We start from the raw sequence: 54,067 nt of genomic DNA, 5'->3' as shown, positions 1-54,067 counted from the left end.
CGCCGGTCTCGATAGCGGTGTTGATCGCGAGTTCTCGATCGCCTGCGACCTTCCGTCTTGTCAGAAGCTCGCGTGCAATCGTCCGAGCCTCGACAATCGACCCTAGCTGGAAGAGCGACCAGCCCTTGATTGCAGCGTACTCGTCGTCCAGAGCAAAAAGGTCTGGCAACTCTTCGGCAATCGCGACCACTTCAGCATATCGTTCGCTCCTGAAAAGAGATTTGATTGCGAGGTCGAAATCCTCCTGCGACTTAGTTTCTTTCGCTAGAATCGGCGCGTATTCAGCCAATAGCTTGGCCTCGCCCCGGACTCGGATAGCTGCTAGCAAAAATCGCAAGTTGGGCAGAGATTTCGATTCAGCATAGCGATGTCGCAAGCTCTCAACCTCGTCCCCCTTCTCTATGTGATCAACAAGTTCCTCAAGATCGCGTGCCTGATCGCCGTTTAGATGTGGTCCTCGATGCAATGCGATTAGGCGGCGGGCATCGTCCAGAGAGCCTGTGCGGGCAAAAATCTCGATCTCGATTGCGGCGAGCGCGCTCCTTACCAAATCGGTCTGTGCAAAAAGATCGTCGTGATGTTTCTCAAAAAACTCACGAATCTTACGAGGGTCATGGCTGTGGTAGGCCATCAGGAAGGCCGCAAACCGTTCGTCTGCGGTCCAGCCGCCAAGCTCTTTACGCGCTAGTAAGTGGCGATTGAGGGCATCTTGATTAAAGGAAACATCATAGGCGAGCGCCAGGCGTACCCGGTGCAAAGTTTTGTTGGGATCAGAGATTTCAGCCGAGAGTTGTTTCAGGGCCTCACCCCGTGTTTGGCTTCCTTCGAGTCGAAGCCAGAGATCGAATTCTCGAAGAAGGTTTCCCAGTTCCTCAAGGCCAAGTTCGTCCGTTTGGGCGAGCAGGCTTCGAATGTCGGCGTCTGCCTCCTTTATCCTGTCCTCACCTTTGGGTCCGCTCGCGAGTTGGAGGCTTTTGGGGTCTAAGGGCAGCCCCTGGAAGAGAGCTCCCTTCTGATCAGCCGGCAGGATGGATGCAAGTGTGAGTTGGGCACGTAACAAGTGAAGCACCGGGCACTCGTGAAAATATGCCTCGGGCACTTCAGCAACGTGGTCGAACGCAGCCTCGAAATCGCTTTCATCTATTTCTGTGACTACTAAGCTTACGGCGCCGGCGGCGGTCAAATCTGCTGGCCCAATACGCTCTAAACGCACCCATTGAAGGGCCGACGCAGCTCCGAGCTGCTGAACGATAGCCGTCAACAAAGTCGAGCGCGCTTCAGGATCGCTTCGCAGCTTCAATTCGCGCAACGTCGCTGATGGATCGCCTTCGGCACCCTTCAATAATGCGTCGGTGATGAACAAGTCGCGGGTAGGGTCAAGCTCCGCTGCAAAGCTCCGGTACCGTTTCGCATCAACAAGCCTGTCCGCCGTAGCATTGGCACGCGCAGCACGATCGCAGACCTCCGCCCGAATCGTGTTTGCGCCGAGCGACAGGTCTCCACTTATAACCCTGTCTGCGAGGTCAGCGAGCGCGCCTGCTACGTTCGCTATCTGGAAACCCCGTAGCTGAAGTATCTTAGACAGGCCTTCTTTCAATTCGCGATCGGCATATTTGGCTGGGAGCCGCGCTTGGGTGTCGGCGCCTAGCCTATCGATGCTCTTGGCGAGCGCTGCCACCTGCTCATGCGAAGCTTGGTTTTCTTGGCCCGCTATCAGAATATCTAGTTTGCGATTTTGCGATTCAATGCTGGGGCTAAATCCGGGGTCGAAAGCAGACTGCGCCGCTTCGTGCTGTCTAATATTCTCCTGTAGAGTATCCCAACCCCAAATCTCGATTTGAACAACCCGGCCGGAGGCTGCTTGTTCCTGCATTATGTGTTGAGCTAATTGAGTTAACCGTGTATCGTTTTTTGACGTAGAGACAATAAAGTATTCGCTCAAAGGCGGGTCGTATTCTAACGCAACTTTTATCTCGTCGGTAACTTCTTTTTTGGTTAGTTTTGCGTTTCCCGATTTTAATTTACATTGGATTCCAACAATTTTTTTAGGGTCGCAATCTCGATGCCCGACAATATCAACCCCGTCCTGGATTTGCCCTCGCGTACCAAGGCGTTCAACGTTTGGGTCTTTAAGTATCGCTTTGAAAAGTACGACGCAATTTTCCTCGAATTCGACTTCGTTCGCCGGCTTACTTATCTGGGTCGATTTATACCCTGCCATCCGGCGCGCGCCTAATAGGGGAAATTTCGTGGATAAGCGTCGGATGCAATACTACCTATGCGAGATTGCCAAGTGCGAAGGGGTCTGCGTCCCCAGCTTATCTCCTCACCAGCCGCGGCAGCAGAAATATCTCCGTCCCCTCCGGCAGCTCCTTCCCCCACGTATCCCTATAAATCGTCCCGTCGATCGCCACCGCGATCCCCGCGGTCGATCCACGGCTCAATCCCGGGATGCCGCCAGTTTGCGGAACAGTTCCCTGATTTCCTTGGCCTCAATGTCGCGTTTGGCCTCGCCGGCGGCGCCGGCGCCAAGCGAGCCCCAGCGGGTGACTTCGACCAGGTCGCGCCGGCCCCTAACCCCTCAACCCTCCTCCTCGACCACAAACGAAAGCGCGATCAGGTCGTCGACGTCGATGCCGCCATGGCCATTGTCCAGCACGTCCGCGACCTTTTGAAAGGCAAGCATGTCATCCATGCTGAGCTTGGCTTCCCGCAGCCTGTCTTGCAAGCCCGCCACCTTGGTTTCCAGGATCCTGGAAGTCTCGATCATGCTTGCCTCCGTTATTCTCCAACGCCGCGTTCCACACGCTCAGCATCAGGCACGTGAACACGACCGGCCCGATGAAAAGGCCGATCGCCACGGCCGCCGCAATGCCCATCCGCTCCGCTTTCGCGGCGACCTTTGCAAGACCGTCATCGGCCGGGACGAGATCGGAAAGATCGCGGTGATGGAGCGCGCGGTTGTCGTTTACGGCCGTCGGGGGCATCTCCCACCGCTCTCGGAAAGGAAGCTGCTGCTCGGCAAAAGGTTCGCGGGCACTCATCCGCATAGGTCACACCCCCGAAAACGCCGCCTTGCCGTGGCGTTCGAAAAGCGCCAGCTTGGCCGAATAGCCAAGCCTGAGCTTGGTCTTGCAGGCATCGCACCGGAAGGTGCTCACCGACTTGAACCATGAACCGTTTCTGATGATCGGCCGGCGGCAATTCGGGCATTCATAGCGAAGACTCACGTCCCGCAACTCCTCGGAAATCGACATTGTCCACCTCTGTCCCGAGCCCCTGTTCTTTCTGCGGATGCCCACCACCTGGGGCAGGTGGCGGGCGATCCAGCCAACTGACGATGAAGGGACTGATTGCTCGTCAGCGCAGCCCTAATGAGATCGCAGGGCTTATGTTTCACGCGACGGACCAATGCGCTGGCGAATGGGACCTCAGTCGGAGAGAGGGCCTCATCAGCGGAACCTAATGTTGGCCGCGCGCTTATGGCCACATGAGCAGGCGAGGTCTCGACTTCTTCGACCGATGGATCGCGGAGCATCTGCCAAACGTGATGACGGATGACCCCGTCGCAGTTGCCGACCTGGCCGACGAAATGATCAAGGCGGCCGAGCGCGAAGGCATCGCGGCCAGCGAGATCAACGAGGAAATCGACAGCGTTTTCGAGGTGATCTTCGAGGCGTTGCAGCATCGCGAAGGCAGTTTGGGGGAGAGCGACCAGGCTGTCTTCGAACTGCTTGCAGGACGCCTGGCAAGGGAAACCGGCATCACCCAGGAGCAGGCCGGCGAGCTGATCGAGACAATCGGAACCGACTGGGGGTCGCTCCTTCGCGAAGCTCATTTTTTGAAAGAGCAGGGCAAATGAGCAAGCGTGGCGCGGAGTTCTTTGGCAGATGGATCATCGATAATGTGATGCGCGGCAATGTGGGCGCGGACGTCGTCTCGGTTGCCGAGCTGACGACCAAGCTGTTCGCCGATGCCAGGGCGGCAGGTATCGCCGAGGAGGAGATTGAAGAGGAAGTCGGAAGCGCATACGAGGCGATCCTGGAGGCGATAGTCGGCTCCGAGCACAGCGGCAAACCGTAACGATCGGATGGCCGTCTATGGGAACATTAGCGTACCCTAAAAGTTCTCTCAGCAAGGATCACACACTCAGGTGGAATCATGGCCGAGTTGGCATTTGCTTTTGTGTATTATTCGGGCCTGACCGGCCACGACATGGTCGGCGCCATTGTGTCTTTGACTGCGGGGCTTCTTCTCTACAACGTTGTGCGCGAAGACCGGCCAAACCGATAGCCGCCCGATAATCATGAGCGGCCCAGCTCGAAAGCGGGGGGTGCCCACGAGCCGGGCCTGACCGGCGGGGGAACGGACTAGACGCAGGGCGCCGGCTGACATTGTTATATCAGCTTACGCTAAATTATAGCCATCCGAACGCAGGACGCTTTGGTCTCCCGCGCGCAGAGCCTATGGGGCCGCGCGTCCCCATCACCCTCCAGCCAGCCGCGGCAGCAAAAATATCTCCGCCCCCTCCGGCAGTTCCTTGCTCCACGTATCCCGGTAGATCGTCCCGTCGATCGCCACCGCGATCCCGCGGTCGATCCACGGCTCGATCCCGGGATACTGTTCCGCAAGCTTGCGGAACAGCTCCCTTATGTCCTTGGCCTCGATCTCGTGCTTGGCCTTGCCGCCGGCGACGGCGCTGAGCGAGCCCCAGAGGGTGACCTCGACCATCAGGCCCGGCTCCTCATCGGGCGGGGATGTGAGCCGAAAACCGCTTCGCGCTTTTCGGCATCAGCCTTCCCGCTCCGCCTCCAGCGCCGCCAGGATGCGCGGCGGCGACATCGGGATGTGGGTCATGCGCACGCCGACCGCGTTCGACACCGCGTTGGCGATTGCCGCCAGCGGCGGCACGATCGAGGTCTCGCCCACGCCGCGCACGCCATAGGGGTGGTTGGGGTTGGGGATTTCCAGGATCTGGGTGTCGATCATCGGCAGGTCGGAGCAGACCGGGATGCGGTAGTCGAGGAAGCCGGCGTTCTGCAGCCGCCCGTCCTTGCCGTAGATATACTCCTCGTTGAGCGCCCAGCCGATGCCTTGCGCGGCACCGCCCTGGTACTGGCCCTCGACATAGGTCGGGTGCACCGCCTTGCCGGCATCCTGTACCACCGTGTAGCGGATCACCCTGGTCGCGCCGGTCTCGGGGTCGACCTCGATGTCGCAGATATGGGTGGCGAAGGAGACGCCGGCGCCGTCGGCGACGAGCTCGCTATGGCCGGCGATCGGGCCGCCGGTCGTGCCCGACTTGGCCGCGATGTCCTTCAGCGACAGCGGCGAGAGGTTGCCGTATTTCTCGCCCTTGGCGATGGCGTGGCCCTTTTCCCAGGTAACGTCCTCCACCGGGATGTCCCACATCTGCGCGGCGCGATCCTTGAGGATCTTGATCGCGTTGCGCGCGGCCGAGATCGTCGCCATCGAGGAGGAGAAGGTGCCGCGGCTGCCGTCGGTCATGTCGTTGTAGCCCAGCGAGGACGTGTCGGCGACGATCGCCTTGACATTGCCGTAGTCGATGCCGAGCTCCTCCGCCGCCACCAGCGACAGCGAGGCGCGGGACCCGCCGACATCGACGGTGCCGACGGCCAACGACACCGTGCCGTCCATGCCGATGTTCAGATCCGTGCAGGTCTGCCCGCCGAAATTGAACCAGAAGCCGCAAGCCATGCCGCGTCCCTGGTTGGCTTTCAACGGCGCCTTCATGTGCGGGTGGCTCTTCACCGCCTCCAGCGTCGGCCCGATGCCGATCGGTCCGTAGACCGGGCCGTAGGACGAGCGCGTGCCTTCCTGCGCGGCGTTCTTGATGCGGAAGTCCACCGCATCCATGCCGAGCTCCTTGGCGAGCTCGTCCACCGCGCTTTCCACGGCAAAGGCGGCCATCGGCGCGGAGGGCGCGCGGTAGGCCGCGGTCTTGGGCCGGTTGACCAGCACTTCGTAGCCGACCGTCTTGACGTTCTCGAGCTTGTAACAGGCGAAGGCAGTCATCGCTCCGATCTCGGCCCAGGAGCCGGCATAGGGGCCGCAGCTGTAGCGCAGCGTCGCTTCCGCCGCGGTGATGGTGCCGTCCTTCCTGGCGCCGATCCTGACGTCGATCGAGGTGGCGCTGGTTGGCCCTGAGGCACGAAAAACCTCGTCGCGGGTCATCACCAGTTTTACGGGGCGGCCGGCCTTGCGCGACAAGGCAAGCGCCACCGGCTCGGCCCAGACATGGGTCTTGCCGCCGAAACCGCCGCCGATCTCGGACGAGGTGACGCGCAGCTTCGAGGCTTCGAGCCCAAGCAGCTGGGCGCAATGCTGGCGGTAGACGAAATGGCCCTGCGTGCAGACCCAGAGCTCCGCCGTGCCGTCCGGGTTGACGCTCGCCACGCAGGCATGCGGCTCGATATAGCCCTGATGCGTCTGCTCGGTCTTGAAAGAGCGCTCGACGATGAAATCGGCCTCGGCAAAACCCTTGTGGACGTCGCCATGGCCGAACTGGGTGCGCTTGGTGACGTTGGAGGGCTTTGCCGGCTTTTCCTCCAGCCCCTCGGTGAAGACCTGGTCGTTGATCAACGGCGCGTGGTGGTGCGCGGCCTCGTCGACATCGGTGACATGCGGCAGCACCTCATAGTCGATCTCGATCAGCTTCAGCGCCTGGCGGGCGGTGCGGGCGTCGATCGCCGCCACCGCGGCCACCGCATGGCCGTCATAGAGCGCCTTCTTGCGCGCCATCGAGTTGTCGAGGATGTCGTACATGGCGGCGTCGCCGTCGGTGAGGTCGGGCAGGTCCTTGGCCGTGATCACCGCCTTCACGCCGGCGAGCTTTTCCGCCTTCGACGTGTCGATGCTTTTGATCACCGCATGCGCGTGCGGGCTGCGCAGGATCCGGCCGACCAGCTGTCCGGCCATGTTGAAGTCGGCGCCGTAGCGGGCGCGTCCCGTCACCTTGTCGACGCCGTCGGGGCGGATCGGCCGGGTGCCGACCGATGAGAAATTGCGTCCGGAGTAGCGCGGATCGAAGTTCATGGATTACGCTCCCTTCATCACTTGGGCCGCATCCTGGACGGCGCGCACGATCTTGTCATAGCCGGTGCAGCGGCAGAGATTGCCGGCGAGCCCGAAGCGGATTTCCTCCTCGGTGGGCGAGGGGTTCTTCTCCAGCAGGTCCTTGGCCGCGATCAGGAAGCCCGGCGTGCAGATGCCGCATTGCAAGGCCGCGTGCTCCAAAAACTTCTGCTGCAGCGGATGCAGCTGGTCGCCATGCGCCATGCCTTCGATGGTCTCGACCTTGCGGCCCTCGGCTTCGGCGCCCAGCACCAGGCAGGAGCAGACCAGCCTGCCGTCGACGATGACGCTGCAGGCGCCGCAGTCGCCGGTGCCGCAGCCTTCCTTGGCGCCGGTCAGCCCCAGCCGGTCGCGCAGCACGTCGAGCAGCGTCTCATCGGGCTGGCAGAGATATTCGACGGCGTCGCCGTTGATCGTGGTTGATACAGCTATACCGGCCATTATTTGCCTCCCGCACGCTTGTAGGCGGTCGTTGCGGCTCTCTGTGCCAGCACGCCCGCGACTTTCCGTCTGAATTCGATGGTGCCGCGCTTGTCGTCGATCGGGCGGCAGGCGCCGGAGCAGATCTTTGCCAGCCGCTCCAGCGTCTCTTCGTCGAGCTTCGAGCCGATCAGCACCTGCCCGGCTTCCTCGACCAGCAGCACCGTGGGTGCGGCGGCGCCGAGCGCCACGCGGGCGGTCTTGATCGCGCCCTTCTCGTCCAGCGTCAGGTTCACGCCGGCGCTCACCACCGCGATGTCCATCTCGGTGCGCGGAATGAAGCGCAGATAGGCGTCGCCCGCATGCTCAGGCCGCTTGTCGAGCAGGATCGCCTCGATCATCTCGCCCTTGGCCAGAGACGTGCGGCCGGGTCCGGTCGGCACGGCTTCCACGGCGATCGTGCGCTTGCCCGAAGGCCCGGCGATGACTGCTTGTGCCGCGGCCGCGACCAGCGCCGGCACGCTGTCGGCGGCGGGCGAGGCGTTGCACAGATTGCCGGTGATGGTGCAACGGCCCTGCACCTGCTTGGAGCCGATCAGGTTGGCCGCCTCGACCACGCCCGGCCATGCCTGCTTGAGCGCCTTGTTCTCGCCCAGCACCGCGCAGGGCACGGCGGCACCGATCCGGAAACCGTCGGCCGTCTCGGCGATGTCGGCCAGGCCGCCGATTGCCTTGATGTCGACGATCAGCTCGGGCTCGATGAAGCCGCCCTTCATCCTCACCAAAAGGTCGCTGCCCCCGGCCAGGATCGCGGCCGGGCCTACTGCCTTGGCGAGCTCGCCAACGGCATCTTCGATTGAAAGCGGACGTATGTAACGCATCGTCTCCCCTTGGTGGTCATAATCGGATCGCCCGTTATAAAGCGTCTGGTTATAATGGCCATCCCGTTCGTGCATTGCACCATCCAAGTCAGGCAGGTTGGCCCTAATTCCTGGCCCAATCTTCCAGGCCTGGGCCCCGCAACCACGCGCCTGCGTTGAGCCGGGCGTCCGCGCCACTACAGAGGAGCTTCAAATTCAGTGACCAGCACCGGTCAAGCCAGCAGCGAGGATCTGGTTCGCCGCGCCGTGGCCGCCTTCAATTCCGGCGACCACGCCCAGGCGATGGACCTGTGCGAGCTTGGCCTGAAGCGGCACCCGGGCGATTCCGCGCTCTGCCACCTTCTGGCGGCCGTATTGTTCACCAGGGCGGACATGCCTGCAGCCCGGGCGCGCATCGAGGCGAGCCTGGCGACGCGTCCGGACAATGTTCCCGCCCTGATCCTGGCAGGCAGGATCGCCCGGGCCGAGGGACGGTTCGATGCTGCGTTGCAGTTCCTGGATCGCGCCGCCAGGCGATCGTCCCAGGCGGAAATCCTTCTCGAGCGGGCACGCACCCTCGATCAGGCGGGCGATGCTTCCGCCGCGGGCGCGGCCTGGACAAAGGTCCTGCAAAGCGATCCGAAATCCGCGGAGGCTATGGCGCGCCTCGGACGCCTGGCCTGGCAACGCGGCGTGCCTGCCGAGGCGGAAGGCTTCCTCGAACGCGCCGTCGCCGGCGGCGGGCATCCGGCGCAATGGTTCGACCTCGGGCTGGTGCGCCAGGACATGCGCAAGTTCGACGCCGCCGCCGAGGCCTACCGGCATGTGCTGGAGATGAGCCCGGACGCCGCGGAAGCCGCGGTCAATCTCGGCGTCGTCCTGCAGGAGACGGGCGACCTCGAGGGGGCGATGGCGGCCTATTCGCGAGCCTATCGTCTCGCCCCGTCCACCTTCGGCGTCATCGCCATGGCGCTCACCTCCGCGCCATGCGGCCGGCTCTGGCTCGACGAGGGTGCGCTGCGTCTTTCACTCGCCGGTGGAGCGTCCGCGCCTGGCGCGGAACCGCTTGCGGTAGACGCCCGGCGTTGACAGGACATCCGCGACCGTCCGCGCATAGGCGGCCTGGCGTTTTTCGTCGAACACTTCGTATTCCAGCCGAGGCGCGGCCCGCGGAACCGCGAAGCATTGCGCGACCGGAGTTCCTTTGCGGAGCACGCCGGAGAATTCGGGCTCCTTCCAGATCGCCGGGAAATTGATGCCGCCATCGCTGAACCGGTCCGAATCCACGAGGCCGGTCACCAGCCTGAAGGGAAGGTCCTCGCGATTGACCGGGTGCGTCGCGTAGAGCGACCAGCCATCCTCGACCTCAATGGTCCAGAAGCTGTTGAATTTGAGCGCGGCCTGGCCAGGCGCGGCGAACGGGCTGCCCGCGAGCTGCCCCGGCGTGTGAAAGCTCAGCGGCGCTCGCGGGTGGTTCCCCGTGGCGGGTTCCGGAACCTTCCAGTCCCAGGAAAACTTGCCCTGGTCGACGACGACGTCGCAGGGCAGCAGGATCATGAACCCGTAAGTCATCGCGTCGACTACCGGCGGGCATTGCTTGAGCGTGCGGATATAGCGGCCGTGGATCGCCGAATAGGCGGTGGCGGGCATCATGCGCAGCCAGTCCGGCAACACGCCGCGCGCCGGCACCGGGCGCGGCAAATGCTCCGCCAGCATCGGATCACATCGGAAAATCACACGCATCGCCACCTCCCGGCATTGCGATACCATGCCTGCCCGCCGCGCTCCAAGCGGCGCCCGGTCAGTCAGGTGTCAACCTGCCGTGACCGGCGATGACGGCGCCGTGCCGGATTGCGACGCCTGCCGATCGCCGAAGGCGCGCACGAGGAATCATGCAACGGTTCAAAACGCTATTCAACGCCACGCTATCCAGTCCGCTCGCCGGTAGATAAACCTCACGGCCGGCGCTCCAGGGTGGCGCCTGGTTCGGAAAGGTCGGTTCGCGAAACAATGGCCAAGAAGTTCGCATTTCTTTTGGTGCGCGATTTCACCTTGTCGCCGCTGTCGCTGTTCATCGACACGCTCAGGCTCGCCGGCGACGAGGGCGACCGCAGCCGCAGAATCGAGTTCGACTGGGAGATCGTCGGCGAGCGCGGCCTGCCGATCCGCGCCAGCTGCGGCGTCGAATTGCTGCCGACCAGGGCGATGGGCAATCCCGAGGATTTCGACAATGTCGTGGTGGTCGGCGGCCTGCTCGACACCAGCCGCAAGCTGAGCTCGGAAAAGGAGGCATTCCTGTTGCGCGCCGCGCAGAAGGGTGTGCCGCTCACCGCGCTCTGCACCGGCAGCTTCGTGCTGGCGCGCTACGGCCTGCTCGACGGCTACAGCGCCGCAGTCAGCTGGTTCCACATCAAGGATTTTCGCGCCGAGTTCCCCGATGTGAACGCCCATGCCGACAGCCTCTATTCCGTCGACCGCGGCCGCGCCACCTGCGCCGGCGGCACGGGAGCGGCCGACCTCGCCGGCTATTTCGTCTCGCAATTCATCGGCCGGAAGGCAGCGGAAAAGGCGGCCAAGATACTGGTGCTCGACCGCATCCGCTCCAGCCGCGACGTGCAGCCGGTCGGCGACCTTTTTCCAGCGGCCGCGAGCCGCGCGGTGAGGCGGGCGCTGCTCCTGATGGAAAGCAATCTTCAGGAGCCGATCCCGATCGCCGAGATCGCCGCCAGGCAGAACTGCTCGCGCCGCCAGCTCGAGCGCCTGTTCGGCGCCGAGCTCGGCATCGGCCCGATGGCCGCCTATCTGGCGCTCAGGGTTCACTATGCCAGATCGCTGCTGGAAGGCAGCGACCTCGCGATCGGCGAGATCGCCTATCGCTGCGGCTTTGCCAATGCCGGCCATTTCAGCCGCGTCTTCCGCCAGCAGGCCGGCATCACGCCGACCCATCTGAGGCATCCGAACCGGGCAGCGAGTGACGTTGCCAGATAGCGGTCCCTGCGCACGACCTCGGCAAGCTGGCTTCTATGTCACCGCGATGACTTTCCCCGTCGCACCAAGGCGACACAGAACTTTCGCTTGTCGCACTTGGATGCCGCCTGGAAGCGCATAGTTTATTCTCACCTCGATCGGCGCCGCCAGACCGGCTCTGCGTTGGCGCATCGGACCGGCACTGACCGCGTATACGCGCACAGCACCAAGCGGCGTCGCGACTGACATGATCGCCGCGCGGCAAGCGCTCACGACTTTGGGCGGCGTGCCTGGCTTCGCTTTCAGCGATACAAGGGGTGCAAAAGGATAGCCCGCTCTAAACCGCCCGAACTCCCCACCACGTGCGCTGGAAGGTTTGAGGATGGATGGCAGGCTGATCGCGGTTGTTGCGCTTTTGGCGGAGAAAACGGTGGGATTGTCGGGGGGCGCGGTGTCCCTGGTGCCCGACGTTGCGGTGCCGGCACCCGTCGACACGCCCGCGCTTGTGCTGCCTGCAGCGTCACCCGTCGAAACGCTCGCGCCGATCGATCCGGTACCAGCATTCGCGGACGCGCCAAGGCTTGTCCCTCCTGCGCCTGCCGACGCGCCAACGCTGACGCCGCCTGAGCTCACCGACGCGCCAACGCTTGCGCCGCCCAAGCCGCCGACACTTGCCCCCAAGCCAGCGGAGACACCTTGTGATCCGGCGCTCACTCCAGCGCCGACGCCAATGCCGCCGACCTTGCCGCCACCGCCGACATCAAGGGCGGCCGCCGGTCCGGTAGCGGCTGCGATCATCAAGGCGACCGCCACGTATTTGCCCATTTCAGGACCCCTCCTGGGCATGCGTTCGTGCCAATCCAAATGTACTCCCGACCATCATCATCGAGGCGGGGTCGGAAGCAACGCGTCGGGGAGAGTGATCGTCGTCGCCGCCAGAACCCGTTTCGGCGATCTTGGGATCTTCGCTCTGTTCTTATCCTGCAAGCCCGTTTGGCGGACAGCTAGGCCATCCTGGCTGGCAAGTGGAACCGCGGCGGAACGCGTCCCGGGCGCGCGCTCCATCTGCGCTGCGCGGCGCGCACTTTGCGCCTTGACGAGGTCGATCGCCTTTCGCGCAGCGGTAAGAGACACGGACATGTCGGTCAGCTTTTGGCGCTCCTGCTCCAGCGCCGCGCTCAAGTCGGCAGATGCCTGCTTCGCAGCGTCTCTTTCCCGACGGGCGTCATCGGCATCGCTTGCGGCCGAAACCGCGCGCGTGTGTTCCAGATCCAATGCCTCGTTGACATGCTTTGCGGCAGCAACCGCCAGTTGGAGGTCCTTTAGGGCGGTGGCCCGCTCGGCCGCAGCCAGATTTGCACGTTTCTGATCGGCCTCGCCGGCCTGGCGAGCCATGGCGAGTTCGTGCTCGAATTGTTCGACCTTATGGCGCTCTTCGGCAACCGATTGATTTGCCTCGGCCAGGGACACTTCCACGGCGTTGCGTGCTTCGTTTGCGGAAATCAATTGTGCCTTCAAGTCTTTGATGACGCGCTGCGCCGCTTCCAGATCGAGCTTGAGGGTTCCGTTGCTTTGGTTCGCTTCTCTCAGGGCCTTTGTCTGCTCTGCGGAAGTGCTGGCCAACAGCCTTGCCTGGGCGCTTGCTGTGCGCTCGGCATCCTGACTCAGGCCCAGTTGCGCTTTTGTCGAGGCCAGTTCGCCTCGCGCCGCCGCGATCTGTTGCTGCATTTCGGCGCCGTTGTCTGGCGGAGATACCGCCGCCAAGAGGAGGATGCATCCGGGAACGGCGCTCCACCTCCAGTGGCGCATGCTGAAGCGAACCCATGCCGGGCGCGGGTCGTCTTCGAACTCCTCGTAAGATCCATGTATGGACGTCACTGGCCACGGTCCTCTGTCTACTGGGCATTCCTCGCGATGCTCAAGAACGTGTCATAGCGGCTCTGTGCATGAATTGCGGTTCTTGTTGTAACAGTTCGCTCCGTTTTGATTTATACCGCTGAATAATCTGTATTTTTCGAAATCGTTCCGGCCGCTTATACCAAATACGCTTTCAGGCGTAGGAAGCATCATCCAAATGGACTAGACCTCATGTCGATCGTTTCGCGGCAGAACTTGTGGCGGCAGGGACCTGACGGCGCGCTGGCAAGATCATCGGCGGCGGCTTCCCGGCGGGTGCCGTCGGCGGGCGCGCCGATGTCACGGCGGTGTTCGATCCGACCGCAGGCAAGGACCACGCTGCCGCATGGCGGCACATTCACGGCCAATCCGGTGACCGCGTCGTCACGAAGTTGTTTGCCTTCCCATTATATCAGGAGTCGCGTATATAAGGCTGCGTTACTATGCTCATTTTCAGAGGGGAATTAAATCATGCGCAAACAGAAATCGCTTGGACTGGCACTTCTTGCTTCTATATCGCTTTTCCTCGCCGACGCCGTTTTAGCGAAAGACGCCTACAAAACACCATGCAGGGCGGATGCCCAACGACTGTGCAAGATGGTCGACAACGCAAAGGGGTTAAGCTGTCTTAAACAGCATATCAGTGAGCTCACTCCTGCCTGCAAGGCGTTTCTCTCCAAGAAATGAGCTGTAATAGCCGCCAAGGATCGTACTGATTACTCGGCAGACCTACGGACCGCCAAGGTGGTTCTCCGTCCGGAATTGCGTCAAAGCAAGGACATGGACCCGCTCGCTGTTTCGGTGAAACGGTGAACCGCTCCAGGCACCGCGACCGACGAAAGGCCGCCGCCGTGGTGCATCGATCAGAACGGGACGCGTGGCAACCGCCCATGCCTGGGGGAACGCGGTCGCTGGCTTCAGGAAATTCGCAGCCCGGCCTCGTCCAGCAAGACGCAGTCGTCGGCGTCAAAGCCGAGTTCGACCGCTTCGCCTTCGCGCAGCACGCGGCCGTCGATCGGGGCGTTGGCGCGGATGTTCGCCTTGCCGCCCATGTCGACCTCGTAGATGGCGCTGCCGCCGAGATAGGAGGCCGACACGACCCGGCCGGACAACCGGTTGGCGCTCGTTCCACCGACCGACAGTTTCTGCGGCCGCACCACGACGGTGACGGCGCTTCCCTGCGGCAGCGGCCTGGGTGACAGGACATTAATCGTCTGGCCGCCGGCGAGCGTGACAATGGTCGGCCCGTCGGTTCTGCTCACCGTGCCCGAAAGCATGTTGGCCTTGCCGAGGAAGTCGGCGACGAAGGCGGTGGCCGGCCGCTCATAGACCTCTTCCGGCGTGCCGACCTGCTCGGCCGAGCCGGCATTCATCACCACGATGCGGTCCGACATCGACAGCGCTTCTTCCTGGTCGTGCGTGACGAAGATGGCGGTGATGCCGGTTTCCTTCTGGATCTTCTTGATCTCGACGCGCATCTCCTCGCGCATGTTGGCGTCGAGCGCTGAGAGCGGCTCGTCGAGCAGAAGCACCTGCGGCTCGAAGACGATGGCGCGCGCCAGCGCAATGCGCTGCTGCTGGCCGCCCGACAATTGCGAGGGCAGTTTCTTCTCGCTGCCCGGCAGCCGCACCATGTCGAGCGCCTGGCCGACCTTGCGCTTGATCTCGGGCTTGGCGACGTTGCGATATTTCAGCCCGAAGGCGACATTGTCGAACACGCTCTTGTGCGGAAACAGCGCATAGCTCTGGAACACCAGTCCGATGTTGCGCTTGTAGATCGGCACGTCGTCGACGCGCCGGCCGCCGATCATGATCTGGCCGGCCGAAATGTCGACCAGCCCGGCGATGGAGCGCAGGATCGTCGTCTTGCCGCAGCCCGAAGGGCCGAGCAGCGTGACGAAGCTGCCCTTGCCGATCGACAGGGAGAAATCGCGCACCGCGACGAACTTGCCGTAGGCGATATCGATGTTGCGGAACTCGACCGCGGGGCTGTTCGCCCCGGCGGCCGTGCCCGCGCCTTCCGCCCCGGCCGAGGCCGGCCGGGGATGGATTTTCGTGTCCTGGCTGTCAGGCACCTTTCGAGATCCTGTTCCACTGCTTGGTCCAGGCGTCCTCGTTGGTCGCCCAGTAGGTCGGATCGGCGAAGGTCAACGCCTTCATCGTGCCGGTCGGATCGAATGCCGGCAGCTTTGCGATCTTGTCGGTCAGCTTGACCCTGTTCGGGTCGAGCGACGGCGGATAGCTCTGGCCCTCGGCCACCGCGATCGAGGTCGCCGGATCGAGCATGAAGTTGATCAGCTCCTCGCACTCAGCCATCGGCGAGCCTTTCAGGATCAGCATGTCCTCCATCCAGGCATAGGAGCCGGCCGGATCGAGATAGCCGATCGGGTGGCCCTGATCCTGCAAAGCGGCGACCCGGCCCGACCAGGCATCGGTCACCACGATCTCGCCCTTGGACAGCAGGTCCATCAGCTCGGCGCCGGAGCTCCAGAACTTCTTGGCGAGGTCGCGCGTCTCGCGCACCTTGGCCCAGATCGTGTCCATGTCCTTGAGGTTGTTGGGGTCCTGTCCGGTGGCGAGAGCCGCGTACCAGACGCGCGTCGTCATGTCGGAATAGCCGCCGACCTTGCCCGCATATTTCTTGTCGAGCAGAAGTGCGGCGCCCTTTTCCTTGGCTTCCTCCGGCGAGATCACCTTGGTGTTGTAGGCAATGCCGGTGGTGCCGTAGTCGTAAGGCACGGCCGAAAGCTTCGGCGTCAGCTTACGGAACGGCTCGATCATCGGCTGCAGCACATTCACCATGTTGGGAATGTTGGCCTCGTTGATTTCCGAGGTCAGGCCGCCATTGACGTATTTGATGTAGTAGTTGACGCCCGAGGAATGGATGACCTGGTAGTCGCCGGGCTTCGCCGTCTTGATCTTGGTGATGATCTCGTCCTCGTCGCCGAACGTGCCCTGGACCACCTTGATCTTGGTCTTGGCCGTGTAGGGCTGGAAGGCGAACTTGTCGATCGCGTCCTGCACGGTCCCGCCCCAGCCGTCGAAGCGCACCTGCTCGACCGCGGCAAGCGCCCGGCTCATCCATGGCATGGAGAGGCCGGCCGAGGCCGCGGCAGCCGCGGTCAGGCTCAGGAACGTCCGTCGGCTGAGATCGCCGTTGACATAGCGGTCGTGCAGCCGCTCCAGCCGCTTGGTGGTGGTCAGTTTCATCGTGCTTCCTCCTTGGGTTCGCTACGTCTTCTCAGTTTTGTCAGGCTTTGCATCAGCAGGCCGCCGATCAGCGGGATGCCGACCGTCACCACAATCATCACGGTGCCGAGCGCGTTGATCTCCGGGCTGATCGAGATTTTCAGCATCGAGAGGATTTGCGTCGGCATGGTCTCGACGCCTGCCGGCCGCCAGAACAGGCTGGCCGACGTGTTGTCGAACGAGATGGTGAAGGCGAGCAGCGCGCCGCCGACGACCGCCGGGATGAGCAGCGGCAGCGTGATCTCGCGGAAGGACGAAAAGCGCGAGGCGCCCAGCGAAAGCGCCGCCTCCTCATAGACGCGCCGGATTCCGACCATGCGCGCCTGCGCGATCAGCACCACATAGGGCACGGCTAAAAGGATATGGCCGAGCACCAGAAGCAGCATCGTGCGCGGCTGGTCGATCGCCTTGATCAGCACCAGAAGGCCGACGCCGAGGATGGTTTCCGGCACCAGCGCCGGCAGGATCACCAGCGTGCTCAGCGCCTGCTTGCCGGGAAACTCGAAACGCACCAGCGCGAACGCCGTGACGACGCCGATGGCTGTGGTGACGGCGGCAGTGACCAGCGCGATCCACAGCGAGGTGCGGAAGGCGGCCAGCACGGCTTCATTGCCCATCAGCTTAGCGTACCATTGCAGCGAAAAGCCCGTCATCGGGAAGCCGCCGAACATCGAGGCGTTGAACGATAGGATGACGGTCGCGACGATCGGCGCGAACATGAAGATGTAGACGCAGAGCGTGACGAAGCCGGTCAGCCGCCAGGCCCATCTGCCTTCCTCCTTGCGCCGCGCCTTCATCCGCCCAACCCCTTCACGATCTGCGACATGCCCATGTAGCGGGTGTAGATGGCGGCGAAGAAGCCGAGCAAGAGGAACAGCACGATCGACAGCGTTGCGCCCATCGGCCAGTTCAATTCGCTCATGATGGTGTCGTAGATCAGATTGCCGAACAGCGCGTCGCGGCCCGAACCCAAGAGCTGCGGCGTCACATAGCTGCCGGCCGCCAGCACGAAGCACAGCAGCAGCCCCGCCGCCAGGCCCGGCAGCGACAGCGGCAGGGTCACCTCGCGGAACGCCTGTGCGCTGGTGCAGCCCATCGAGCGCGCCGCCGAGATCAGCGTTCGGTCGATGCCCTCGAGGCTGACATAGACGTTGAGGATCATGTAGGGCAGTAGAAAGTGCAGCAGTCCCAGGATCACCGCGCCTTCGTTGTAGAGCATCGGCAGCGGCGCATTGATGATGCCCATTTTGAGCAGCGCGACATTGATGACGCCCTGTTCGCCAAGGATGTTGATCCAGGAAAAGGTGCGGATGGTGAAGCTGATCCAGAACGGCACGATGAGCAGGAGCAAGAGCAGCCATTTGTGCCTGAAGCTCGTCGCCCAGATGAAATAGGCCGGGAAATAGCCGAGCACGCCGCACAGCAGCGCGGTGATCGCGCCGACTCTCAGCGTCTTCAGAAGGAAGCCGGAATAATAGCTGTCCGTGAAGAATTCCTGCCAGTTGGCGGTGGTCAGCGCGCTGGTTTCGACGCCTGCGGTGACGAAGGTGAAGAACGTATAGGCCGCCATCACCGCGATCGGCAGCACCAGGAAGAAGATCAGCAGCAAGAGCACCGGTGCAACCAGCATCCAGGCCAGGCGCGGATCGTACAAGGTCCAGCGATTGTTCATGCGCACCCGGAGCTAGGCGCCTTCTTCGAGGCGCGCTTATGTTCCCGCAGTGAAGATTGTTTCATTGCCGCCTCTATGTCTACAGGCGGTGATTGAGCCAGAGAGATGGAAGCGAGGAGGGTAACCCCTTTTGGTATGTCGCCGGGTACATTGTGGCGTTGTCTGAGCAGTTCTCCAGCAGCCTCGAAGAGCTTGATGCATCCGCATTGGTTAGAGCCTGCCGCTTCGTCAAAAGAGGCAGAATAGCGGCATAGATGTGTCATTTCCTGGAACGAACAGTCACGTTTTCATTCAGCCTGATAACTATTCTGTGTTGCACCGCACCATTTTGTGCCGCAGTCCTTTAGCGTAGGCGAATATACGGTTTAGGAGTCGGCACGCTTGCGTTTTCCGTTGACCGGCACGGATGTTGCGGCCGGCGGCCCGGGCCATGTCGTCAGCACCAGCGGCTGCGAATGATGCCCGGCGGTCGCGACCTCCAGCTTGACGCGCTCCGGGCTGCTGCCGTCACGCTTGTGCTTTATTCGCATTTCTTCGCGCCCGGCGGCACGTCCTTCCTTGGTCATCTCGGAGTGCGGCTGTTCTTCGTGCTTTCCGGCTTCCTGATCACCAGGCTTTTGCTGGAGGCGCGCGACGCCGACCAATTCGCGGCTGGATCGGCGCTGCGCTCCTTCTATGCCAGGCGCGCGATCCGAATATTCCCGCCCTATTTCGCGGTACTGGCCTTCGTCTGGTTCACCGATCTTGAACAGGCTGGATCGTCGCTCGTCTGGCACGCGCTCTATCTGTCGAACTTCTGGTACGCGCATCGCAACGACTGGACGCCTTGGCTGCTTTGCCATTTCTGGAGCCTCAGCATCGAGGAGCAGTTCTACATCGCCTGGCCGCTGATCGTGCTCCTGGCGCCGCGCAGGCGCATCGAGGCGATCACCATTGGCCTCATCTGCTTCTCGCTCGCCTACCGCTTCTACTGGCCGATCGCCGCCAACCCGGCGCTGGCCCGAGACCTGTTGCCGCCGGCCTCGATGGATGCGCTTGCCTGCGGCGCGCTGCTTGCCGTACGTCGCGCCAGGGGCGCCGGCGTGCCGCGTTGGATGCGGTTCGGCTGGCCGGCCTTCGTGGCGCTCTTCCTACTCGTCGTCTTGTCCGACCCGGGGCCGGCGAACTCGACATGGGAATGGCCGCGCTGGCTCCTGGTGCAGGTGCTGCCGCTGGTGCCGTTGGTGGCGATCGTCTCGATGTGCTCGAACGGCCTTCCCGGCACGCTCGGCTGGCTGGCCGAACTGCCTCCGCTGCTTTTCCTCGGCCGCATCAGCTACGGCGTCTATCTCTATCACGCGATCCTCCTCGCCTATACCGTAAAGGCGCAGCCGTGGATCCCGCTCAACGTCTCGGAGGAGGGGCCGGGCCGCTTCCTGGTCGCGGGCGCCGCCACGCTGATTGTCGCCTCGCTGTCCTGGGTGCTGTTCGAAAAGCCGCTCAACAGCTTCAAGCGCTATTTCCCCTATATCGCGCGGCCACGCGCTCGTGCGCCGAGCGAGGCCCGGCGGTTCGGCGCCACATATCCCGGCGCAAAAGCGGCGCTCGATCTGCAGCCGACGGACCGGAGCTGACAATGATACGCCCGCTCATCTCCGTCGTGCTGCCGATCTACAATGCCGAGCTCTATGTCGGCGCTGCAATCCAATCGATACTGCGGCAGGACTACGAGCGGCTCGAAGTCATCGCCATCAATGACGGATCGACCGACAGGTCGCTGGAAATCCTGGAGCGCTTCCGCAAGGCGGACGGCCGCGTATCCATAATCTCGCGCGAGAATCGCGGCCTCGTCGCCAGCCTCAACGAGGGGCTGTCAATAGCCCGGGGCGAGTTGGTGGCGCGGATGGATGCCGACGACTTTGCCTATCCTTGGCGCCTGTCGCGCCAGGCGGCGCTGTTTGCCGCGCGGCCCGAACTCGGCTTCTGCGGCTCGCTTGTCGACACGCTGCTGCACGGCCGCGTCGCGCGAGGCAGGCTGGATCCGGTGTTCGGCCTCGGTCTCCTCCCCGTGCTGTCGAAGTTCTTCACGATCTTCATGCATCCGACGGTGGTCTACAACCGCCGGGTCATCGGCGAGGCAGACCTGCATTACGATGGCCGCTACCGGCACGCCGAGGATTTCGATCTCTTCCGGCGGCTTGCCGACCGCTATCCGGCGGCGCTGATGCCGGATAGCCTGCTCGTCTATCGCCTGCATCCCGGCAGCGTGACCAGCTTGCATGCAAGCGAGATGCGGCGCACGCACCTCCGGATTGTCGGCGAAAATCTCGAGCGCGAGGGGCTGGCGGACGAAACGCAGGATCTGCGCGCCATTGGCGACAGTGTTTCGTTCGATACCGTGCGCCGCGCGGCCGCGTTCATCCGCAGCCTGGAGGAGCGGATCGCCGAGTTGCCGGCCGCATCGCGGCCGAGCTTCGAGGCCGGCGCGCTGAACCTGTTCTATTTCCTCTACCAGCTCGTCAACGACCAGCAGCGGCCGGCGTTGGCGCATGAGTTGCTGACGCTGACGGCGAAGTGGGACGTCATCCGCCGCCGCGAGAAATACGCGCTGCGCGCCGGCGCCTGGGCGCCCTGGCTGAGCCAGGCTTCGATATGGGCTGGCAAACGCGCGGACAGGGTCGCCTATCGCTTCAAATCCGCGCCGGCGGCGTCCGTGCTTGCGCCTTATCGGATGGGGGCGGCATGAACGCCGATCGCCATCCGCTGCTGCAGCATCTACGCTCGCCTCCCGGCCCGAACCCGCGGCCTGAGGTCTCCTTCATCGTCTGCACGCGTGATCGCGCGGCGGTGCTGAAGTCCTGCATCGATTCGATCCGCGCCGCCTGCCGGACGCATCCTGCCTTCGCCGCCGAGCTGGTGGTGGTCGACAATGGCTCGCGCGACGGTACGGCCGACTATCTCTCGCGGATCGCCACGACGTCCGACATGGCGCTGACGGCTATCTGTGAGCCACGGCCCGGACTGGCGGCGGCGCGCAATGCCGGGATGGCGCGGGCGCGCGGGCGCGTGCTGGTCTTCGTCGACGACGATTGCCGGCTCGACCGCGACTATCTCGTCGACCTCGAGCGGCATTATGCGAGCGGCGAGAAATGGCTAATCCGCGGCGGCCGCGTCGAGATCGGCGACGCCGGGGACCTGCCCTTCACCATCAAGCGCTGCGAACAGCGCAAGCGGCTGACGCGCGCCGTCCATCCGGGCGGCTTCGTGCTCGGCTGCAACATGACCATGCATCGCGATGTTGCCGCCTTGATCGGTCCCTTCGACGAACGCTTCGGCGCCGGCGGAGCGCTGCGCTCGGCCGAGGATACGGATTACCTGGTGCGCGCCATGCTGGCCGGCATGGCGGTGGAGTATGTGCCGGATATGACGATCTTCCACCATCATGGAAGGCGCGACCGCAGGGCGATCGAACGGCTGCACCGCGACTATCACTTCGGCAACGGTGCGCTCTGCCTGAAACACATGCGCCGCGCCCCGTGGCTGCTTCGTCACTTTTACTGGGCAACGCGGGCGGCCACGCGCGAGCTCTTCGGCGGTCCGCGCTTCGACCAGGAGCTCAGCCTGTCGCACTGGCCGATCGTGCTGATGAACCTGGCGGGCGCGGCGAAGTTCATGGCCTTGGTGCTTGCCGGGCGGCCTGACCGGCAGGAGCGGCCCGCCCAGGAAACCACCGAGGCCAGGGCCGAGGCCGGCGCGCGATGATCGAACCCAAAGCCCCTATCTTGTCGATATTGCAGCGCGCGCTCGGACGGCGTCAGCTCGGCCTGATGCCCGTCGTCGTCGTGCTCGGGCTTGCAAGTGCCGCGCTCGAAGGGCTCGGCATCGGGCTGATCATCCCGCTGCTTGGCATCATCATGGGCCATGGCGCGACGACGGGCATGGCCGGCCTCTCCGCCCTCCTGCAGAAGGTCGGCGCCGGGCTAGGCGAGCGTGAGCGGCTGATTGCGATTTCGGCCGCTATCCTCGGCTCGATCCTGCTCAAGAACCTCCTCGCCTTCGCCAATTCGGTGCTGACCGCTCATATCTACGGCAAGGCGAGCCAAGCGATACGCGGCGCCTTGGCCGAGCGGCTGCTCAATGTCGGCTATCCCTTCTTTCTCAGGCAAAGCCCGGGCCGCTTGCTCAACATCATCTCCAGCGAATCCTGGCGGGCGTCGGACGCCATCCAGGGTATGCTCAGCGCGATCGTCAGCGCCTCGGCGGCGCTCATCCTGCTCGCCTTTCTGTTGCTGCTCTCGTGGCCGATGACGCTCCTGGTGATGCTGGGGCTGGCGCTGGTGCAAGCGGCGCATATGGCGCTGTCGGCGCATCTCAGGGCGCCCAGCCGCAATGTTTCGGCGCGCAACAGCGCCCTGGCCTCGCAAATGCTGCATCTCGTCCATGCCGGCCGGCTGATCCGCATCTTCGGCCAGGAGGCGCGCGAGAAGGCGGCGTTCGAAAAGGCATCCGACGGCGTGCGGCGCGCGGCCTTCCTGCTCTCAAACCGCCAGGGCGCGCTGGGGCCGCTGACCGAAGTTCTGCACGCCATGCTGTTCCTGGCGGTGGTGATCGGCGCCTGGCTTGCGGGCTTGAGTTTCCCGCTGGTCGCCGCCTTCCTCATCCTGCTCTACCGCCTGCAGCCGCATGTCAGAGCCTTGCAGATGACCTGGAGCCAGTTGCAGGGTCTTTCCGGCTCGCTGGAAGAGGTGACCTGGCTGCTCGATCCCGATGGCAAGCCCGCTCCGCCCGAGGGCAGCCGGCAGTTCGCCACTTTAAGCAAAAAAATCGCCTTCGAGGGCGTGAGCTTCAGCTATGCCAATGAGGAGCAGCGCGCGGCGGTGCTGCATGCGGCGAGCTTCGACATCGTGAGCGGGCACTCGACGGCGCTGATCGGCCGCTCCGGCGCCGGCAAAACGACGATCGTCAACCTGCTCTGTCGCTTCGTCGAGCCGGATGCAGGCAAGATCCTCGTCGACGGCGCGCCACTCGGCGAGATCGACCCGGCCGACTGGCGCCGCCACATCGCTCTCGCCAGTCAGGAGCTGGAGCTGGTCGACGGTACGATCCTCGACAACATCACCTATGGCAAGGACGCGGCGACGTTCGAGGAGGCCCGCCGCGCCGCCGAGCTTGCCGAGGCGCACGGCTTTATCGAAACGCTACCCCAAGGCTACCAGACGGTGGTCGGCTATCGCGGGGTGAACCTTTCGGCCGGGCAAAGGCAGCGCATCGCGCTCGCGCGCGCTCTTGTACGCGACCCCGACATATTGATCCTCGACGAGGCCACCAACGCAGTGGACGGGCTTTCGGAAGCGGCGATCGTCGAGACGCTGAAGTCGCGCGCCGGCCGCCGCACCACGATCGTCATCAGCCACCACCGCAGCACGATCTCGTTCTGCGACGACCTGGTGATCCTGGAGCATGGTAGAGTGAAGAAACAGGCGCCGTTCACTGAGATGGCGAAGCTCACCATGGATGAGTTGTATCGGCCGGAGTGAGGAGCACGAGCAGGGGCTCGCCCGCATCGTCTTCGTCATCACTTCCTCCTCCGATGTGCCGAAGCGAGGACGGTTCTGGCGCAAAACGGTCGTTCCGAGGCGGCCGGAAGGGCTGCCCTACCTTTCCCTGAACGCCCGTGCGAACGAGTCCATCATCGGGCGTACCAGATACTCGAAGAAGGTCCGGTTGCCGGTGCTGATGAAGGTGTCGACCGGGGTGCCGGGATAGAGCTGGTCCGCCTTCACGCCGGGGGGCAGGGCATCAGCGATCTTCAGCCTGGCGCGGAAATAGGGTTCGTGGGTGGCCTCGTCGATCAACCGGTCGGCAGAGATCTCGCTCACCGTGGCCGGGACTTCCGGCGTCAGGCGCGTGTTGAGCGCCGACAGCCGGAGCTTTGCCTGCTGGCCGACATGCACCTGGTCGATGTCCTTCGGCCGCAGCCTGGCGTCGACCACCAGGCCCGAGGTCGTGGGCAGGATCTCCATGATCTTTTCGCCGGGCGCGACCACGCTGCCTTGCGAATTGTAGGTCGAGGAGACGACGATGCCCGCGGCCGGCGCGGTGATCGTCGTGCGCTTCAGCACCGCTTGCGCGGCGCGCATCCGCTCCTCGATGTCTGCGAGGTTGGTGCGCACATCGTCGAGCTTCGTCAGCGCCTCCTCGACGCGCTGCGTGGTCGCGCGTTCGGTCTGCGCCTCCGCTTCCACGATCTGCGTGCTGGCCGAGGCGAGGTCCGCCTCCAGCGCGCCGGCTTGGCCGACGAGGTCGGCCTCCGAGCGCAAAAGCTGCGAATATTCCCTGCGGTCGGTAAGGCCTCGGTTCAGAAGGTCGGTCTTGATGCCGAGCTCCTTCTTCACCACCTCGGCCTGCTGCTCGATTGCCGTCTTCTGCGCGTTCAGCCCTTTGACCGACTCGCGATGCATGGCGACGCGCTGCGCCAGGATCGACCGCTCCGACCGGAACCGCGCAAGCCTGGCGTCGAATTCCTTCTGCTGCTCGCGGATGAGGTTTTCGAATTCCTGCTGGAACGGCGCCGGCGCGGGCTCGGCGATCGGCGCCAGCGTGGCGAGGCCGTCGCGCTCGGCCTCCAGCCGCGCCGCGCTGGCCTTGAGCGCGATCCATTGTCTCGTCAGCCGGTTGAGATCGGCTTCCGCGGCGGTCCGGTCGAGCAGGATGAGGTCCTGGCCTTCCCGCACGCGGTCGCCTTCATGCGCCAGCAACTGCCTGATGATGCCGCCCTCGCGATGCTGGATCAGGATGTTGCCGCCGGTCGCCGCGATTGTGCCCTGCGTGATCACTGCGCCTGCCAGCGGCGCACTCGCCGCCCAAAAGCCGAAGCCGCCGACCATCAGCGCGATCGCCGCGTAGCCGGCGACGGCCGTGCGCCGGAAGTCAATGCGCGGGCGGCTTTCGAGGATGAGGCTCTGCGTCATCGTCCAGGACCCGTGGCGATGCTGTGCGAGGCGCGGATGGTCGGCGCGAACGATCCTGTGACCACCGTGTTCCGCTGCTTGCCCGGCTGGCGCAGCACCTCGGCGCTCGGTCCGAACGCCTCGATCGCGCCGCCGCGCAAGACCATCACACGGTCGCAAGCCGTGGCGATCGAGGGGCGATGCGTGATCACGATCGTGGTAACGCCCGCAGCGCGGGCCGCCGCGAGCACCGCTTCCAGTGCCGTCTCTCCGGCGCCGTCGAGATGCGTGCTCGGCTCATCCAGCACCAGGATACGCGGATTGCCGTAGAAAGCGCGTGCCAGTCCGATCCGCTGCCGTTCGCCGCCCGACAGCGTCCCGGCGATCATTGTCTGGTAGCCGTCACGCAGCGAAAGGATCAGCTCATGCGCCTCGGCGCGCTTTGCCGCTTCCACGATCGCGGCGTCGTCCGCCTGCGCGTCGAAGCGGGCGATGTTGTGGGCGATCGAGCCGGGGAAAAGCTCGACCTCCTGCGCCAGATAGCCGATATGCCGGCCGAGCTGGTTTTCGTCCCATGTCCTGAGCTCCGCGCCGTCGATCCTGATCGTACCGCCGCTCGGCCGGGCGGCCCCGACGACCAGCCGCGCCAGCGTCGACTTTCCGGCACCGCTTGGGCCGACGATCGCCACCGCCTCGCCGGCCTGAATCGCGAAATTCAACCGCTTGAGAATGGGTTCGGCGCCAAAGGCGGCATTTGGCGCGATGAAGAAAAGATCCTGTGCCGAAATCGCGCCGGTCGGGTCGGGCAAGACGAGCTTGCGCGTCTCTGCCGGCTGCGCCGCGAGCGCGGTCCCCAGGCGCGTCCAGGCACGCCTGGCCTCACCGAGCTGCCGCCAGGAACCAATCAATTGGTCGAGCGGCTGCAGCGCGCGCGACGACACCAGGGAGGAAGCGAAGATCATGCCGGCCGTCATCTGGCCCTTGAGCACCAGCCAGGCGCCGGTGCCGAGGATCGCCAGCTGCAGCATCATGCGCAGTGCCCTGGAAGCGCCGCTGAAGATCGCGTTGGCGCCGGCCGAGCGGTCATGCAGGGCAAGCGCCTCCGACACATGCCGGCCCCATGCGCGCGCGGCGTTCTCCACCATACCCATGGCGCGCAGCGTCTCGGCGTTGCGGGCGAAGGCCTGCTCGGCCCGGCTGGCCAAGGCCGAACGCTCCGCCGAGAGCGCATCGTTCCTGCCGATAGCAAGCTGGTTGGCCACGACCAGGATGACCAGCAGCGTGGCGCCGCCGAGCGTGACCCAGAACAGCAGCGGATGGATAAGATAGAGCAGGCCAAGAAAGACCGGCGCGAAGGGCAGGTCGAACAGCACCGAAACACCGCGCGAGCGGATGAAGGCGCAGACCGAGGCAAGGTCGGTGAGCGGCGACGGCGCATTGCCGGAACCGAGCGAAGCGGCGAACGCTCTGGCGCCAAGCCTGTCATTGACCGTCGCCGCGACGCGCTGCGTGTAGACGGCTCGGACGGCGTCGAGAAAGCCGAGGAAACCGAGCGCCGCGACTGCGATGACCGACAGATAGACGAGCGTCTCGACGCTGGAGGAGGGCAGCACCCGGTCATAGACCTGGAGCAGGTAGAGCGGGATGACCAGGAGCAGAAGGTTGATGAGCAGCGAGAACAGGCCAACATCGGTCACGGCGCGCAGGAACATCGGCCGCAGGCCGGCCTGCCTGATCGCACCCGGAGCGCTCTCCTGTGACATTGGCTCGGCCGCCTAGGCTGTGTGTTCGCCCGTGACGTTCAAATGGCTCTGCTGCAGCTCATCCAGCGTGTAGGCGTGGATATAGTCGATCTTCATCTGGGCCGGCGTGGCGAGATGGTCGGGCGGCGCGCCGGCTTGGCCGCCGATCGCGAGATCCACCAGCATGTACATCGGCTTGTTCATGTCGGACGGCGTCGCCGCTTCGGCGACCTGCATGCCGTCATAGGTCCAGACCAGCTTGTCCGGGGTCCAAAGGAGGCCATAGGTATGGAAGCCGGCGGTGTCCATGACGTTCACGGTGGATCCGACCATCGTGTGCTGGCCCGTCTGGTTGGTGTGCGCGGTCATCAGCAGCGAATTCGGTTTCTGTCCGTACATCTCCATCACGTCCAGCTCCGGCGGCCAGGAGCCGTCTTCCGGCAGCAGCCAGAAGGCCGGCCAGGCGCCGGCGTGTTCCGGCAAGTCGGCCTTCATTTCGAAATAGCCATAGGTCTGCGAGAAGGAGTCATGCGTGGTCAGGATGCCGGAGGTGTATTCGTAATTGTTGATCAGCGGCTTGATGTCGGCCGGTGCCTGCGCCGCGGTGATGGTGAGGACCCCGTCCTGCACGCTGAACGGATGCACCGAGCTGGTCGGGGCGTAATTGGCGTCGATATACCACTGCAGCTCGCCATTTCGGGTGAGCGTGCTGCCGTTCGGCGCCCCCCACCAGAAATTGGTGTCCCAGGTGCCGCCTTGGGCGTTGTGAAGATTGAGCGTGTTGAACTCGTCGCTGAAGGACAGCGTCATGCCGGACTTGTCGATCGGCAGCTCGAACTGGTTGGGCTGCAGCTTGTCGATGGTCATGTTCTTGAATTCGAGGATCTCGCCCGATCCGAGGTTCAGCACCACATTGGGTCCCGCTTGGATCATGTTCTGGTGGATGGCCGCGAACGATGTGAACCCGTAGCCATCGAGACGCACGGTGTCGTTCGAGGCGAAATTGACGATCGAGTCGCTCCCATTGCCCTTCGCGATGATGAAAGTGTCGGCGCCGCCGCCGCCGTCGATCAGGACATCGTTGCCTGCGCCGCCGTCGATCGTCTGGCCGCCCGCCGTGGCCGTGATGATGTTGTCCAGCGCATTGCCGAAGGCGTAGTTGTGAGCGTTGGTGACGACGAGGTTTTCGACATTGTCCGGCAGCGTGTAGCTCATCCATGTGTTGATCGTGTCGACGCCCTGCCCAGGGTTCTCGACCACTTTGTTGCCCGCCGAATAGAGGTAATAGATGTCGTCGCCGGCGCCTCCATACATGGTGACGTTGACGCCGCTGGTGGCCCAGATGGAGTCGTTGCCGCTGCTGCCGTTGAATGTCGGTCCGGACGTTGCCGAAAACCAATGATTGGAAGCCCCGCTATAATAAAGAGGAACGCCTACCGCGTTGACAACGAAACTCATCGGACACTCCTTCCGCGCTGCCCCGCCCGGATGGCTCGTTGCAAGTTCAAGTGCCTGATCCGAACCAACTTGCAGCACGGGCTATCGTTCCCGAAAACAAGCATTTAGTACAGTGAAAATTACCGGTTTTTTTATCGATATTTTATGCAGATAGAATAAGTGAGGCCTAATACAATTATGAGGCGAGCCGTTTTCAATTTTACTTAATTTTTGCAAGGTTTTGGTCCGCTCATGCTGCGCGAGAACGACGCCCGCCTGAAGCGGCGCTTGAGATAGCTCCGCCCGGCCAGCCCGCGCCGCGGACGCCCAGCCTGATCCTAGCTTAATATCCGCTCCTGCATTGGAAGGCGCACGGTAGGTGCGGGCAGAAAAAATTTGACAGCCTCTGTCGGATAGGCCGGAGTCCAACCGTCCTTGGGCCATCGATCAGCCAAACCGAAAAGGGATATCGAGACATGCCGAGCACCATTCAACTGCACCGCGTCCTGGCGACCAAGCCGGAGAAGGTTTACCGCGCGTTCGTCGAGGCCGATGCGCTGGCGAAATGGCTGCCGCCAAACGGTTTTACTTGCACGGTCCACGAGTTCGAGGGCAAGGTCGGCGGCGCCTACAGGATGTCCTTCCGCAATTTCACCACCGGCGACAGCCATTCCTTCGGCGGCGAATTTGTCGAGTTGGTTCCGAGCGAGCGCCTGCGCTACACCGACCGCTTCGACGATCCCAACCTGCCGGGCCAGATCGAGGTGACCGTGATCCTGAAGAAGGTTTCGGTAGGCACCGAGATCAACATCACCCAGGCCGGCATCCCGGACGCCATCCCCGCCGAGGCCTGCTATCTCGGCTGGCAGGAATCGCTGCGCAACCTGGCCAAGCTCGTCGAGCCCGAGATCAACCAGTAAGGTCGGAGCAATTCCAGGAAAAGTGCGTAGGTTCCGGCGCATTCGCCGTAACCTACTGGAATTGCGTCAAGATGAGAGCGGGCGGCGGTCGGTCTTCCGGCCGCCGCCTTACCCAAGGTAAGCAAAATTTCACCAAGTGCTGTTAAAAGCCGCTCCCATGGATCGCAACAAGAACAATGACCTGTTTGTGCTGATGGCGGCGCTCGCCGCCATCGCGATCTACAACATTGCCTGCGGCATCAAGACAGGCGAAGTCCGCGGCAAGTTGCATTGGGTCGCTTTGGCAGATGATCCGACACGTTTTTGGAACATCGTGGTCGGCAATTCGATCGTCCTGGTGGCTTCGATAGCCTTTCTGTGGGTGCTCAATTCCCGCAGACCCGGATGACTTGCAGCGCCGCCCGCGTCGTCCGCACGCGATAAGCAAAATTTCATCGGACGCAGCTAGACGTGCTCCATGGATCGCAACAAAAACGACGCCGTCTTTGTCGTGATGGCGGCACTCGCCGCCTTCGCGATCTATAACCTTGCTTGCGGCCTGAAGACCGGAGAGATCCGGGGAAGGCTCAGCTGGATTTCGTGTGCGGACGACCCAGCGCGTTTTTGGAACAACGTTGTGGGCAACGTGGTCGCCGCCGTTGCGTTGCTTGGTGTTCTTTTGCTGCTGCATCGTCGCCGCAGCAAATGACGTGTCGCCCGGCTATGCCGGGCGCTGTCCCTCGGCCGTGCGGCTTACACTGCTCTTGTGATGCCGCCATCGACGCGGATGTTCTGTCCGGTGATGTAGGCGGCTCCGTCCGAGGCGAGGAACGAGATCGTCGCGGCGATCTCATCCGACGTGCCGTAGCGCTTCATCGGCACGCTCTCGCGGCGCTCGTTCGTCGCCGGCAGGCTGTCGACCCAGCCGGGCAGCACATTGTTCATGCGGACGTTGTCGGCGGCATAAGTGTCGGCGAAGATCTTGGTGTAGGCGGCAAGCCCGGCGCGCGCCACGGCCGACGTCGGGAACATCGCGCTCGGCTCGAAGGCCCAGGCGGTCGAGATATTGATGATAACGCCACCCTTCTGCTTCTGCATCACCGGCGTCACCAGCCGGGTCGGGCGCACGGCGTTGAGGAAATAGGTGTCGATGCCCTTGTGCCAGTCCTCGTCGCTGATCTCGATGATCTGCGCACGCGGCCCGTGGCCGGCGCTGTTGACCAGCACGTCGATGCGGCCCCAGCGTTCCACCGCGCCATCGGTAAGGCGCTTCAGATCCTCATTCGACTGGTTGGAGCCGGTGACGCCGAAGCCGCCGAGCTCCTTGCCCAGCGCCTCGCCCTTGCCCGAGGAGGACAGCACGCCGACCTTGAATCCGTCCGCCGCCAGGCGCCTGGCCGCCGCTGCGCCCATGCCGCTGCCGCCCGCCGTCACCAAAGCTACCTTTTCTATCGCCATGTCGCTGTCCATCCTGGCTGTTAGGGGGCGGAACCCGCCCGGAGGTTCAAAGCGTCCCTGTTAGCACGGGGGGATGCCAGCACGAACCGGTTTGGATTGCGCCAAGATGACGATTGGCGAAAACGGCGGAGCGCTTGATCTCCCCCACAAGAGGGGAGATTGGCGGTTCGAGCACCCTCAAACCTTGAAGCCACTCATCAACATCCTCGACACTCGCGCGCAGCGCCCGGGCTTCACGTCGCCCGCTTTCAGCGGCACGCCCTTGCCCGCAGCCACTGCCGGCTCGTACCAGCCGCGCAGCGCTTGGTCGGCGGCGCAATAGCCCCAGTTCACCAGGTCGACCGTCTCTTCGCTGCCCAGGAAATGCAGCGAGGTGCCGATATCGGCAGGCGCGGTGGCGGCGGTCTGCACGAAGGTCGGCTCGGTCGTGTCGGGCTTGCTTGCGATCGACCAGAAGACGCCGCGCGTCGCCGCATAGCCCGGCCGGGTCGCGTCGTTGGCCAGGCCGCGATCGTCGGCGTCCTTGGCTGCCTGGAAGCGCGCCACCAGATCGCGGCGCCTGAGCGAGCGCACCTGATTGTCGGTGGTGTCGAGCACGCGTTTCAACTGCGAGAACCAGTTCCGATAGCCGGCGCTCGACGCCTGCCACGGCGCGCCGGCGTCGCTGACCAGCAGCCAGCGGCAGCGTTTCAGCGCCGGCTCGATGCCGTGATTGTCGTAGACGCCGCCATCGGTGAGCACGGCGCGCCGCGGCGGCACCGGCGGGCCGACAGAGGGGTCGAGCTTGTCGTTCTTCCACGCGAAGGGCGTGAGGTCGAGCCGCAGCGGCGACAGGAAAGGCGGGAAGGCCGAAGAGGCGGCAACCGCGAGAGCCACCGGCAGGTCGGCCTGGTAGGCGACGCCGATGCGATAGTCGGCGATGTAGCGCCGCGACAGCCGGAACAGCGAGCCGGTGCCGAGATTGCTGGAGCAGAACACGAACCAGGGTTTTTCCGGCAGGCTCTTCAACATCGGCCTCGAGCCGGCAAACAGATGTTTCTCGTAGCAGGCGGCGACTTCGCGCGCCGCGCTCGAAAACGGGTTGAGCAGACCTTTGAGGATCGCCGGCGCGTCGAGGAAGACTTTCGAGAACTCCAGGATCCTGTCCAGATAGATATTGAAATTGGCGGCGACACCGTCGACGAAGGCGAAACGTGGCCAAAGCACCGCCAGCAGCCCGGCGGCGATCGAGCCGCCCGAGACCGAGCTTACCATGTCGAGTTTCTGGAGCAGCCCGGCCTCGTTGAGGCGGCATAGCGCGCCGGCATGAAACAGCATGGCGCGGTAGCCACCGCCCGACAGGCAGAGGCCGAGATCGTAGCGCTCGGGCGCGCTGCCATCCGCGTCCGGTGGTGATCCCGCCGCAATCGGCTCCATCGCGGCCCCCTTTGCCTCTCCGGCGTCCTTAAGCCTGGCTTTGGGCAATCGAGCCCAGCACCGATGTTCTTGCAAGTGGGGGAACGCGTAACTTCACAAATCGGAAACCGGCCCGCGCCGACGGATGGGGAGGTTACCCGAAGCGGTCGGTACGTAGCGCACGGACGGCGCCTAGGCTTTCGCCAATCTCCAATGCCGCCAGAGGAGATGCCTTAGCCACTCACAACTCCTTCTCGGCCAATTCCCTAAACCCGTCCGGCACCGAGCGCGGGCCTTCCAGCGCCACCGTGCCGTAGCCGACCGCCTCGTTGCCGAAGCGCTGGCGGATCTTGTCCATCGCCCGGTCGGCGCCGAAGCGTGCGAGACCTTTGCGGCTGCCGGGCCTCAGCTTCTCGTCCGCCAGCCCGAGCGGCAGTTCGAGCTGCAGCTCGGCATGCTCCTCCAGATGCGAGACGGAGATGGCGAGCAGCGAGATGTCCCTCTCGTCCGGATGGGCGGCAAGCACGCCGCGCACCAGTTCCTCGGCGATCTCCGCCAGCATCGCGGTCGCCTGGATCGGCTGGTCGAGCGTGATCGAGCGGCTCACTGCCCGCAGATCGGCGAAGCGAACCCGCACCGTCACCGTGCGCCCGGGCCGGTCCTTGGCGCGCAGGCGGCTGGCGACGCGGTCGGCCAGATGCAGCAGCGTCGGCACGAAGACGCGCGGCACCGCCGGCTTCCTGCCGAGCGCCGATTGCGCGCCGGCAGAATGCGCGCGGCGGTGTGTCTCGAGTTTTCGCGGGTCGCGGTTCCAGGCGAGCGCGGCAAGCTTCTGGCCGGCGGCGTGGCCGATCAGCCGCTCCAGCGCGCCGCTATGGGTGCGCGCCAGCTGCCCGATCGTCTCGACGCCGATCTCGGCCAGCCTGGCCTTGGTCGCCGGGCCGACACCCCACATCAGCGTGACAGGCAGGTCGTGCAGGAAGGCGAGCTCGCTGCAGGGCTCGACCACCACCAGCCCGTCGGGCTTGGCCACCTGCGAGGCGATCTTGGCCAGATGCTTCGTCCGCGCCACGCCGATCGAGATCGGCAGACCGAGCTCGGCCTTCACCCGCTCGCGGATTTTTCGCGCGATCTCTTGCGGCGATCCGAACAGATGCGTGCAGCCGGCGACGTCGGCAAAAGCCTCGTCGATCGAGATGCGCTCGACCGCCGGCGTGAAATCGTCGAGCACCTTGATCGCGGCGTCGCCGAGGCGCTGGTACTCGGAAAAATGACCGCCGACGAAGATGAGCTGAGGGCAGAGCTCGCGCGCTTTGCGGCCCGGCATGCCGCCGCGCACGCCAAAGATTTTCGCCTCATAGGAGGCCGCCAGCACCACGCCTCCGCCGACGGCGATCGGCTTGCCACGCAATGACGGGTCGAGCAGCTGCTCGACCGAGGCGTAGAAGGCGTCGAGGTCGGCATGCAGGATGGTGGCGGCCGCGGCGGTGTTCGTGGCGGCCATCGCGCGCTCCCATGGCCATTTGTGTGGCATTGCAGCATTAGCTGCGTCTTTTGTAAGGGGAATTAACGGAACATAAAGAGAACAAAAGAAGCTCTCTGTCAAGCCACCACGCTTGGCCGTGCAGGTTTCCACAACTGGGGGCGCAGCCACAGATAGAACGCCGGTTGTGCGCGTGACCTTTGCGCGGGAGATGCCGCCGCAGGCTGAGGAGGGATCGCCTCGCGAGGCGATCCCTCCTTCGCTTCTGAACGTAAATTGCGACTGTCTGCGCTATGCCGGCTTGGCGTATTGTTCGGCGCTCAGCACCTCGATGCATTGGAACGGCTGGTTGCCTTCCACCCAGGCGTCGTGGCCGGGCGGGATGGTGTAGGAAGTGCCGGCCTCGATGGTCTTTTGCGTGCCGTCGGTCATCCGTATGGTGATCGAGCCGGACACGGCATAGCCGACATGCGAGACTTGGCAGCTGTCGGTCTTGACCACCGGCTTCACGCATTCGGACCATTTCCAGCCCGGCTGCATGTTCATCCGCCCGAGCGTATAGCCCGGCAGCCGCACGATCTCGACACGCGTCTTGGCGGGCGCGCGGACCTCGTCGGGATTGTTGTGCGATTTGGATTCGAGTTTCGTCACCTTCATTGCAACTTCGGCCATGGTATCCCTCCCATGTGTGAAGCGGCGCCTGACGTTGCGATCGTCGGCGACCGCGACTGTATTCATAAGCCTTATTATGAGCGATTGCTAATTAATTGAGGCGACCGCGAGTTCAGCCGAATGCTTGGCGCATTGTCGTGGGAGGCTGATATTCCGACCCTCGGGCGACGGTCCCGGGCCATCTTCGGACCGAAGTCCCATCGCACGAACGCAGAGGCCTGAGACGCCTATTTTCAGGAAACAACGACGGCACCAAAATCATTGGCTAGCAAGCCGCCGGACAAAGTCCCTTCATCGGCGGTTGACCACGGCGTGCCCGCTATTCCTGCGATATGGCGGGCACGCCTTTCCCTGAAACCGCTCCTGGAGTTGCGGGCCGTGCAACCCGGTAAGATGATCGCCAATCTGTTTGCCGCGCTGCTTCTGGCCGGCCTGGTCGGCGGCGTCTTTTTCGTCTTCGGCAGGCCGCTCTGGCCCGAGCGCCAGGCCCGTATGGTGATCCTTCTTCCGATCGATACGATTGCGACCGGATCGCTGCGCCGAGCCTGCCTCGAGCCATGCCTGCCGGCCCGTTTCGATCTCAAGCTCGCGCCCGCCAGGCCGCGCGGATGAAACCGGGCGCGGGAACCAGTCCGCGCCCCGGGCCGTTGACGGAACGAAGGGATGGCGCTGGCGGAGGCCGCCATGGACAATTTCGACCTCATCGATCTTCTGTGCGTCATCGACGCCTGCGTGAGCGACCGTTCGGCCGGCCGTATTGTGCCGATGTCGAGGGCCGTCGAGGAGTTGCGCGTCCTGACCGGCGATTTCGTCTCGTCGGATGAGGACGCGGCCAACGCCTTGACGCAGGTCGCGCTCAAGCGCGGCTGCGCCGTGCTCTTCGACGAGCGAGCGGGCGCGGACATTGTCGGCTAGGCGCAATCTCCCCCTCCTCCTGGCGGAGGAGGTTGGCGCTCATTTCGCCAGGGTGATCATCCGGCCCGCATACGCCGTCCGGCCTCCGAGTTCGGCCGTGCAATCCGATTTCACGGCCGAGTTTCCCGTCATCGAGATGGTATCGCCGACCAGCCGCAGGCAACTGCCCTGGGCGTTCATGTCCGAATTTCCGGCATAGGTGATGACGGCGTCCGGGGCGTAGATGAAGCCGCTGACCACGGAGCCCGATCCGCCGTTCAGCGTCAGCGCCTGGGTGTTGCCGTGAGCCTGGTAGATGGTGATTCCGGCGTAGGGGCCGCTGGTGGGCGGCGACAGGTTCACCTGCTCGTTGGCGTTGATATAGAGTTGTGAGTTCTCCATCAGGAAGATCGTCACGCCCTGGCCGCTCAGGCTGCCGTTGCCGCCCGGCTTTATGGTGACGTTGCGCATGATGTAGGTGCCCGGATTGAGGGTGATCTTTCCCGACAAGGTCTTGTCGCAATAGGTGCCCGGCGAGAGCGTCACCGTTTTGCCATTGGGCACCGGCAGGCAGAGCGTGTAGGCGGGAGGAACGACGTCGGCCAGCGGATCGAACGAAGCATACTGGTTCTCATGCGGCGCGCCGCAGGAAAGCGTGGCGTTCGGCGGCGTCAGCCCTTGCGTGCCGCCGACCGTCGAGACGCAGCCGGCGCTGAGGATCGCCGAGCCGCCGCGGTTGACGGCGTCGGGCGCGTCTGAATTGGCCGCGATCACGCAGCCGTCCATCGCCACATTGGTCGAGCCCTGCAGGTGGACCGCGCCGCCGGCATGCTGATCGAGCGCGAGCACGCAGGCTTGCGCGCCGGGCTTGAGCTTGACCGAGGCGGTGCGCGTCGCCTGCCAGGCCGGCATGCCGCTGATGAAGGCCGGCCGGCTGACGCTCGACGACAGCGAAATGAAATAGGCGCCCGGATTGCCGCTCGCGCTGGCCTGGAAGGCGGCGAGGCTGCCCGATAGCTCCTGCGCGTCGGCTGCGCTCATATTTGCGGCGAAGAAGGTCTGGCCGAGTTGCTGCACGTCGCTTGCCGACATGCCTGGCAGGTATTTCGTGCCGATCGCCAAGCCGGCCGCGTCCAGCGAGTTCTGCAACTGCGCGGCGTCGTCGCTCGTGCCTATCAGGTCGACGGATGCCGCCACGCCAAGCATAAGCGGCACCATGGCGACCGCGGCCGCGATTGCAAAGTTGCCGCGCCTCGATGCCAAAAAACGTCTCAACATGGACCCCATCCTCGCAGACCTGCGAGATGTGATATGCGCGCCGTCTCTACGGCCGATTTCCAAAATAGATAAAATGCAGAAAGAGCTAAAATGCATGGTTTTACCGGCACTTAAACCTTAAGTCCGATGTCTTATAGGCCTTAAGTCTTAGTGTGCGCGGCGCAAGGTGGGGGCAGCGGAGTGCTAGGGTCCCACCGGCAAAAATCGAACGAAATAATTAGGCATTCGTTCACATGGCAATGATGACCTGACGACTGGGATAGCTTGGGCGCGCTCGGCCATGGCCTTTTCGGGTCGTTTCTTCAGACAGTTTTTTTCTCGACTTTTTTTTCGACGCTTTTGCGAAGGCAAGAGCGGCAATGTCGCCACCATTTTCGCGCTCACCCTGCCGGTCGTCGTCGGCGGCGCCGGGCTCGGCGTCGAGACCTCCTATTGGTACTATTCGAGCCTGAAGCTGCAGGCGATCGCCGACGCGGCCGCCTATGCGGGCGCGTTGGAAAAGATCGCCGGATCCAACACGGATGCCATCACCGCCGCCGCCGCGTCATCAGCCGCCTCGAATGGCCTTGGTGCGGGCACCATCGTCGTCAACACCCCGCCGGCGTCGGGACCGAACACGGCCAAGAAGGCGGTCGAGGTCATCCTTAACCAGGATCTCGACCGGATCTTCACGTCCATCTTCACCCAGACAAAGGTGCCGGAGCGGGCGAGGGCGGTGGCGCTGATCACCGACGCTTCGAAAGCTTGCGACATAGCTCTCAGTCTCACGGCCTCGCAGGCGTTGCTCTTCTCCGGCAGCACCAACGCGAAGAAAATCGGCTGCATTGACATGGCGAATTCGAACGCCTCCGACGCAATCAAGATCCAGGGCTCGGCGGCTGTCCAGACCGACTGTCTGATTAGCGCCGGCGGCATGGTGCTGAACAATCCGCCAACGATGGTCTGCAAGGCCCCGATCACCCAGGCGCTGCCGGCGGCCGATCCGTTCGCCAGCTTGCCGGCTCCCGCGACCACGAGCCCATGCCAGAAGATCAACGGCAACAAGACGACGCAAACGATCCAGCCCGGGACCTACTGCAGCGGCATGAGCCTCAACGGCAATATCACGCTTTCCCCCGGTGTTTACGTCGTCCAGGGCGACTTGAAGATCAATGCGAGTGCCGTCATCCAAGGCAGCGACGTTACGATCTTCATGGCCGGCAGCAACACTGTCAGCATGAACGGCAACGCCACCGTGACGCTTGCCGCCCCGACCACGGGCACCTATTCGGGCGTGCTGTTCTACGGCGACAGGACGGGGACCGCCGCGCAAAGCACCTTCAACGGCACCGCGACCTCGCTTTTGACCGGCGCAATCTATTTTCCCAGGCAACAGGTCAACTATCTCGGCAATTTCTCGGGCGTGAATGGCTGCACACAGGTCGTTGCCGATACCATCCAGTGGTCGGGCAACTCGACCATCAATCAGGACTGCTCGAGCCTCGGGATGAAGGACATCCCGGCCGCTCAGTCGGTCGCGGTGGTCGAGTGAAATCCGCTGCCCGTCGATTGATGCCGGCCATTCGCGATGAATCGGGCATCGCCGCGGTGGAACTCGCATTTGTCTTGCCCGTCCTATGTGCGGCGTTGCTCGGAATCATGGACGGCTGGTCCTATGTTAACGGTTCGCTGTCGATGCGCGCCGGCGTGAAGACGGCGGCCAACCTCGTGATGGCTGGCTCCGCTGACGACAGCGCGACCCAGACTGTCGCGCTGGCGAGCTGGGAGAACAAGCCTTCCGACGCGCAGGTTACGATTAGTCGCATCTACAAGTGCGGGACCACCGTGGTCGATGCGTCGACCTTATGCAGTGGACCGAAAGCGCCGTCCGTCTACGTCCAGATTCAGGCATCCGGCACCTGGATCCCGCCCTTCACCTTTGGTCCATACCCAGACAATACCGCGATCGGCCATGTGCAGGTGGTCCGTGTGCGCTAAACGAAGACTCCGGCTTTCGGCATTTGCGGCTAATGAAGCGGGGGGCGCCGGTCTCGAATTCGCGCTGGTCGCGCCTTTTCTCATCATGCTCCTGTTCGGCATTTTCGCCTTCGGCTGGTCGATGAACAGCGTATCCAGCGTGCGCTACGCGCTCGAAGCCTCAGCGCGCTCCCTGCAGCTCAACAACACGCTGACGCAGGCCGACATCCAGGCCGTCGCCACACAGAAGCTTCAGGCGCTTGGCCTGCGGAATGTGAACGTCACCATCAACACCGATCCGGCGAGCGGCGGGTTCCGCATGGCACACGTCAACGCCAGCTATGCCTTTGTGATCAGCTTCCCCTATTTCAGCGATTACCCAATCAGCTACACCACCTCGGTGACCGTGCCCCTGGTCGGCGGCTAGGGGGACGAACGGATGTATCTTAGAATTCTCTAAAAAGCTGCAGGGCTGGCGCCAGCCAGGAATGCTAGGGATTTGCTGTCATCCAATATCAGGAGCGCAGCCATGACCTCTCTTGTTGGAAGCCAGCACGGCCCAGGCGCCGTGCATCAAGCGAGCAGACCCCGGGCGTCGGAAACTTTCCCGGGCAAGCGCGCCGAAAGCGTCGGCCACCTCGCGAAAGCCTCGGTCTTTGAGACGGACACCGGCGAGCCGAATGCGCAAGGAAAATCCGCGTCCCGGATCGCCCGGATGGACCTGACCGTGCTTTCCCCGACCGGTTCAGGCGAAGGTCAGGAGCCGGAGATGGCAACCGACACGCCGACCGAGACTGATGGCACGGAAGATCCAAATCCTTCCGCCTGATGGCCGGCAAAAGCCAGGCCCACTTGCGCCTTGTGGCTAGCAGCCTTCCGTTGTGGTTTTCATCTGGCCGGGAGCGTTGGATTTGGCGCTCGTGTCCTGTTGGCCAGGGGCCGCCTGCTTGGCACTGCCGGTCTGCTGCCCAGGCGCGCAGTCCTTCGCTGAATTCGAGTTGGTCGAGTTAGTCGTGGTCGTGTCTGTGCTCTGGCTGCTGGGCATCGTCGTCGTTGATGACGATGACGAGGTGCCCGACGACGTTCCCGATTGGGCCGTAGCCAGACCACAGGACAAAGCAACAAAAGCGGCAACGAGAAGAATTCGTTTCATGATGACTGTCCTTTTAGGCAATGTCCCTTCGCTTGTTTAACCTTGACCTCACGACAGGGTTCCGATGGTCCACATATTCCCGATTGCAGGGGATTGTCGCGGCGGCAATTGCCTCTTGGGACCATGGTCTGGCACGACAAGGGCCCTCATTGTTCCAAACGGCCCACGAAGGTTCGGCCCTTTGTATTTCCGTTAAATTTCAACGTGTTAAAGGGAGTTTTCGCGAGAATTTCCGGGCGATGGCAGCTATGCTCTCATTTCGCGACCGCAATTGCTTAAAGTTTATCCGACGTCATTAGGAAATTCTCATAAGAGGCTGCCTAGCGGTTGGGCGATAGTGACGATTTATCTGCGGAGAAGCACAATGACATTGCGAACGACACTTCTGGCATCCCTTGCTATTCTCGCGCTCGCGGCCGCCCCCGCGCTTGCCGGCGCCGGCGGTAACGGCGGCGGCCATGGCAATGGCGGCGGCCATGGCGGCGGCAACGGAAACGGCGGCGGTAACGGCAACAATGGCGGCAATGCCGGTGGCAACGGCAAAGGCAACAGTGGCGCCTCGCATGGTAAGTCAGCTTCGGCTAGCGGCCACAACAAGGGCACCGACAGCACGTCGGACGACAGCTCGACCGACGACACCACGACTGCCGCGACGCCGAAAGAGAAAAACCTTCACGCCAAGCTCGGCCGGCTGAACTCGCTGCAGCGCAACATCAACGCCTATATGAATTCCAAGAGCAAGAAGTTCGCCGGCATTCAGGCCTATGTGACGCAGGCCGCGGCGGCCCAGAACGCACAGGCCGCGCTTGAGGCGGCAAACGACAAGCTGGCCGCCGACCAGACCACCCTGGCGACTCTCGAGACAAATCTGGCCGCGGCGCAGGCCGATTCGACCACTTCGCCCCAGACAATCACTGACCTCGAAAATGAGATCACTGCGCTGAACGATACGATCAGCACCACTGACGCCCAGGCGATCGCCGATGCGCAGGCAGCGGCTGACAACGCATTGCCTCCCACCAATGAGTCCTTGGACGCGGCCCTTGCCGACATGGCCAACAAGCCGGTCGACGCCGACGTCACCGCCTGGGCCAAGGATACTTTGGCGGGCAAGATCGACGCGCAAGCCGCGGCCACGGCGACAACCACAACAACCCCATAAGGCCGGAAGAACCGACCGGAGGGCGAGCGAAAGCCGCCGGGCCTCGCCCGGCGGTTTTTTGTTGACAGGGCGACGGGCGCGGCGCGCCGGGCCAATTTCGGCAGTGCGCCGGAGCTCAGTCGCCTTGTATTCGATGGCGCACAACGCCCAGTGGCACTGCAAGGGGATTTTGACCGGTCGGCTCTGTTTGCGTTGGCAGGTGGCATGCGTTGGAGATTGGCCGAAACGCCCATCGCGATCGTCATTCTAGGGCGGAGCAAGGAGCGAAGCGACGCGCGAAGACCCTGGAATCCATGCCGCTACCTTCGCCAAGGCGTGCAACGGAGCAAAATCTTGCACCGAGGCGGCGCTTCCAAGTCACGGAATGGATTCTATGGTCTGCGCGCGTCGCTGCGCTCCTTGCTCCGCCATAGAATGACGAGGTTGGGGCGGCTTCAACCAATCCCCGGCGGTTTGTGCTGGTTTCACGGAAATGAATGGAAATTTTGCACCAGACAAACGGCAACCTTTCAAAATCCCTGCGTCGGGGAACTAGTCACTGACGCTGTTCTTGTCCTCCATGGCGCATGGCATGTAGCTGTTCCTTCGTCGTGGCCGCCGCTGGTTCAGGCCAGCAGGCGGGCCTTTGACGATCTGGGCGACGCAAACCGGCTCATTCGGCGTGATCGAGCAGGCGGGTGACGTCAGGGCGATCCCGGCCCTGCTTGACCCCGGCGTGATCTATGCCTTCCACGGTGATCGCGAACGTGCCGTTCTCGGTCCTGCCGATGAAGCCCTTCGCCTTGAGGTACCACAGGTGGAACTCCAGATGCTCGCGAGGGCAACCGGACAGGCGCTCGAGTTCGTCGTCGCCGATGCCCGGATTGTTGACGTCCCGCCGGCGCCTCACATAGAGAAGCGACAGCAGATTGGCCTGGATGACGGAATCCCGCTCCATGCCACCGCCGTCGCGCGCTGCTTCCGTGAGTTCGTGACGAAGACCCAGATGCTCGCGGTAAAGGATATCGTATTGAGCCCGTTTGACGGGGTCGCGGAGTGTATTGTTGGCTTCAACGATCTCGCTGAAGCGCGATTCATTGCCGGTTTCCCGATTGTCGGGGTGATAGCGCATGGCAAAGTAGCGGAAGATCCGCTCGATGGTCTCGGAATTGGCGTTCGGGCTTATTTCCAGAATTTCGTAGTAGTCGATGAACATGTAATCGCGCTTCCGAAACTACGGAAACCACTCCCCCGGTCCCAAGCATTGCCCAAATGCTGCGCGCTTGCAAGGCGCCGGTCCCGGTCTCGAACCGCCAAGGCCGGCGCGAATGCCCGCCATACGAAAATGTAACGTTGCGGCCACAATTGCGGGAGCTTTCGAGCCAAATTCGGCCACCGTCCTCATGACTATTCAACAACGTGAAGGCGTGGGACGCCTTGTATTCAGGGGAACGGACGCGATGGAAACCAGACATGGATATTCAATTTTTCAGATCGCGCTGCATTGGCTGATTGCAGCGCTGGTTTTATTTCAGCTCTTCTTCGGTGAGAGCATGACGGTCGTCGTGGACGCCGCCGAAGACGGCCAGCCGGTATCGGCCACCGACCAGGCGCTAGGCTCAGCTCATTACTGGGTCGGCCTGTCCGTTCTTGCGCTTGTGCTTGTTCGACTGCTCCTCAGGCTGGCATCCGGCGTGCCGGCCCCCGCCGGTCATGGATCGAGATGGATGCGGGTCGCCGCGCATGCATCGCACGGCCTGTTCTATGTGCTGTTGCTGGCGACGCCGGCAATCGGGCTTCTTGCGTTCTATCAGGGCGACCCTTGGGGTGACATCCATTCGCTTGCCAAGCCCGCATTCATCGTGCTGATCGCCGTCCACGTCGTGGCGGCGCTCTACCATCAGCTCTGGCTGAGGGACGGGACGCTGAAGCGCATGCTTTCGCCCGCTGGCTGATCGGGGAAATATGCTGGCCGGCGGCGTCTTGTGTCCGATGGCCGATCGGCAAAGGCTAGCGGCCGCGCGTCGGAAAAACCTTTGCCCCGTTGCGGTGGGATAAATTCCGGGCTCTATTACGTTAGCTCTGCTTGGAATTCAGGTGGCAACCTGGATGGAGCCGACCTCAAGCCCGGCTCCCTTTCGGCTCGCTTCGAAGGAGGCGAGCCATTTTTTTCAAAACCGCCGCCAAACCTCACGGCAGCGACGCCGACCTAGTGGCACTGCACAGGGATTTTGACCGGTCGGCTCCGTTTGCATTGGCAGGCGGCATGGGTTGGAGATTGGCCCAGCGCGATCGTCATTCCAGGGCGGAGCAGGAGCGAAGCTCCGTCGCGAAGACCCTGGAATCCATGCCGTTACCTTCTTCGCGTGGCGCCGGCTCGGCCTCAGGCTGATAGCGACGGCCGTAGTCGCTCAGCATCCTGGCGTCGAGAGGATCGGTCTTGGCGCGCCGTCTGGTCGACTTCGAATAGTGCTGGGTGTGCGCCGGGTTGTGCCGCGAGAATGGCATGCCGGCCTTGGCCAGCGCATGGCGCAGCAGCCGGTCATGGACGCCTGTCGCCTCCATGACGACGAAGTCGCGGCTGGGATCAAGCCCCGCCACGTAGGCCGCGATCGCATCGGCCTGGTTGTCGATGCGCCGAAGACGGCCGCTTGTCTCATCAAAAAAGTCCAGCCACTGCTTGGAGATGTCGCAGCCGACATAGTTCTGGGCTATCATATCCACGCCTCTTCCTGTGGTGCGGGGTCTGGTTTGAGACAGCCCCGTGCAACTGTTCAGGTTGATGGTTCACCGGTGGGAAGGGACCGAGCCATGCCACGGCCTGTCCGAAAGGACGACCAGGATTCATTCGGTCTCCTTCCCACTTCAACCATACACCAGAACCAACACACAGGATTCTATGGTCTGCGCGCGTCGCTGCGCTCCTTGCTCCGCCATAGAATGACGAGGTTGGGGCGGCTTCAGCCAATCCCCAGCGTTTGCGCTGACTTCACGGACATGAACGGAAAATCTCACACCAAGACAAACGGCAACCGTCATAATCCCTGTGCAGAGCCACTAGGTGCGTCATGGCTAATATGGCTTGCACGATGTAGACTTCATAGAGTCGGATCTGCAAAGGCATTGGGAGGACAACAAATGCCACGGGTATCGGAACTCTTCTTCAAGACGGCCATCGTCTTTCTCATCCTGGGAGTCGCCGCCGGACTGCAGATGGCGATTTCGGGCGATCACGGTGCGTTTCCGGCGCATGCTCACATCAACCTTCTTGGCTGGGTCACCAGCGCCATCTTCGGCGGCTACTATGCGCTCAACCCGGCCAAGGCCGAGCGCCGCATCGCCATGATCCATTACGGCCTCTATACGGTCGGCATCGTGATCATGCTGCCGGCGCTCTACTGGATGCTGGCGGCAGGCCACCCGGAGATCGAGCCGGTCGTGGCGATCGGCTCGCTGATCGTCGCCGCCGCGGTGCTGGTCTTCGGCCTCGTCGTCTTCTCGTCCCCGGAGACGGTGCGCTCAACGACGGCTACCGCCACCCGCTGAGGATACGTCCCTCATAGCCGAGCGGCTTTTGCGCCGCTTGGCCTTCCGCGCCAGGCTATGCGACGCGCTTGTCTGCCTGTGGCTCAGGGTAACCTTGGAAACAGGCGCGACAGTAGCGCCTGGATGATGCCGTCCCGCTCGAACGGGCCGGGCAATTTGGCGGGCGAGGCAGCGCCCTCGCTAGACTTGGCCTCGTCGGTCGCGCCTTCGCGCTGGATGAGCCACAGCACCGCTGCGAAATAGCCCACCTGCAGAATGACGGCGGCAAGCACTGTCCAGCCCAATGCCGCCCAGACAGATCCCGTGGATGCAAACATCCAACCGAGGACCACCAGAAGCGTAACCACCATTCCCACAAGAAACTGCGGAAAATACATCTGCCCATTCGAGCGCCGCGACCCCGTTCGGTCAACGACGATCTCGCCCATATCTCTACCCATTTTGACCCATGCACCTTTTCCGGGTGGACCGCAAGCTTGAACGATTTGCCGGCGGCCCCATTGCCCTTTCGTCCGACCTTGACAGGGACGACGGACGCAGGACTTCCGTTGTGACAACTGGGAATTGCGCCGGATCGTTCCACAGCCGACGACATTCTAGTCATGCCTGATGGACCACAGTGAATGCGGGCGACTGCCTGCTGTTTTGACGCCTCTTCGCAAAGAAAGGCCCGCCACCTGGGCGGGCCTTTGTCCACTGTGCTGACTGGATCAGCTCAGGATCACTACGATCTTGTAGGTGTCCGGGTCGACGATGACGATGCGTCCATCGGCCAAGACGAAATACTCATAGTCTTCATAAGCCGGAACGATCTTGACGATCCGGGCCGGCAGACGGTGCAGACGCACCTTATGGCGCGGCACCTCGACGCCGACGGAGATGTCGAAGCTGACGTCGCGAACCGGTTCGACATGGCTCTCATGAATGACCTGCGTGATCTGCGTCTTCTGTTCCACCGTCACGTTATTGATCGACGCCGTCTTGTTCTGGTCGGTCTCGACGTTGGTGTTGCCCTGGGCGTTCTGCTGGGTGGTCGTACCGGTCTTGCCCTGGGCGTTCTGCTCAGTCTGCATCTTGGTGGTGCCCTGAGCGTTCTGCTCGGTGGTCGTGCCAGTCTTACCCTGAGCCTGCTGATCGGTTTGGGTCTTCGTCTTGTTCTGGGCATTCTGCTGGGTGGTCGTACCGGTCTTGCCCTGGGCATTCTGCTCAGTCTGCATCTTGGTGGTGCCCTGGGCGTTCTGCTCGGTGCTGGTGCCAGTCTTGCCCTGCGCCTGCTTCTTCTTCAGCTGTGTATTGTCCTGGGCGTTCTGGTCAGTATTGGCGCCTGACTGACCCTGAGCCTGCTCGTCGGTCTTCATCTTGGTCTTGCCTTGAGCCTGCTCTTCGGTGTTTGCGCCGGCCTTGCCCTGGGCGTTCTGCTGGGTTTGCGACTTCATCTCACCCTGGGCCTGGCCGCCCGTCTTGCCGCCCTTTTGGCAATTGGCCGTGCCGGCCGTGCAATTATTGTCGCCGCCGCTCGGCTGCGCGGACTCGGTCTGCGCCATCGCGGCGCCGCAACCGACGCCGAGCGCGATCATGCTTGTGATCAGCAGATGTTTCATTGGATTTCTCCTCGGAAAGTCGGTCCCTTCGGATGGGTAACCCAGCCCGAAACGCATTGTTCCGAAATTGGTGCCACGGTCGGAGGCGATGATCGCGGAACACGGCGGCAGTTGTTTTTGCAGGCGCCGGTCCAGTTTTGCAGGAACAAGGGTAGGCGAACGGCGTTACGGCAATGCCGACCCGCTGTGGAAAATCGCAGGCGCAGCATTCAGGCGATTCGATTCAGATCCACATAGGAGAGACGACCAATGAAAATGCACCTCACCTCCGCCGCCGCTGGCTTCCTGCTTCTTGCTGGCATTGGCGCTGCTGCCGCGCAGGATGTCGTGATCGCGCCGGAGCAGGAAACCGTGATCAAGGAATACGTGCATAAACAGCCCTTGGCCTCGGTTAAGATTCCGGGCGTCGAGCTGAACGTCGGCAGCACGCTTCCCGATACGGTCGAATTACACGAAGTGCCGAACGTGAAATACCGTTACGTCGTCGTCGATAACCGGACGGTGATCGTCGACCCCGGTACCCGCAAGATCGTCAAGGTCCTCGATTGATCGATAGCGCACCAAATCGGATGGCCCGCCGCCTGGTTACGGCGACGGGCCGTTAACCGATTATTATTTTGTTACCATGTGCTAACGGAACCTTCCCTCAGCGCTTGAGTTAGCGGCTCTGGTTCACGTTGTCTCATAGACACCACAAACCAATGGCAACGTGATACGGGCGGTGGCGAACAAGTACGGGCGGGGCGAGGAGGAGTTTGACCAACATGTCGAAACGAGAAATCGGAACATCCCGTTCGCTCGGGATGCGTGTTGCCCATCTCAAAGCCAGGATGCAAGACGCCCGGATCACCGAGCATGAGATGAAGGCTTTCCAGAAGGTCGCGGCGATCATGGGGGGCGGCGAGGGCTCCCTACGCATTGAGGCCGACGATCTGATCGCCGCGTCCTTCGTTGCCGAGGCGCTGGGCGAATCGGCGCCGAACTGACAGGGCCACCAATCGAGATCCCGGATCGATTCAGCCGACCGTCAGCCGGGGAGGCGGCGGTCTGCAGGCAAAGCAAAATGGACGCCGGGAGGCGCCCGGCTTGCTCCCAGGATCAGCCGGCCAAATCCCAAAGCTTGCAGGACAACGCCGGTCGCATGGCGTGAGTCCGAACGCGTCGAGGCTGGGCCTAGCCAGGCACGTGCCGGTTTGGTGCCCGGCTCTCGCGTGCCCGGATTCGCCTGATCTTCGCTTCGCGCAACACCGCGACGGGATCGGCGCCTGTCCATTCGATCCCGGCCTTCCGCGCGAAGACCAGGAACGCCTGCCGCGCCTTGTCGAGATCGATCTCTCCGCTCCGCGCCGCCTCGCAGGCGCGGAATGCGTTGGCGTAGCTGCCGCCCCGCATGGCCTGGGGCCATTCCTTGAGAAAGTTCTGCATCGCGGTAAGAGAGGCGATCTCGCGCTTGAAGCCGGCACCCACCGCGATGGCCACGGGGGGCCGAAGTTCGATGTCGCTTCTGATGGAGCCTTCCTGCATGACTGCGGCATCCTTTGGATTTCAAAGACTTGGGCAGTTTCAATGCCTTCCAATGCGGAGCCGATGCGAAGGTTCCGCCAAATCAATTAGTCGCCGCTGACGGAACAACACCCTGCCGGCGGCGTTTGCCCCGGGAGCTCCCATGTTCGACCTGCTCGTGTTTCCGCCCCTGCGGAGGCAGGGCGGAGCTCACCAACGCAACAGGAGAGAAACGATGAAAACCACCCTCATTCCAGCTGTCGCCGGCCTGGCTCTGATGGCCGGCATCGGCATCGCGGCCGCGGACGAGGTGATCATCACCCCCGAGCAGCAGACCGTGGTCAAGGAATATGTTCACAAGCATCCGATCGCCTCGGTCAATGTGCTCGGCCTTGAGCTTGGCGTCGGCTCGACCGTGCCTGACACGGTCGAGTTGCAGCAGGTTCCGGACGTCCAGTACCGCTATGCGGTCGTCAACGACCATACGGTGCTGATCGATCCCGGCACGCGCCGCGTTGTTCAGGTGATCGAGTAGATCCAGCCCTGGAAGAGCCCGATCCTCCGAAGCACTGGGCAAGGATCGGGCTCTTTTCGCATCCGGGCATAAGGCCTAAGATAGGCAGTGGTTTGGGAGGCAACGAAGCGCGGAAGGAGTCGTTGCCATGCATCATCCACACGTCGAATCACCTGACATCGCACGCCAAGTCGACAAGCTTTTGGCCGAGCATAGGACTGGCCTCCTGTCGATGCACGAGGCGATCACCCTGCTGCGCCAGCGCACGGGGACCGACCGCTCTGACGCGGATTTAGCCGGGTTGATTACAAAAAAGGCAGCGCATCTGGGCATCGCGGTCGTCACCGACGGACACTGAGCGAAATTGCCGTCCAGGTCGGTCGCTTATTCGTGATACCGAAGACGTCACGCGAAAATTCGGCTAATGTTCGCGCCGGGGAACCGTCCCAACATCAGGAGGCGACAGTGACGGACGATAAGCACGAACGCATTCGCCAGCGCGCGCACGAGATCTGGGAGCAGGCTGGCCGGCCCGAAGGCGCCCACATGGAGCATTGGGACCAGGCGGCCGCCGAGATCGATGCGGCCGGCAAGCCGAAAGCCAAGAGCCCGAAAAAGGCCGCTGCCGCCAAGGCCGACAAGCCGAAAGCGGCCAAGGCGGAGAAGCCCGCTAAGGGCCCTGCCAAGGCAAAGTCCCCCTCCAAGAAGACCAAGGGCTGACCGCCAGCCAAGGCCTGCACCCCTTTCCATCGGATCATGTGACGGTGCGACGCTCCGTGTGCGAACTGTGCCCGAAGGCTATGCCGACCATGCGAAAAGTCGTCTTGATCAAGACCATGTCGGTCGACGGATATGTCGTAGGGCAACTGGGCCAAGCCGGCCAAGCCAATGCTTGGGCATCACCGGGACCGCGGTGCTGAGCGAAGGCTTCGACCATGGCGGCCGGCTGACCGGCACGCTCGGCGTCGCCTTCGCCGGCAGTCACGTGGGCAGCAATGCGGGGCTGCAGTTCAGCTGGTAGGAAAGGTTATTGCCTCCCTTGCTTTCCGGCGTATCGCGCGACCGCGCAGAGAAAGGCAAGCGCTGCCATGTCGCAAGCTGCGCGTGACGGCGACGGACCTTTGGCGAAAAGCACCGCGTCGGCAACCGGGACCGTCAGGCCATGCTTGCGGGCGAATGAAGTGACTTCGTAGGGCTGATCGTCGGGCTGTATGCCGATGTCGATTTGCTGGTCCATCAAAACGAATTCCTCCCTGGTATTACGGCTTTACCCTCCTTCGCCTGCGTAGAATTAACGCCCGGCCGCTCGCCCGCGTCCACCAATTGGCGATTGTGTGAAACGATGCATTTTTCGACCCGCTGAGCCAAGGGTTGCAGCAGCATGATTGTTCGCTTTTCGGGCGACCCGGATTCCTTCCCTTCTACGATGAAGAGGTGAGAACGCGCCTCACCAAGCATCGCTCGAGCGGGCAAACCTCACCCCCGCGGCGATCATCGCGCTTTCGCATTCGCTGATCAGCCTGAGGTTGCGCAAATACCGCGCCGCCGTCTCCGGCAGCCAGGCCGCACACGCCTCGACATAGACGCGGCCATGCACCAGCGCGCCGGTCGAAAGCCGCTCCTCTTTTTCGGCGATCACCTTCAGATATTGCCGGATAAAGCGGATGTCGTCGGCGATGTCCTGGTTGGCCATGCGCCAGGCGCCGGCAAGGCGTTCGCGCTCGGCGAGCGGCAAAGGCGACAACAACGGGTGGGAGAGGTCGGCAAAAGCGGCATGGTTCGCGGTGGTCAAGCAAATCCCCTCAATGGAAGGGAAATATCGTACTTTATGTACGAAAAGCAATCAAGTAGGATTCGTACGATTTGAACGATACTGCATCATGAGAGCGAGATTCAGCGCAGGCGCATCGGAAAGTCATCAAGGTCTATGCGGGCTTGCTCGAGCGCCTTTCCCAAGACCAGATCAACCATTTCGTGCCTGTCCGGCTTGAGCAGGTTCAATCCCTTCCGCAAGGCCTCTCGCCAGGCATCACCGCGTCCCCAGGCTTCCGCGAAGGCATAGGCAAGGTCGTCCTGTCTGCGCATTGCATCCAGCGCCTCGACCAGCAAGCCTGCCTGGTGGAGATCTTTCTCCCGCTTGGCGGCGCTGCTTCGCTCGCGCCGTGCCGCGACGATCAGCTTATGGACCGCAAAGCGTTCGGGCGAGGGGACAAGCACCGGCACGCCGGAGCGATGCAGGAGCACCGTCCGCACAGGATCGCGGATCAGGAAATCGAGGAAGCGCAGCGGCTGAGCCGAAGCGCCGCCGAGCGAAGGCATCGGACTGGCGTGGTCCGTGTGCTCGTCGCTGCCTCGGTTCGGGGTGAGGAACTCGATCCGGTAGCGCGAGGCGTTCTCGTACTGCGTCGTACGGCCAGCATCCGTCCGGTGCGGGATCTCGCGGAATGTTGGGTCGACCGCCTTCAACACATCGATGACCGGCGGCGTGCTGTCCTCCACTTCGGCCGAAACGGAATGGAACTGTGCGAAGCCGGCATCACCCGTCTGCAGCGCGGCACCTGGAAGGCGCACCCCCAGATATCCGGCATAAGTCTGGAACGCGACCGTGCCGATAAGCACGGCGCGCAAGCGGAAGAGCCCGGCCCTTTCCAGCGCCTCGACGACGTCGCCGGTGAAAGGTTCGGGTGCGCTCAGGCCAGCATCGCGGACAAGCGTGGAGACCAGCTTGCGGCGGCTCCTGAGATCGTCCTTGATTTCCCTGAAGGTCGCGACCCGTTTGGCGATCTCGGGATCCTCGGCCGGGCCGACATAGCGCCGCGTTTTCTCGGGGTGGGTTTCCTCGAAATACCAGTAGTCGCGGCCCTTCACCGGCACGCGCACGAAATTGCCTGCCGTCGAGAAATCCGTCTCGAAGGAGGCATCCAGGCTGCGTTGCACCAACTCGGCATAAAGAGTGCGATAGGCGAGATCGATGGTTTTCATTGCCGCTCCCGGCTCCTACGAAGCTGTTATAGAAATTGTGCGATTTTCTTATAACTTGCGCGCCGTCAATCCAGATCGCAAGGCTATTATAAGAAAATTACAAAAATCTTATAACCACCGGCATCTCCCATAGGGAGATGGGCGCCTGGCCCAATTGACACCGCAAAAAACCGCTTTCCCAGCACCGCAAACAGTGCTTTAACCCGGCCATCCACAGGGGTGCTCCGTACGGTCGGGGCTGAGATGGTGGCGGCAAGCCTCCGGACCCTAAAGCTGATCTGGATAATACCAGCGGAGCGAGGCGGGCCATGTTTTCCGGCGCACAGATTTCCCTTTATCCCATGGCCGACGATTTCGTCGGCGTGATCCTTGGCGCGCTTGGCGCGCTCGATCCTTACCGCGACAGGCTGAGGATCGAGACAGACGACATCTCAACGCTGCTGGTCGGGCCGCCCGAGGTGCTGTTCCCAGCCATGCGCGACCTGTTCGTGGCGGCCGCCAAAAGCGGCAGGCACTGTGTGCTGTCGGCCGCCGTCTCGCGCGGCTGCCCCGGCGAGCCGGATGACCCGATCTGCCGCTCCGAGGAGATCGGCGGCCCGGCGATCCCGCTCGACGAACGCAAGCGCGCCGCGTTGCGCGCCGTCGAGGCCACGCTTTCGACCAATCAGCCGGTGGCGGCGCAATTCTCGCTCTATGTGATGGGCACCGGCGACCACATGGACGAGATCTATGGCTGTATCGACTTCCTGAAACAGTCGGGCGTCTTCGAACGCTCCAAGCATTTTTGCACCAAGCTGCGCGGCGACGCCGGCGCGGTCTTCGCCACTCTGAACGAAGCCTTCTGCCGCTTCGGGCCCGGCGCCGGTCACGTGACGCTCGACATCACCATTTCGGCGAACAGCCCGACCGCGGCTTGAGCGCAAGCTCGATCTATCGAGGTAGATGTCGTGGCTGTTTGGCTTGATCCATTGGGGGGAAGTGTCCCCAATCCTACTTCGCAAGTAGGGCATACGTCGGCGATTGGCGAAGCCCGTCGCGACGGCCAATCTCCTCCCTTGAGGGGGAGATTGGCTGTCATCTCGACCGTCGCCAAGATCTTCCCCGCCGCTGTCGCATTCGCTCTCCTCCTCCTAATTTGGGAACTCTGCGCACGCCTCGGCGGCATCGCCCCCACCGTGCTCCCTGCACCCTCGCGCGTGCTGGCGCAGGCCTGGGAGAACCGGGCGGCACTGGCCGACAACACGCTTCCCACCATGCGCGCCACGCTGGCGGGCTTTGCCTGCTCGCTCGTTGCCGCCTTCATCCTCTCGGCGCTGGTCGACTTCTTTGCCCCCCTGCGCCGCGCGCTGTTCCCGCTCCTGATCGCCAGCCAGACCTTGCCGCTGGTGGCGATCGCGCCGCTGGTGGTGCTTTGGTTCGGCTTCGGGCTGTTGCCGAAGATCCTGCTCGTGGCGCTGGTCACCTTCTTTCCGATGATGGTGGCATTGGTGGAGGGCTATGCCGCCACGGCCCAGGAAATCAGCCAGATGCTTGCCGCCATGGGAGCAGGGCGCCGGCGCATCTTCTGGCTCGCTCGGTCGCCGTCGGCGCTGCCCTATTTCTTCGCCGGACTGCGCATCTCCATCACCTATGCGGTGGTCGGCGCCATCTTCGCCGAATATGCGGGCGCGGCGAAAGGGCTCGGCATCTATATGCTCAGCGCCAAGAACAATTTCCGCCCCGACTTGGTGCTCGCAGCCGTCGCGGTCAGCTCGGCGCTCACGCTGACGCTGTTCGGCCTCGCCGTGCTCGCCCAGCGTCTCGCCATGCCATGGGAAAATGCAAAGAGCGACAGGGCGGGGCGCTATGGCGACAAGCCTTCCGGAGAGGGCCGGCCATGACGCGGCTCGAGCTCCGCAACATGCGAAAAAACTTCGGCGCGCTCGAGGTTTTGGCGGGCATTTCGCTGCATGTCGAAGAGGGCGAGTTCGTCTCGATCCTCGGCCCCTCCGGCGCGGGCAAGTCGACACTGTTCCAGTTGCTCACCGGCGCAATCCGGGGCGAGGGCGAGATGCGCTTCGACGGCGCCCGCTTCGCCTTCATGCCGCAGCGCGATGCGCTGATGCCGTGGCGGCGCGTCATCGACAACGCGACGCTGGGGCTCGAGGTGCAGGGCCTGAAGCGCCGCGCGGCGCGCGAGCGCGTGGCGCCGTTGTTCGCCGAGTTCGGCCTTGCCGGCTTCGAGCGCGCCTGGCCGGCCGAGCTGTCCGGCGGCATGCGCCAGCGGGCGGCATTGCTGCGCACCGTCGTGCAGCAGTGCGACATGCTGCTCCTCGACGAGCCGTTCGGCGCGCTCGACGCGCTCACCCGCGCGGCCATGCAGCGCTGGCTGGAGACGATGTGGCGAAACCATCGCTGGACGGCGCTGCTCATCACCCATGACGTGCGCGAGGCGGTGCTTCTGTCCGACCGCATCTATGTGCTGTCGGCGCGGCCCGCGCGCGTGGTGCGCGAGGTGGCTGTGCCGCTGCCGCGCCCGCGCACCAAGAGCGCGGCGCTTGCCCGCGAGGCGGCCGCGATCGAGGCCGGCATCCTCGACATTTTGCTCGGCGCCGCCGAACCGATTTCCCAACCATCCGATGGAGAAAACCGATGACCGATTTCACCCGCCGCCAGGCGATTCTTCTGGCCGCCAGCCTGCCATTTGCCGGGACTGCTGCACGTGCCCGGGCCGCCGCGCAAAAAATCACCGTCGCGCTCGACTGGACCGTCAACACCAATCACGTCGGCCTGTTCGTCGCCCGCGACAAGGGCTTTTACCGCGACGCGGGCATAGAGGTCGAAATCCTGCCTTATGGCGATACCGGCTCGGGCACGCTGGTGGCCAGCCAGGTTGCCGATTTCGGCATTTCCGGCTCGCTCGGCCTGTTCACGCAAAAGAGCGCGGGCGCCGACCTGAAGGCCGTCTACGCCGTCGTCCAGTCGGAGACCGGCCGCGTCGTCTTCAACGCCGACCGAACCGCGATTATAAGCCCGAAAAATCTCGACGGCCTGACCTATGGCGGCTTCGGCAGCGCCTGGGAGAACGCGCTGATCTCGACCATCATCCGCCATGACGGCGGCAAGGGTGAGTTTTCCACTGTGACGCTGGGTACCTCGGCTTACGAGGCATTGGCCAACGGCGCAGTCGATTTCACGCTTGAGGTCTCGACCTGGGAAGGCGTCGAGGCCGAGCTGAAAGGTCTCAGGCAGCGCAGCTTCCGCTACGCCGGTTGCGGCGTGCCGGACGAGCACACCACGTTGATCGTCTCCAGCAACGCCTTCCTCGCCGCCAACCGACAGGCGG

Annotated in this window: 63 protein-coding genes and 1 riboswitch (2 of these 64 cut by a window edge); of the genes, 34 read left to right on the top strand and 29 right to left on the bottom strand. The window is 63.2% G+C overall.

From position 1 onward, the window contains the following. Together FJW05_RS11720 and FJW05_RS11710 are read right to left on the bottom strand one after the other, a co-directional pair. Positions 1-2,221: the 5' portion of a hypothetical protein gene (locus tag FJW05_RS11720; protein ID WP_140631867.1), read on the bottom strand. It extends 2,078 nt beyond the left edge of the window; 2,221 of the gene's 4,299 nt are visible here — the first part of the coding sequence; its start codon is at positions 2,219-2,221; its stop codon lies off the left edge, out of view. A 360-nt stretch (positions 2,222-2,581) separates the two neighbouring features. Beyond that, the gene (locus FJW05_RS11710; protein WP_140631864.1) at positions 2,582-2,770 is read right to left on the bottom strand and encodes a hypothetical protein; all 189 of its coding nucleotides are present in this window, start codon (positions 2,768-2,770) and stop codon (positions 2,582-2,584) included. Between FJW05_RS11710 and FJW05_RS27415 the strand changes: the two genes are divergently transcribed. From FJW05_RS27415 to FJW05_RS27910, 4 genes are all read left to right on the top strand, one after another. Then, positions 2,769-3,176, top strand: coding sequence for a hypothetical protein (locus FJW05_RS27415; protein WP_181164912.1), 408 nt, complete (start codon positions 2,769-2,771; stop codon positions 3,174-3,176). The two genes, FJW05_RS11710 and FJW05_RS27415, sit on opposite strands and share 2 nt — an antisense overlap. A 371-nt stretch (positions 3,177-3,547) precedes the next feature. Next, positions 3,548-3,862 (top strand): hypothetical protein, encoded by a 315-nt coding sequence (locus FJW05_RS27720; protein WP_246673363.1) that lies wholly within the window; start codon positions 3,548-3,550, stop codon positions 3,860-3,862. Further along, positions 3,859-4,083 (top strand): DUF768 domain-containing protein, encoded by a 225-nt coding sequence (locus FJW05_RS11695; protein WP_140631862.1) that lies wholly within the window; start codon positions 3,859-3,861, stop codon positions 4,081-4,083. Before FJW05_RS27720 ends, FJW05_RS11695 begins: the two co-directional genes overlap by 4 nt. A gap of 78 nt (positions 4,084-4,161) precedes the next feature. After that, a complete protein-coding gene (locus tag FJW05_RS27910) occupies positions 4,162-4,293 on the top strand; it encodes a hypothetical protein (protein ID WP_281405771.1) in 132 nt (43 codons plus the stop codon). Between the two features lie 192 nt (positions 4,294-4,485). Here FJW05_RS27910 and FJW05_RS11690 read toward each other — a convergent pair whose 3' ends face one another. From FJW05_RS11690 to FJW05_RS11675, 4 genes are read right to left on the bottom strand one after another with little or no spacing between them, the layout of a single operon-like run. Further along, positions 4,486-4,731: a MoaD/ThiS family protein gene (locus FJW05_RS11690; RefSeq protein ID WP_095768248.1), complete on the bottom strand. Its 246-nt coding sequence runs from the start codon at positions 4,729-4,731 to the stop codon at positions 4,486-4,488. Between the two features lie 60 nt (positions 4,732-4,791). Beyond that, positions 4,792-7,056, bottom strand: a complete 2,265-nt coding sequence (locus FJW05_RS11685) for a xanthine dehydrogenase family protein molybdopterin-binding subunit (RefSeq protein ID WP_140631859.1) — start codon at positions 7,054-7,056, stop codon at positions 4,792-4,794. Between the two features lie 3 nt (positions 7,057-7,059). Then, positions 7,060-7,536: a (2Fe-2S)-binding protein gene (locus FJW05_RS11680; protein WP_140631856.1), complete on the bottom strand. Its 477-nt coding sequence runs from the start codon at positions 7,534-7,536 to the stop codon at positions 7,060-7,062. Continuing rightward, a complete protein-coding gene (locus tag FJW05_RS11675) occupies positions 7,536-8,396 on the bottom strand; it encodes a xanthine dehydrogenase family protein subunit M (protein WP_140631853.1) in 861 nt (286 codons plus the stop codon). Before FJW05_RS11675 ends, FJW05_RS11680 begins: the two co-directional genes overlap by 1 nt. Before the next feature lie 198 nt (positions 8,397-8,594). Between FJW05_RS11675 and FJW05_RS11670 the strand changes: the two genes are divergently transcribed. After that, on the top strand, positions 8,595-9,464 hold the full coding sequence (locus tag FJW05_RS11670) for a tetratricopeptide repeat protein (RefSeq protein WP_140631850.1): 870 nt from the start codon (positions 8,595-8,597) through the stop codon (positions 9,462-9,464). Here FJW05_RS11670 and FJW05_RS11665 read toward each other — a convergent pair. After that, entirely contained in the window at positions 9,402-10,118 is a 717-nt protein-coding gene (locus tag FJW05_RS11665) for a hypothetical protein (RefSeq protein WP_140631847.1), read from the bottom strand. The two genes, FJW05_RS11670 and FJW05_RS11665, sit on opposite strands and share 63 nt — an antisense overlap. A gap of 267 nt (positions 10,119-10,385) precedes the next feature. Between FJW05_RS11665 and FJW05_RS11660 the strand changes: the two genes are divergently transcribed. Then, complete coding sequence (locus FJW05_RS11660) at positions 10,386-11,363, top strand: GlxA family transcriptional regulator (protein ID WP_140631845.1); 978 nt, start codon at positions 10,386-10,388, stop codon at positions 11,361-11,363. A 33-nt stretch (positions 11,364-11,396) separates the two neighbouring features. Here the strand turns inward: FJW05_RS11660 and FJW05_RS27715 are convergent, their stop codons facing one another. Beyond that, positions 11,397-12,167, bottom strand: a complete 771-nt coding sequence (locus FJW05_RS27715) for a hypothetical protein (RefSeq protein WP_140631842.1) — start codon at positions 12,165-12,167, stop codon at positions 11,397-11,399. A gap of 57 nt (positions 12,168-12,224) precedes the next feature. Beyond that, entirely contained in the window at positions 12,225-13,070 is an 846-nt protein-coding gene (locus FJW05_RS11650) for a hypothetical protein (RefSeq protein ID WP_140631840.1), read from the bottom strand. Between the two features lie 639 nt (positions 13,071-13,709). Between FJW05_RS11650 and FJW05_RS11640 the strand changes: the two genes are divergently transcribed. After that, positions 13,710-13,925: a hypothetical protein gene (locus FJW05_RS11640; protein ID WP_140631837.1), complete on the top strand. Its 216-nt coding sequence runs from the start codon at positions 13,710-13,712 to the stop codon at positions 13,923-13,925. A 230-nt stretch (positions 13,926-14,155) separates the two neighbouring features. Here FJW05_RS11640 and FJW05_RS11635 read toward each other — a convergent pair whose 3' ends face one another. Genes FJW05_RS11635 through FJW05_RS11620 form a run of 4 tightly spaced genes read right to left on the bottom strand, consistent with a single transcriptional unit; the run spans position 14,156 to position 18,159 of the window. After that, entirely contained in the window at positions 14,156-15,313 is a 1,158-nt protein-coding gene (locus FJW05_RS11635) for an ABC transporter ATP-binding protein (protein WP_140631834.1), read from the bottom strand. Next, a complete protein-coding gene (locus FJW05_RS11630; protein WP_140631764.1) occupies positions 15,306-16,448 on the bottom strand; it encodes an ABC transporter substrate-binding protein in 1,143 nt (380 codons plus the stop codon). The genes FJW05_RS11635 and FJW05_RS11630 overlap by 8 nt, the downstream gene beginning before the upstream one ends. Further along, positions 16,445-17,284 (bottom strand): ABC transporter permease, encoded by an 840-nt coding sequence (locus FJW05_RS11625; protein WP_140631762.1) that lies wholly within the window; start codon positions 17,282-17,284, stop codon positions 16,445-16,447. Before FJW05_RS11625 ends, FJW05_RS11630 begins: the two co-directional genes overlap by 4 nt. Continuing rightward, positions 17,281-18,159 carry an ABC transporter permease gene (locus FJW05_RS11620; RefSeq protein ID WP_140631759.1) on the bottom strand — a complete coding sequence of 293 codons (879 nt, stop codon included), beginning with the start codon at positions 18,157-18,159 and terminating at the stop codon, positions 17,281-17,283. Before FJW05_RS11620 ends, FJW05_RS11625 begins: the two co-directional genes overlap by 4 nt. Positions 18,160-18,617: 458 nt before the next feature. Between FJW05_RS11620 and FJW05_RS11615 the strand changes: the two genes are divergently transcribed. Genes FJW05_RS11615 through FJW05_RS11600 form a run of 4 tightly spaced genes read left to right on the top strand, consistent with a single transcriptional unit; the run spans position 18,618 to position 23,675 of the window. Then, positions 18,618-19,772 (top strand): acyltransferase, encoded by a 1,155-nt coding sequence (locus FJW05_RS11615; RefSeq protein WP_140632072.1) that lies wholly within the window; start codon positions 18,618-18,620, stop codon positions 19,770-19,772. A 2-nt stretch (positions 19,773-19,774) separates the two neighbouring features. Continuing rightward, the gene (locus FJW05_RS11610; RefSeq protein ID WP_140631756.1) at positions 19,775-20,884 is read left to right on the top strand and encodes a glycosyltransferase family A protein; all 1,110 of its coding nucleotides are present in this window, start codon (positions 19,775-19,777) and stop codon (positions 20,882-20,884) included. Further along, positions 20,881-21,900, top strand: a complete 1,020-nt coding sequence (locus tag FJW05_RS11605) for a glycosyltransferase (protein WP_140631753.1) — start codon at positions 20,881-20,883, stop codon at positions 21,898-21,900. The genes FJW05_RS11610 and FJW05_RS11605 overlap by 4 nt, the downstream gene beginning before the upstream one ends. Next, positions 21,897-23,675 (top strand): ABC transporter ATP-binding protein, encoded by a 1,779-nt coding sequence (locus tag FJW05_RS11600; protein ID WP_140631749.1) that lies wholly within the window; start codon positions 21,897-21,899, stop codon positions 23,673-23,675. Before FJW05_RS11605 ends, FJW05_RS11600 begins: the two co-directional genes overlap by 4 nt. Before the next feature lie 117 nt (positions 23,676-23,792). Here the strand turns inward: FJW05_RS11600 and FJW05_RS11595 are convergent, their stop codons facing one another. The 3 genes from FJW05_RS11595 to FJW05_RS11585 are packed head-to-tail and all read right to left on the bottom strand — an operon-like array spanning position 23,793 to position 28,288. Beyond that, positions 23,793-25,109 (bottom strand): HlyD family type I secretion periplasmic adaptor subunit, encoded by a 1,317-nt coding sequence (locus FJW05_RS11595; RefSeq protein WP_140631746.1) that lies wholly within the window; start codon positions 25,107-25,109, stop codon positions 23,793-23,795. Further along, the gene (locus FJW05_RS11590; RefSeq protein ID WP_140631745.1) at positions 25,106-26,851 is read right to left on the bottom strand and encodes a type I secretion system permease/ATPase; all 1,746 of its coding nucleotides are present in this window, start codon (positions 26,849-26,851) and stop codon (positions 25,106-25,108) included. The genes FJW05_RS11595 and FJW05_RS11590 overlap by 4 nt, the downstream gene beginning before the upstream one ends. Positions 26,852-26,863: 12 nt before the next feature. Next, positions 26,864-28,288 (bottom strand): family 16 glycosylhydrolase, encoded by a 1,425-nt coding sequence (locus tag FJW05_RS11585; RefSeq protein ID WP_140631742.1) that lies wholly within the window; start codon positions 28,286-28,288, stop codon positions 26,864-26,866. 455 nt (positions 28,289-28,743) lie between these two features. On the opposite strand from FJW05_RS11585, the gene FJW05_RS11580 reads away from it, so the two are divergent. From FJW05_RS11580 to FJW05_RS11570, 3 genes are all read left to right on the top strand, one after another. After that, on the top strand, positions 28,744-29,187 hold the full coding sequence (locus tag FJW05_RS11580) for an SRPBCC family protein (protein ID WP_140631739.1): 444 nt from the start codon (positions 28,744-28,746) through the stop codon (positions 29,185-29,187). A gap of 157 nt (positions 29,188-29,344) precedes the next feature. Beyond that, positions 29,345-29,575, top strand: coding sequence for a hypothetical protein (locus FJW05_RS11575; protein WP_140541677.1), 231 nt, complete (start codon positions 29,345-29,347; stop codon positions 29,573-29,575). Between the two features lie 69 nt (positions 29,576-29,644). Next, positions 29,645-29,875 (top strand): hypothetical protein, encoded by a 231-nt coding sequence (locus FJW05_RS11570; RefSeq protein WP_140631736.1) that lies wholly within the window; start codon positions 29,645-29,647, stop codon positions 29,873-29,875. 44 nt (positions 29,876-29,919) lie between these two features. On the opposite strand, the gene FJW05_RS11565 is transcribed toward FJW05_RS11570, so the two are convergent. The 4 genes from FJW05_RS11565 to FJW05_RS11550 all read right to left on the bottom strand — a co-directional run bounded on the left by FJW05_RS11565 (position 29,920) and on the right by FJW05_RS11550 (position 34,174). Then, positions 29,920-30,624, bottom strand: coding sequence for an SDR family oxidoreductase (locus FJW05_RS11565; protein WP_140631732.1), 705 nt, complete (start codon positions 30,622-30,624; stop codon positions 29,920-29,922). Between the two features lie 177 nt (positions 30,625-30,801). Next, positions 30,802-32,040, bottom strand: a complete 1,239-nt coding sequence (locus tag FJW05_RS11560; RefSeq protein ID WP_140631730.1) for a patatin-like phospholipase family protein — start codon at positions 32,038-32,040, stop codon at positions 30,802-30,804. A 220-nt stretch (positions 32,041-32,260) separates the two neighbouring features. After that, positions 32,261-33,523, bottom strand: a complete 1,263-nt coding sequence (dinB, locus tag FJW05_RS11555; protein WP_140631727.1) for a DNA polymerase IV — start codon at positions 33,521-33,523, stop codon at positions 32,261-32,263. 270 nt (positions 33,524-33,793) lie between these two features. Beyond that, positions 33,794-34,174, bottom strand: coding sequence for a cupin domain-containing protein (locus FJW05_RS11550; RefSeq protein ID WP_140541672.1), 381 nt, complete (start codon positions 34,172-34,174; stop codon positions 33,794-33,796). Positions 34,175-34,552: 378 nt separating this feature from the next. On the opposite strand from FJW05_RS11550, the gene FJW05_RS11545 reads away from it, so the two are divergent. Both FJW05_RS11545 and FJW05_RS11540 read left to right on the top strand, forming a co-directional pair. Beyond that, positions 34,553-34,786 (top strand): polymerase, encoded by a 234-nt coding sequence (locus FJW05_RS11545; RefSeq protein ID WP_140631725.1) that lies wholly within the window; start codon positions 34,553-34,555, stop codon positions 34,784-34,786. Positions 34,787-34,837: 51 nt separating this feature from the next. Beyond that, on the top strand, positions 34,838-35,089 hold the full coding sequence (locus FJW05_RS11540; RefSeq protein WP_348639810.1) for a hypothetical protein: 252 nt from the start codon (positions 34,838-34,840) through the stop codon (positions 35,087-35,089). A gap of 39 nt (positions 35,090-35,128) precedes the next feature. Here FJW05_RS11540 and FJW05_RS11535 read toward each other — a convergent pair whose 3' ends face one another. Further along, a complete protein-coding gene (locus FJW05_RS11535; RefSeq protein WP_140631722.1) occupies positions 35,129-36,346 on the bottom strand; it encodes a TadE/TadG family type IV pilus assembly protein in 1,218 nt (405 codons plus the stop codon). Positions 36,347-36,626: 280 nt separating this feature from the next. Between FJW05_RS11535 and FJW05_RS11530 the strand changes: the two genes are divergently transcribed. The 6 genes from FJW05_RS11530 (at position 36,627) to FJW05_RS27405 (ending at position 40,617) form a co-directional block, all read left to right on the top strand. Next, positions 36,627-37,877 carry a pilus assembly protein TadG-related protein gene (locus tag FJW05_RS11530; RefSeq protein WP_140541669.1) on the top strand — a complete coding sequence of 417 codons (1,251 nt, stop codon included), beginning with the start codon at positions 36,627-36,629 and terminating at the stop codon, positions 37,875-37,877. Next, positions 37,874-38,323, top strand: a complete 450-nt coding sequence (locus FJW05_RS11525) for a TadE/TadG family type IV pilus assembly protein (RefSeq protein ID WP_246673361.1) — start codon at positions 37,874-37,876, stop codon at positions 38,321-38,323. The genes FJW05_RS11530 and FJW05_RS11525 overlap by 4 nt, the downstream gene beginning before the upstream one ends. Beyond that, complete coding sequence (locus FJW05_RS11520; RefSeq protein ID WP_140631720.1) at positions 38,298-38,729, top strand: TadE/TadG family type IV pilus assembly protein; 432 nt, start codon at positions 38,298-38,300, stop codon at positions 38,727-38,729. The genes FJW05_RS11525 and FJW05_RS11520 overlap by 26 nt, the downstream gene beginning before the upstream one ends. A 72-nt stretch (positions 38,730-38,801) precedes the next feature. Beyond that, a complete protein-coding gene (locus tag FJW05_RS27410) occupies positions 38,802-39,131 on the top strand; it encodes a hypothetical protein (protein WP_181164911.1) in 330 nt (109 codons plus the stop codon). A gap of 118 nt (positions 39,132-39,249) precedes the next feature. Then, positions 39,250-39,495, top strand: a complete 246-nt coding sequence (locus tag FJW05_RS11510; protein WP_140631717.1) for a hypothetical protein — start codon at positions 39,250-39,252, stop codon at positions 39,493-39,495. 231 nt (positions 39,496-39,726) lie between these two features. Continuing rightward, positions 39,727-40,617 (top strand): hypothetical protein, encoded by an 891-nt coding sequence (locus FJW05_RS27405; protein ID WP_246673357.1) that lies wholly within the window; start codon positions 39,727-39,729, stop codon positions 40,615-40,617. A 652-nt stretch (positions 40,618-41,269) separates the two neighbouring features. Here the strand turns inward: FJW05_RS27405 and FJW05_RS11495 are convergent. Next, positions 41,270-41,812: a J domain-containing protein gene (locus tag FJW05_RS11495; protein ID WP_140631709.1), complete on the bottom strand. Its 543-nt coding sequence runs from the start codon at positions 41,810-41,812 to the stop codon at positions 41,270-41,272. 112 nt (positions 41,813-41,924) lie between these two features. On the opposite strand from FJW05_RS11495, the gene FJW05_RS11490 reads away from it, so the two are divergent. Beyond that, positions 41,925-42,551 carry a cytochrome b/b6 domain-containing protein gene (locus tag FJW05_RS11490; RefSeq protein WP_246673356.1) on the top strand — a complete coding sequence of 209 codons (627 nt, stop codon included), beginning with the start codon at positions 41,925-41,927 and terminating at the stop codon, positions 42,549-42,551. A 340-nt stretch (positions 42,552-42,891) separates the two neighbouring features. Here FJW05_RS11490 and FJW05_RS11485 read toward each other — a convergent pair whose 3' ends face one another. After that, positions 42,892-43,314: a transposase gene (locus tag FJW05_RS11485; RefSeq protein ID WP_246673373.1), complete on the bottom strand. Its 423-nt coding sequence runs from the start codon at positions 43,312-43,314 to the stop codon at positions 42,892-42,894. A gap of 420 nt (positions 43,315-43,734) precedes the next feature. On the opposite strand from FJW05_RS11485, the gene FJW05_RS11480 reads away from it, so the two are divergent. Continuing rightward, positions 43,735-44,142 (top strand): hypothetical protein, encoded by a 408-nt coding sequence (locus FJW05_RS11480; protein WP_140631703.1) that lies wholly within the window; start codon positions 43,735-43,737, stop codon positions 44,140-44,142. Between the two features lie 83 nt (positions 44,143-44,225). Here FJW05_RS11480 and FJW05_RS11475 read toward each other — a convergent pair whose 3' ends face one another. Both FJW05_RS11475 and FJW05_RS11470 read right to left on the bottom strand, forming a co-directional pair. After that, positions 44,226-44,570, bottom strand: a complete 345-nt coding sequence (locus FJW05_RS11475) for an exopolysaccharide production repressor protein (RefSeq protein ID WP_246673354.1) — start codon at positions 44,568-44,570, stop codon at positions 44,226-44,228. Between the two features lie 282 nt (positions 44,571-44,852). After that, entirely contained in the window at positions 44,853-45,743 is an 891-nt protein-coding gene (locus FJW05_RS11470; RefSeq protein ID WP_140631700.1) for a DUF1236 domain-containing protein, read from the bottom strand. A gap of 249 nt (positions 45,744-45,992) precedes the next feature. Between FJW05_RS11470 and FJW05_RS11465 the strand changes: the two genes are divergently transcribed. Next, the gene (locus tag FJW05_RS11465; protein WP_140541660.1) at positions 45,993-46,292 is read left to right on the top strand and encodes a DUF1236 domain-containing protein; all 300 of its coding nucleotides are present in this window, start codon (positions 45,993-45,995) and stop codon (positions 46,290-46,292) included. A gap of 215 nt (positions 46,293-46,507) precedes the next feature. Then, entirely contained in the window at positions 46,508-46,729 is a 222-nt protein-coding gene (locus FJW05_RS11460) for a hypothetical protein (protein WP_140541743.1), read from the top strand. Between the two features lie 187 nt (positions 46,730-46,916). On the opposite strand, the gene FJW05_RS11455 is transcribed toward FJW05_RS11460, so the two are convergent. Continuing rightward, positions 46,917-47,267, bottom strand: coding sequence for a DUF982 domain-containing protein (locus FJW05_RS11455; protein WP_095768289.1), 351 nt, complete (start codon positions 47,265-47,267; stop codon positions 46,917-46,919). A 214-nt stretch (positions 47,268-47,481) separates the two neighbouring features. On the opposite strand from FJW05_RS11455, the gene FJW05_RS11450 reads away from it, so the two are divergent. From FJW05_RS11450 to FJW05_RS27905, 4 genes are all read left to right on the top strand, one after another. Beyond that, positions 47,482-47,781: a DUF1236 domain-containing protein gene (locus FJW05_RS11450; protein WP_140631697.1), complete on the top strand. Its 300-nt coding sequence runs from the start codon at positions 47,482-47,484 to the stop codon at positions 47,779-47,781. A 127-nt stretch (positions 47,782-47,908) separates the two neighbouring features. Then, positions 47,909-48,118, top strand: a complete 210-nt coding sequence (locus tag FJW05_RS11445) for a hypothetical protein (RefSeq protein ID WP_095768291.1) — start codon at positions 47,909-47,911, stop codon at positions 48,116-48,118. 107 nt (positions 48,119-48,225) lie between these two features. Further along, positions 48,226-48,480: a DUF2934 domain-containing protein gene (locus FJW05_RS11440; protein ID WP_140541658.1), complete on the top strand. Its 255-nt coding sequence runs from the start codon at positions 48,226-48,228 to the stop codon at positions 48,478-48,480. A gap of 172 nt (positions 48,481-48,652) precedes the next feature. Next, positions 48,653-48,781 (top strand): hypothetical protein, encoded by a 129-nt coding sequence (locus tag FJW05_RS27905; RefSeq protein ID WP_281405770.1) that lies wholly within the window; start codon positions 48,653-48,655, stop codon positions 48,779-48,781. Positions 48,782-48,787: 6 nt separating this feature from the next. Here FJW05_RS27905 and FJW05_RS11435 read toward each other — a convergent pair whose 3' ends face one another. From FJW05_RS11435 to FJW05_RS11425, 3 genes are all read right to left on the bottom strand, one after another. Beyond that, the gene (locus tag FJW05_RS11435) at positions 48,788-48,997 is read right to left on the bottom strand and encodes a hypothetical protein (RefSeq protein WP_140631694.1); all 210 of its coding nucleotides are present in this window, start codon (positions 48,995-48,997) and stop codon (positions 48,788-48,790) included. Between the two features lie 210 nt (positions 48,998-49,207). Then, on the bottom strand, positions 49,208-49,552 hold the full coding sequence (locus tag FJW05_RS11430; RefSeq protein WP_140631691.1) for a hypothetical protein: 345 nt from the start codon (positions 49,550-49,552) through the stop codon (positions 49,208-49,210). Between the two features lie 101 nt (positions 49,553-49,653). After that, positions 49,654-50,742 (bottom strand): GSU2403 family nucleotidyltransferase fold protein, encoded by a 1,089-nt coding sequence (locus FJW05_RS11425; protein WP_140631688.1) that lies wholly within the window; start codon positions 50,740-50,742, stop codon positions 49,654-49,656. 205 nt (positions 50,743-50,947) lie between these two features. Beyond that, positions 50,948-51,060: riboswitch (TPP riboswitch) on the top strand. On the opposite strand from FJW05_RS11425, the gene FJW05_RS11420 reads away from it, so the two are divergent. The 4 genes from FJW05_RS11420 to FJW05_RS11405 form a co-directional block, all read left to right on the top strand. Continuing rightward, positions 51,051-51,659, top strand: coding sequence for a YkoF family thiamine/hydroxymethylpyrimidine-binding protein (locus FJW05_RS11420; RefSeq protein WP_140541655.1), 609 nt, complete (start codon positions 51,051-51,053; stop codon positions 51,657-51,659). Its footprint overlaps the riboswitch before it by 10 nt. Positions 51,660-51,818: 159 nt before the next feature. Continuing rightward, a complete protein-coding gene (locus tag FJW05_RS11415; RefSeq protein ID WP_246673371.1) occupies positions 51,819-52,622 on the top strand; it encodes an ABC transporter permease in 804 nt (267 codons plus the stop codon). Continuing rightward, a complete protein-coding gene (locus tag FJW05_RS11410; RefSeq protein WP_140631686.1) occupies positions 52,619-53,377 on the top strand; it encodes an ABC transporter ATP-binding protein in 759 nt (252 codons plus the stop codon). Before FJW05_RS11415 ends, FJW05_RS11410 begins: the two co-directional genes overlap by 4 nt. Next, a protein-coding gene (locus FJW05_RS11405; protein ID WP_140631683.1) for an ABC transporter substrate-binding protein crosses the window boundary here: on the top strand, positions 53,374-54,067 show its 5' portion. The gene runs 317 nt beyond the window's last position; the window shows 694 of its 1,011 coding nt (coding positions 1-694); it begins with the start codon at positions 53,374-53,376; its stop codon lies beyond the right edge, outside the window. Before FJW05_RS11410 ends, FJW05_RS11405 begins: the two co-directional genes overlap by 4 nt.

It is taken from the genome of Mesorhizobium sp. B2-9-1, from assembly GCF_006439455.1.
GTDB lineage: Bacteria > Pseudomonadota > Alphaproteobacteria > Rhizobiales > Rhizobiaceae > Mesorhizobium.
Note: the sequence above shows the minus strand (reverse complement) of the source record. Positions and strands in the feature narration are given on the sequence as shown.

Coding starts and splice junctions, on each gene's coding strand:
- FJW05_RS27415 (WP_181164912.1), top strand. CDS start 2,769: ATGCTTGCCTCCGTTATTCTCCAACGCCGCGTTCCACACGCTCAGCAT.
- FJW05_RS11710 (WP_140631864.1), bottom strand. CDS start 2,770: ATGATCGAGACTTCCAGGATCCTGGAAACCAAGGTGGCGGGCTTGCAA.
- FJW05_RS11695 (WP_140631862.1), top strand. CDS start 3,859: ATGAGCAAGCGTGGCGCGGAGTTCTTTGGCAGATGGATCATCGATAAT.
- FJW05_RS27910 (WP_281405771.1), top strand. CDS start 4,162: ATGGCCGAGTTGGCATTTGCTTTTGTGTATTATTCGGGCCTGACCGGC.
- FJW05_RS11690 (WP_095768248.1), bottom strand. CDS start 4,731: ATGGTCGAGGTCACCCTCTGGGGCTCGCTCAGCGCCGTCGCCGGCGGC.
- FJW05_RS11685 (WP_140631859.1), bottom strand. CDS start 7,056: ATGAACTTCGATCCGCGCTACTCCGGACGCAATTTCTCATCGGTCGGC.
- FJW05_RS11680 (WP_140631856.1), bottom strand. CDS start 7,536: ATGGCCGGTATAGCTGTATCAACCACGATCAACGGCGACGCCGTCGAA.
- FJW05_RS11675 (WP_140631853.1), bottom strand. CDS start 8,396: ATGCGTTACATACGTCCGCTTTCAATCGAAGATGCCGTTGGCGAGCTC.
- FJW05_RS11665 (WP_140631847.1), bottom strand. CDS start 10,118: ATGCGTGTGATTTTCCGATGTGATCCGATGCTGGCGGAGCATTTGCCG.
- FJW05_RS11660 (WP_140631845.1), top strand. CDS start 10,386: ATGGCCAAGAAGTTCGCATTTCTTTTGGTGCGCGATTTCACCTTGTCG.
- FJW05_RS27715 (WP_140631842.1), bottom strand. CDS start 12,167: ATGGGCAAATACGTGGCGGTCGCCTTGATGATCGCAGCCGCTACCGGA.
- FJW05_RS11650 (WP_140631840.1), bottom strand. CDS start 13,070: ATGCAGCAACAGATCGCGGCGGCGCGAGGCGAACTGGCCTCGACAAAA.
- FJW05_RS11640 (WP_140631837.1), top strand. CDS start 13,710: ATGCGCAAACAGAAATCGCTTGGACTGGCACTTCTTGCTTCTATATCG.
- FJW05_RS11630 (WP_140631764.1), bottom strand. CDS start 16,448: ATGAAACTGACCACCACCAAGCGGCTGGAGCGGCTGCACGACCGCTAT.
- FJW05_RS11625 (WP_140631762.1), bottom strand. CDS start 17,284: ATGAAGGCGCGGCGCAAGGAGGAAGGCAGATGGGCCTGGCGGCTGACC.
- FJW05_RS11620 (WP_140631759.1), bottom strand. CDS start 18,159: ATGAACAATCGCTGGACCTTGTACGATCCGCGCCTGGCCTGGATGCTG.
- FJW05_RS11615 (WP_140632072.1), top strand. CDS start 18,618: ATGCCCGGCGGTCGCGACCTCCAGCTTGACGCGCTCCGGGCTGCTGCC.
- FJW05_RS11610 (WP_140631756.1), top strand. CDS start 19,775: ATGATACGCCCGCTCATCTCCGTCGTGCTGCCGATCTACAATGCCGAG.
- FJW05_RS11605 (WP_140631753.1), top strand. CDS start 20,881: ATGAACGCCGATCGCCATCCGCTGCTGCAGCATCTACGCTCGCCTCCC.
- FJW05_RS11600 (WP_140631749.1), top strand. CDS start 21,897: ATGATCGAACCCAAAGCCCCTATCTTGTCGATATTGCAGCGCGCGCTC.
- FJW05_RS11595 (WP_140631746.1), bottom strand. CDS start 25,109: ATGACGCAGAGCCTCATCCTCGAAAGCCGCCCGCGCATTGACTTCCGG.
- FJW05_RS11590 (WP_140631745.1), bottom strand. CDS start 26,851: ATGTCACAGGAGAGCGCTCCGGGTGCGATCAGGCAGGCCGGCCTGCGG.
- FJW05_RS11585 (WP_140631742.1), bottom strand. CDS start 28,288: ATGAGTTTCGTTGTCAACGCGGTAGGCGTTCCTCTTTATTATAGCGGG.
- FJW05_RS11580 (WP_140631739.1), top strand. CDS start 28,744: ATGCCGAGCACCATTCAACTGCACCGCGTCCTGGCGACCAAGCCGGAG.
- FJW05_RS11575 (WP_140541677.1), top strand. CDS start 29,345: ATGGATCGCAACAAGAACAATGACCTGTTTGTGCTGATGGCGGCGCTC.
- FJW05_RS11570 (WP_140631736.1), top strand. CDS start 29,645: ATGGATCGCAACAAAAACGACGCCGTCTTTGTCGTGATGGCGGCACTC.
- FJW05_RS11565 (WP_140631732.1), bottom strand. CDS start 30,624: ATGGCGATAGAAAAGGTAGCTTTGGTGACGGCGGGCGGCAGCGGCATG.
- FJW05_RS11560 (WP_140631730.1), bottom strand. CDS start 32,040: ATGGAGCCGATTGCGGCGGGATCACCACCGGACGCGGATGGCAGCGCG.
- dinB (WP_140631727.1), bottom strand. CDS start 33,523: ATGGCCGCCACGAACACCGCCGCGGCCGCCACCATCCTGCATGCCGAC.
- FJW05_RS11550 (WP_140541672.1), bottom strand. CDS start 34,174: ATGGCCGAAGTTGCAATGAAGGTGACGAAACTCGAATCCAAATCGCAC.
- FJW05_RS11540 (WP_348639810.1), top strand. CDS start 34,838: ATGGCGCTGGCGGAGGCCGCCATGGACAATTTCGACCTCATCGATCTT.
- FJW05_RS11535 (WP_140631722.1), bottom strand. CDS start 36,346: ATGTTGAGACGTTTTTTGGCATCGAGGCGCGGCAACTTTGCAATCGCG.
- FJW05_RS11530 (WP_140541669.1), top strand. CDS start 36,627: ATGGCCTTTTCGGGTCGTTTCTTCAGACAGTTTTTTTCTCGACTTTTT.
- FJW05_RS11520 (WP_140631720.1), top strand. CDS start 38,298: ATGTGCAGGTGGTCCGTGTGCGCTAAACGAAGACTCCGGCTTTCGGCA.
- FJW05_RS11495 (WP_140631709.1), bottom strand. CDS start 41,812: ATGTTCATCGACTACTACGAAATTCTGGAAATAAGCCCGAACGCCAAT.
- FJW05_RS11490 (WP_246673356.1), top strand. CDS start 41,925: ATGCCCGCCATACGAAAATGTAACGTTGCGGCCACAATTGCGGGAGCT.
- FJW05_RS11485 (WP_246673373.1), bottom strand. CDS start 43,314: ATGATAGCCCAGAACTATGTCGGCTGCGACATCTCCAAGCAGTGGCTG.
- FJW05_RS11480 (WP_140631703.1), top strand. CDS start 43,735: ATGCCACGGGTATCGGAACTCTTCTTCAAGACGGCCATCGTCTTTCTC.
- FJW05_RS11475 (WP_246673354.1), bottom strand. CDS start 44,570: ATGGGCGAGATCGTCGTTGACCGAACGGGGTCGCGGCGCTCGAATGGG.
- FJW05_RS11470 (WP_140631700.1), bottom strand. CDS start 45,743: ATGAAACATCTGCTGATCACAAGCATGATCGCGCTCGGCGTCGGTTGC.
- FJW05_RS11465 (WP_140541660.1), top strand. CDS start 45,993: ATGAAAATGCACCTCACCTCCGCCGCCGCTGGCTTCCTGCTTCTTGCT.
- FJW05_RS11460 (WP_140541743.1), top strand. CDS start 46,508: ATGTCGAAACGAGAAATCGGAACATCCCGTTCGCTCGGGATGCGTGTT.
- FJW05_RS11455 (WP_095768289.1), bottom strand. CDS start 47,267: ATGCAGGAAGGCTCCATCAGAAGCGACATCGAACTTCGGCCCCCCGTG.
- FJW05_RS11450 (WP_140631697.1), top strand. CDS start 47,482: ATGAAAACCACCCTCATTCCAGCTGTCGCCGGCCTGGCTCTGATGGCC.
- FJW05_RS11445 (WP_095768291.1), top strand. CDS start 47,909: ATGCATCATCCACACGTCGAATCACCTGACATCGCACGCCAAGTCGAC.
- FJW05_RS11435 (WP_140631694.1), bottom strand. CDS start 48,997: ATGGACCAGCAAATCGACATCGGCATACAGCCCGACGATCAGCCCTAC.
- FJW05_RS11425 (WP_140631688.1), bottom strand. CDS start 50,742: ATGAAAACCATCGATCTCGCCTATCGCACTCTTTATGCCGAGTTGGTG.
- FJW05_RS11420 (WP_140541655.1), top strand. CDS start 51,051: ATGTTTTCCGGCGCACAGATTTCCCTTTATCCCATGGCCGACGATTTC.
- FJW05_RS11410 (WP_140631686.1), top strand. CDS start 52,619: ATGACGCGGCTCGAGCTCCGCAACATGCGAAAAAACTTCGGCGCGCTC.